The following is a 57671-nucleotide window of genomic DNA, read 5'->3' as shown; positions in this document are numbered from 1 at the left end:
TACAGCACCAACGGGCAGGCCCCAGACGTTGACTTTCGGAGGGGGCGAAATCAGTTATTCCGATATATGGATAACTGTATATAGGTATATAACGATAATCGGATAACCATATATACAGTTATACGGATATTCATATATCCCGATATTTCGATAGACAGCTATGCAGATAGCGGTACATACAGATATTCATATATCCCGATATATACACATCCAAATAGGTAGCCATACGGATATATGTATAGATACATATTAGTTTATCCATATAGCCACATATCCACATATATAGCAATCCAAATAGTTACCCATACAGATATACAGCTATCCGAACAGACGTACATACCGATAGCTGTATGTATGGATATATGACCGATCGAAACTTGGGCTATCAATCGGCCATCCCCGAAACTATGTACCAAAAACACGCCCAAACCCACTTTTTTGCCCTTTGCGGTATAACCCCACTTTTTTGTTTCGTATTGTGCAAGTTGTGTTTTTGTACGTACAGCACTCGTACCTCGGCCGTACCCACAAAAACCAACTTGCCCCGAAACAGCCCGGCTCCGGTGGAGCGGGTCTGTTACGAGGTAGGAAAAAGGTCGCAACTCCCTTTTTCTCCTGCAAAGCGCACCATAACCGCCGCAGGGCGACGAACATCCATAAACCATTAAAATCATCACCATGTTAAGACACGGTAGCCTATTCAGTGGCATCGGCGGGTTTGACATCGCCGCCTCATGGATGGGATGGCAGAACGTTTTCTCGTGCGAGAAAGACCCGTTCTGCCGAACCGTCCTCAAACATTACTGGCCAAATACATCACACTATGAAGACATCTACGATTTTCAGGCAGCTCACTTTCGAGGACACATCGACATCATCAGCGGCGGGTTTCCCTGCCAGCCGTTCAGTCAGGCCGGACGGAGAAAGGGCGCGGAAGATGACCGTTACCTCTTCCCGGAGACTGTCCGAATTATTAAGGAAGCACGGCCGGAGTGGATCGTTCTTGAAAACGTTACTGGCCTGTTCACCATTCTCGAACCCGGTAGTTTATCTGAAATGGAGATCAAAGCGGTTGAGCTTTTTTGTCAGGACGGTGAACAACCTGCAACAAGCACCATCATCCGACTACAACGACGGGTTATCGGAAACATCATTTCAGAAATCGGGTCAGCAGGATATGTACTTCCCACACTTGAAGACGGCACGCCAATCGTGTTGTGTATTCCGGCTGCTGCCGTTGGCGCTCCACACCAACGGGATCGGGTTTGGTTTGTTGCCCACGCCGACCGCCACCGAGATAAGCAATATAAAAACAACGAAGGAACAGGCGCAGGACAGGCGACGGCTAAAGGACAGAAAAAACGAAAGGGGCAATGGCGGTCAGGTGTCCCTGACGGATTTTCTGGTGTACCATGCTCTGATCTCCCTTTGGACACCGACCGAGGAAATAGCCGAGAGGATGCCGAACGAAATACAGAAGCGTTTGCTGAAAGTACTGCCGACAGCGGAGCAGATCGATGGAACGACATTCCCCTATGGACGGGATGGCCAAGTGAACCCCCGTTTTGTGGCCGAGATGATGGGATTTCCGAAAGACTGGACGGAATTACCTTTCCTACGTGGCGCGCCGAAAGCATAAAAGCATACGGCAATGCCATCGTTCCACAGGTTGCCCTTGAAATTTTTAGGGCAATACAATCTGTCACCTTGAACCATAAAGCACCATGAAGAACAAAAAAGGAAACCTAAAAACCGTGGCCCATGAACAGCGTACCCGACGCTTTGAACTCCGGTTGAGCGAAGCGGAACGGGCGCAGTTTCTTGAACTTGAAAAAGCACTTGGCCTAAGCCGTGCGGACATCGTTCGTATCCGGGTACTCCAACACTCCAAAAAAATGCTGGTCAATACCACCGAAATCATGAAACTCTTGGACGGTATCGGCACACAGATTGGGCGTTCGGGCAACAACATCAACCAATTGGCGAAGCACGCCAATACCCTGCAACAACAGGGAATGCTGCACTCCACCCTGATCCGTGACCTTGCCCCATTGCTTACCGAATACATCCGGTTGCAACGGAAGTTGGAACAGTCCATCCGGCGGCTCATTAGACTTATAAGGGGGCAGGCATGATCGTCAAGATATTGAAACCGTCCGCCACGTTCAAGGGGGTGCGTTACAATACGAATAAAGTGGACAAGGACAAGGGCGAACTGATGAAAGTGGCAAATTTCGGTGCCTTGCAGGCCCTGCAAAATCTCCGCCCAAAGGATTACGTCAATTATCTGGAAGCCCAATCCGCAGCCAGTAAACGGACGAAATACCCACAGCTCCACGCCGTCATTTCCTGCAAAGGGCGGTCGCATAGCAAGCAAGAACTTACAGCCATTGCCGAACAATGGTTGAACGGTATGGGTTACCGCGAACAACCTTACCTCTTAGTATTCCATAAGGATACATCGAACAACCATATCCATATCGTTTCCACACGGGTAGACCGAGACGGCAAAAAGATAAACGACAGTTTTGAGAAAATCCGTGCCTACGAGGTATTGAACCGTATAGTCGGCGTGGACGAAAAACAGGAGATTGACAAGAATATCGAAAAAGCATTGAGCTATGGTTTCTCCACACGTGCCCAATTTATGATGCTCCTTGAAGCACGGGGGTATTCCCTCAAATTGTCCGATGGGGTATATCAGATCAGCCGTTACGGCAAAAGACAAGGCACGGTCTCTTTGGAACAAGTGGACGCCAAAATCGGAACTTTTGACAAAGACATTGATCGGTTGGCACAGCTCCGGGCAGTCTTTGCCAAGTACCGTAGCCAGTACGATCCGGTGGTCATCCATGTTCCGGCCCCACTTCCCGGTAATAGGCCGTCCGCACCATCCGGCTATACGTCGGCAATGGCGCAGATGCTATCGGACAAATTCGGTGTACAGATCATTTTCCACGGTAAGGACGGAAAACCGCCATACGGTTATACCGTCATTGACCATTCGAGAAAAATGATCTACAAAGGCAAAGACCTCATGCCGTTGGCAGAATTTATCGCACCATCGCAAGACACACCCGACATATCGGCCAAAGAGGACAGAACAGAACCAACCGAAAAAGAACGGAAACCGCTATACGAAGAAACCGCCACCTATACCGATCATGTACAGGGAACATCGGAACAATGGGTGCCAAATATCCAAATCGACATTTCCGATGACATCGACGACGAGGCGATCCACGGGCGCAACCGGAGGCGTAAGCGCAAGGCACGGACGAATACCCGTTGACACCCTTTAATCAACAATACCATTAAACCCAATGCACTATGCTTATATTAATAGGAAACCAAAAGGGCGGAGCAGGGAAAAGCACGCTCACCCTGCTACTCGCCAACTACCTGACCCAACAACAAGAACGGCGGGTTACGGTGCTCGATATGGACTATCAGCAATCACTTTCCGCCAAAGCGGAGAAAGCAAAGATTCTGGAAAATGAACCGCTGTACGAAATCGTACCTGCCGACCTCAGCCATTTTCCGGCAATGCAACGGAAGTTAGGGAAATCACGGAATGAAATCGTACTGATAGACCTGCCCGGCAAGATGGATGACGACGGACTGATCCCCATATTTGCCGCCGCCGATGCGGTAATCTGTCCGTTTGCCTTTGACGAATTTTCCGTGGATTCCACATTGCTGTTTGCAATGGTCATCGGCAAGATCAACAAGAGAGCTCCCCTCATTTTTGTACCGAACCGGATCAAGAACACCGTCAAATACGAAACACGGACGGAAGTCGAAAAGGTACTTCGTGGTTTCGGTACGGTCGCACCCGGCCTACCGGATCGCATAGACTTCCAACGGGTAAATACGTTCCAGACACCGATCATATTATATCCCGTTATCCTGCCACTCTTAGACCTGATCTATGAACAGTACATTGCTAAGGAGGAACCATTATGAGCGGAATAAAAAGCCTTGCCGACGAGCTTCGGGATTCCATGCGGAAAGGGAAACCGCCACAGGCAAAAGAAATCCCCCCGGCAGGGCAAACAAAGGACACGCCAAAGGAAAAAACGGAAACGCTGGAACGCCTGTTTGAAAATATCCTAAACCATGAACTGACCGGACGGGAAAGGTTGCTGATCCGTCTGGACGACAAGACCCTTTTCCTGCTCAAACAACTGAAAGTTACCAAAGGTATCGACATGAACAAGATCATATCTTACAGCCTGCACCTGTTCCTAAAAACCCATCCCGAACTCACCCGATACATCAAAGAACACATTAAAACCCTTGATCTATGAACTGGATACAATTCCTGCTCGGCGTTATTGCCATCTATGGCATCTACTATGCCCTAAACGTACTGTATGACCTGTTTATCCATCGCCGCGCTCCACAGACGGCCGATGGAGGAAATGAACTGACATTTGATGAAGATTCCCCGCCCGAAAAGGTCGTTCCCAAGCCAACCCAAAAAGAACATGAACCCACGGCAAAAGAGGGAAAAGCCGTTATCTCGTCCGGCCCCCTGCAATCCACGGGAGCCATAAACCTAAAGCAACTCGTATCGCTCATGCAAAACGATGTGGTCGAGTACAGCAAAGCCATCCCTTATTAAATCCATTATGCGACCAATCCGTTTTTTGACAGTATTCCTTACTGTCATTTTTTTTGCCCTGTACGCCGCCGCCCAGCCCGGCCTTGACGAGTTTTATAAGGTCAGCGGAGAAGTTAACCGTTTTTATTTCAGCTTCTCCGATCTTGCCCTTGTCATCGGTGCCGTATGTGGACTGCTCGGTGGATTGCGGGTGTACAGCAATTGGCAGTCCGGCAAGCACCACATCGATGCGCAGGTCATGGGGTGGTTCTTTTCCTGCCTGTTCCTGTCGCTCGTCGGTGCCGCATTAAAAGCCTTGTTCGGCGTGAACTAATAGCCCAACCATTTTTCATTCACTTTTTATCCATTATCTCTATGACAGTAAACACTAAAAAACTGTTTGCAATGGCCGCGCTTTCATTGTCAGCGGTCCAATCAACATTCGCACAGGGCGGTACCGTGGGTATCGATGCTGCCACATCTTCGCTTACCAGCTACGTAGACCCGATCTCGACGTTAATTCTCGCCATTGGCGCGGTCGTTGGCTTGATCGGGGGAATACGGGTTTACATCAAGTGGAACAGCGGAGATCAGGACATCAATAAAGAGTTGATGTCGTGGGGCGGTTCCTGCCTGTTCTTGGTACTCGTGTCGGTGGTCATCAAAGCGTTTTTCGGCGTATGACACAACAGCGTTATCCAATTTATAAGGGGCTGCAAAAGCCCCTTATTTACCGCGGTTTCAAGGGCAAGTTTATCTATTGGGGCATAGGCTCCCTTATCGGTGGTCTGGCCATCGGTGGACTTATCGGCGCATTGACCAACCTGTTCCTAGGCGGCTTCGCTACCCTTGCCCTGATGGGTGCAGGACTTGCCTACACATTCATGAAACAGGGTAAGGGTCTCTATGACAAAACCCACCACCGAGGCGCATTTATCCATCCCGTCCATTTATTGATCAGCTATGAAAAAAGAGAGAAAGACAGCCTTTGAAATGCCCTATGTGGGTATTGACCATTATCAAGGAATGTCCATACTGTACGGCGACCGTGGTGATTTTTCAGTCGTTATGCGACTGACCAATCCCGTCTTACAATATGGTGCCGATCCCGAAGCCTATACCGCTTTCCAACAGGTACTGCTGAATGTCATCAAGATACTCGGCGAGGGGCATATCATCCAAAAACACGATGTATTCATCAAACGGAAATACCGCGCTAAACCCGCTTCCGAGTTTTTGGAACAGAAATACCAGGAACATTTCAAGGGTCGGGAATATACCGAGATCAGAACTTATCTGACCGTGACCCGTCAGGTCAAAAAAGGGGCGTTCTATACCTATGACAAAAAAGTATTGGCCACGTTCGGGCAGAACATGGCCAAAGTCTATGACCTGCTTTCCGGTGCCGCACTTAACCCCGCATACCTTACGGAAGCGGAAATAAACCGTTTTGTAAACAGGGTGCTCGCAGTAGAATTTGAGCAGCCCCACATCACGTTGGATAATCTCCGTTGCGGAGATCGAGAGTTGCAGATCGGTGACCGGGCCGTTCGCTGTATCAGTATGGTCAACACCGATTCGGTTGACCTGCCCGAAAAGGTCGGATCGTTCACCGCCCGGACCGAAACACACGGTATGCGAGACTTTCCGGTGGACAACCTGTTTTTCCTGCACCATGTTCCCGGTTATCGCACCATTATCTATAACCAGCTATTGGAGATACCCAGCCAACAGATCACGCTCGGCAAACTTGAAGTAAAGCGTAAAAGGCATTCGAGCGTACCCGATCCGGCGAACCTCATGTGCGTGGAAGACATTGACCGTTTGCTGGTGGACGTGGCCCGTGATAACCAATTGTTGGTACACGCTCATTATTCTATGATCGTATGTGCCGATACGGACAGAATCGATAAGACGGCCAATTTCATTGAAGCCGCACTTTTCCAACAGGGGATCATTCCCTCGCGGAATAGCTACAACCAATTGGAGCTGTTCCGTTGTGCCCTACCGGGCAACGGCGTGGAACTGAAAAAGTACGACTGGTTCCTGACGACCGCCGATGCCGCCCTTTGTTTCTTTTTCAAGGAACGGCTGCCTACCGACGAGCCGTCGGAATTTCTGCTAAGGTTCACCGACCGTCAAGGGGTGCCCGTGGCGATTGACCCATCGGACCTCGTTATGAGGACAGGCCGTATAAAAAATCGCAATCGCTTCGTGTTAGGAGCATCAGGCACGGGTAAAAGTTATGCCATAAATACGATCGTCCAACAGTACCTGCAATACAACATGGACGTGGTGATCGTGGACGTGGGGCATTCCTATTCCGGTCTTTGCAGTACCTATGGGGGCAAGTACATCACCTATTCGGAAGAAAAGCCGATCACGATGAACCCCTTTGCGATCAACGAGGAAGAATACAACATCGAGAAAAAGGATTTCTTGATAACGCTGATCTGCCTGCTCTGGAAAGGTTCCGAGGGTACGGTGACCACCGTGGAGCGAGACGTAATTTCCAATGTCATTTCAGCCTATTATGCCCATCATTTCGATAAGGCCATCGAAGACCGAATAGACAAACTGGACTTTAATTCCTTTTATGAATTTGCCGTTCGGAAAATCCCCGATATAAGGAATGAAGAAAGCATTGCTTTTGACGTGGAGGAATTTCGGTTCGTGCTAAAGAAGTTTTATCGAGGGGGTGAATATGAAGCCATATTGAACGAGGAAGCCGACCAATCCCTGTTCAACGAGCAATTCATAGTCTATGAAATTGACAATATACAGAATAACAAGACGTTGCTGCCAATCGTGACATTGATAATCATGGATCTGTTCGTGCAGAAGATGCGCCACCGGAAGAACCGCCGAAAAACGCTGATCTTGGAAGAAGCATGGCGGGCCATTTCGTCGCCCATGATGGCGAATTTCCTTTTATACCTAAACAAGACCGTACGGAAGTTTTGGGGGGAAATCATCGAGGTGACACAGGAGATCAACGACATCATCGGCAACCCCATCATCAAGGACAGCATCATAAACAATTCGGACACCATCATCCTGCTGCAACAGAACGAAGCCGATTTTAGAAAGGTCGCCGAACTGCTCTCCATCAACGAAGCGGAGCAAAAAAAGATTTTCACGATCAACCGTCTGGACAACAAGGACGGACGTGCCCGTTTCAACGAGTTCTATATCCGTCGGGGAAATACGGGCGAAGTGTACGGTGTGGAGGTCAGCATTTACCACCACTTGGCTTTCACGACCGAAAAGCCCGAAAAAAGTGCCGTGGAGATTTACGCCAAACATTACGGCAGCTACCCAAAGGCCCTAACGGCGTTCGTGTCCGACATGGAAAAGAGCGGTCTTGCATTGGGCGATTTTGTGCAAAGGGTGAACGAGAACAACGCGCCCGTTGAAACACAAAGGGAATATTTTAAACCTGATTTTACATGAAACGATTTATTGCAATAACGATCCTATCCTTTGCTGTTTTTTACGCAAGAGGACAGATTTACATCGACCCCGCTGTGGCAGCCGCGACGGGCGTCCATGCCGGAGTAATGAACAGCCAGCTCAATAGCGTGAACAACAACCTAACACTAATCCAACGTGGACAGCTGGCCGTCACCGGCCAGCTCCTTATCGTGAACGATTTGCAGGATAAAATTTACAAGGGATTGAGTGAGGTATCGGGTGTTGTCCGCTCCCTGCTCACCGTAAAGGACATTGCCAATATTTCCCTTGACATCGTTAACGACGTGGAAAAGGCAATGAACATCGCAAGGGGAAATCCGGTACTGCTGTTATTTGCCGAAGCGGGCGCACGGGAATTTAAGACACGGGCGACCAACCTATCTGCCGAGGTCAGCGCCTTTGTACTGAAAGGTGGAAAAGATAACCTGATGGATGCGGGAGAAAGGGCCAAATTGCTCAACCGCATACGTACAGAATTGACCATCCTGCGGGGCGTAGCCTTTGGGATGCACAGAAGTATGTATTGGGCGAAACAACGCGGTATTCTTAACTCCCTCAACCCATACGCTGGTTTTATCAATATCGACAAACAGATTGCCGACGACATTATCCGTAATTCAAGACTGCTCAAACGATGAGATACGTAATCCTAACCCTATTGCTTTTGGTCATCGCCTTGACCAAAGCAAACGCGCAGCTCAACGTGGAACTGCTCCACCAATTGGTAGCACACAGTAAAGACGAATACGACCGCCAAATCACCGCACGGAACCGACAGGCGATAACCACGGCTAACGAGGAAGTAAACAAAGAAGAAACGGCAAAACTCAAAACCCGTTACCGAGAACTGCACAGCCGTTTTCAAGTTTTGGGAACGGCATTACAGGGGCTTAGCATGGGTCTGGAATCCGCGCCAATCGTAACCGAGATCATAAACCAACAAAAGAGGATTATAGGCATCGTTTCCGCACATCCCGAATTTCTATTGCTCGCCATCGATGCAGAAAAGGATATGGCAGAAAAAGCCGTGCAATTGGCACGCTACCTCACCGGACTTTTTATCAGTATCGGCGACCTCAACCAGATGAAAGCAAGTGATAGGAGAATACTCTACGGACACGTCCTGCAGGAGCTTCGGGCGTTAGCCGGAGCATCACGGGGGCTTGCGGTTACTATGTACTATTCAACACGCAAAAAGCTACTTGATTCACTAAATCCGTTTGCGGGTTACATCAATGAGGACAATCGTATAGTCGATAATATTCTAAGGCAATTGGAGGAATTTAAGCCATGAAGAAACAACTTATATCCATGCTGTTTATATGCTTTTCGACACTTGCCTTTGGACAAAGCTATGTAACCATTATCTATGATGCCAAACATCTTGCCATCGTAAACGAGAACGGTGCGATCAGATTGGCTTCTGAACAGACCCATAACAATATGCTGGGTAATATCCGAGGACGGATCGATGACATCAATGTTAACCTTTCTTCCGTGGTGCTGGTCCAAAACATGATCCACCGATCACTTACCGAAGTGGATCGGGCTTTGAAGTCCGGTCGCTCCGCGCTCCATATTTCAAGGCTCGTTCAGGACATTGCCACGCACAGCACAAAAATGCTGGAAACCGCCAAAGGAGAACCTTGGTTACTGCTCTTTGCCGAAGACGTTGCCCGACAGCTCAAAGACAGGGGAATAAACCTTGCTGCCGAAGTCTCCGATTTTGTTCTCCAAGAGGGAAAAAACGTATTGATGGACTACGAAAAAAGAGATCACCTCATGCGGAAAATCATTTTGGAACTAAAAGTTATACGGGCATTGGTATTCAGTATGGAAAGATCAATGTATTGGGCGAAAATCAACGGTGTACTGAAAATGGCAAACCCTTACCGCAATTTCATCAACATGGACAAACGCAAAGCGGACGAGATCATACGAAACTATTATCTAATCAAGGACTGAACATGAAAAGAATACTTATCACCGGCTTACTGCTGTACCTGTTTTCCATCACCGGAACGATGGCACAGAACGTAAAGCGACAGACCGACAAACATATCGTGCATCAACAGGAGCGCATGGTTCATAAGCAATGGGATCGAAAGAAGTTTACACCGACAAGTGGTTTTCTCGGTCTAAACTATCAATATTGGCTCACCTGGGCGTGGCATCCCAATTACCCCAAGACCGACCGCCGTCCGTTGAGCGGTGCAGGCCCGCAAACCCTGCGTATGGGTATGGTACTGGCCATGCAACAGACAGACGAAGCGTATAAAAAACACGCGGACACCATCCGAAATGTAGCGGTCACCGAAGCCCTTAATTATTCCGGTCTGGTCACAGATGCCGACCCCTTATGGTTACTTTATTACCGCAGGGAATTTGGAAATCTGATCGATGATACGGACACCGATCCGCTTGACGGACTTTCACCGGACGTCGGTGATTATTTGAGGAACAAAGGTCTATTGGAATGGTACAACGAAGAACGTGCGGAATTGAAAGAACGGTTGGGAGCTGCCCGAACGACCACGCTTGACCGTGGTAGCCGTATCATGGCCTACCACCGTTTGCTTGGGGAACACCGGAAACTACTGTCCGCATGGGAAGCAAAAAAGAACTATGCCGCAAAATTCCTTTTATTGGCCAAGAACCGTAACCGCCTGCAAAGTGATAACCCCGATCTGCCGGAGTTTGCAACGGATCGTTCCGATGTACAGATTGCAGAGGACATTCTAAAAAGAACCAAATAACGAAAAAGAAAATCACGATATGGACTTTATAAACATGACGGGGCTAATGCCCCGTTTTTTATTGCAGGGAAATCCTGTAAATGTGCCGGACTCTTTTAAAGACACGTTCAACTTTTTGCAAGGGAACGGTGTCTATGAGGAGGGTGTAATGCACTTCCTCAAAGGCATGAAAAACACGATATGGACGCACTTCGACACGTTCATAACCGATGCACAGGCACTTGCCGCCATTTTCATGCTCATATTCTTTGCCATCAAATCCTACGAAATGATGGCGGGCGACAAGAAAATGGAGATCATGCCATTATTACGCCCGTTCGGGCTGGTGATGGTCATCATCTGGTGGGGAACATTTACCCGCGTACTTGCGTATCCTACCGACATCGTTGCAGCCAAGACGGAAAGCCTGTTTGACAGCGGACAGATTGAAGTAAACAACCTGCGTCTGCAACGGGCAAAACTCATGGTGGACGTTGCCGATCAGCTGACCACGATACAGGCCGAAACCGAGGTTGCCGAAAAAGAAGCGGATACGTGGTACGGACAGGCTTGGGATGCGGTTACATCGACCGTAAAGGAGGGGTTTTCGACCGTATGGAATACGGTTACCCAGATCAGGAACAGGATGCAGGTAGGTTTTCAGCTATTGATGACCTATACATTGGAAACGTTGGCGGTTTGGATACTGCGTATCTGCGTTTACATTATATTCATTATCCAGATCATCTATTCGACCGTCTTAATCATATTGGGACCCTTTTCCGTCGCCGTAAGTATCTTGCCCGCCTTTAGGGATTCCTTTGGTACATGGATAGCCCGGTTTATCAGCGTAAACCTGTATTCGGGGATTGCCTATCTCGTCATGCACATAGCGAGCTTGTTTCAACAGTATGCGATGGAAGCCGAGATTACCCGGTATCAGCAACTCCTTGACAGCACGGGCGACACGATGGAGAAAATGGGCTGGTTTGCGGGCAACGGACTTTTAAGTTTTGGCATCGTCATCGTGACGTTTCTGATCGGAGGATTGACCATGTTAACCGTGCCGAGTATCAGCACATGGATCGTATCGACAAGTGGTATCACTTCGGCCGCAAGCACAATGGGGCGTGGAGCATCCAATATGGGCCGTACCGCAAGAAAGCTGATCGCCAAGTTTTAACCCCTTTAAACACTTCATTCTATGATAATAAAAAATATTGAAGCCAAGATCAGGCTTGCTACCTTTATTGCTGGGGCAAGTCTGATTGCCGCCATGCTCATGGTGATGACAGTATCTTTTTTTGCCTACAAACAGGTAGGCAATGCACGTAAATCCGTGTATATACTTGACGCTAACAACGTTCCCATGTCCGCAAGTCAAACCGATGTTGAAGTAAACAGACCCATCGAGTACCGTACACATATCAACCTTTTCCATTCACTATTTTTTACGCTCGCACCGGACGATAAATTCATCGAATACCAGATGCGAAAAGCCATGTACCTGATCGATGAATCCGGTGCATTGCAGTACAACAACCTGCGGGAAAAGGGATTTTTCAATTCCGTGCTATCGTCCAGCTCCGTGCTCACCATCCAGACCGATTCCATCCATGTCGATCCGGTGAAAAAGTATTTCCGCTACTATGGTAAACAGACCATAGATCGGCGTAGCTCGACGGTGATACGCACATTGGTCACGGAGGGCTATTTGCGAGACCTTGATGTGCGTACAGAGAACAATGGTCACGGTATATTGATAACCCGATGGAAAACGCTCGAAAACAAAGACATCAGCTATGTTCAAAAAAATAACTTCTAACCGCCCGCCCGACACAACGGTGTGGACAGCTTTTTACAGGGAGTTTGGCAAGTATATCGATGGAAGCATCGCACGTTCCAAACGGTTCCTTGAAGCCCGACCACGCACGGTATTTTTTGCAATGGTGGTAAGCATCCTCATTTCCGTTGGATGCTTTCTTTTTCTCCCAAAAGAAATACCGCAAAAAGACACCGTACAGCTTTCCGTACAACAACCTTTAATGGACGGAATGGGCGGTATTGTCACGACCGTTTCAGCTCTAAAGGAACTGCTGGAAATCCGTACCATCCTCGACAGTCTGATGGAAAAAGAAAACTTGGACAGCTCCGACAGCCTGCTAATGGAGCGTGCCATCGACAGGATGCAGATCCTTGAAAAGAGATTGGCCGAAGCAAACAAACACCACAATTCACCTTAATACAATCCAAATATGAAGATTAATTTCAGACAACCGCGCTATGTGCTACCCCTCATAGTGTTGCCCTTTCTATGCCTGTTCTTCTATGTCTATCGGACAGGTTTTGCAAAGGATGAAGCTCCCCAGCAAGAGGGCGATCCCTTGCAGGGGCAGATTGCCGATGTATCGGAGGACGTCAAGAACCGTGCGCTATCCGACAAACTTGCCGCCTATCGTGAGCAGTACCGCCGTGGTGACGGCTATACGGCAATAGGCCAGTTACAGGAAGAAAGAGCCGAACAATTCCGTTTTGATGAACTGTACAACGAAGAAGAAAAGCGAAGACTTGATTCCATCGAACGGGCGCTCAAAAACGGGCGACCTGTTTCCACTAATGGAGATTCGGGAAACGACGACGGGGACAGGAGCTTGCAACAGGCCCTTTCGTCATTACAGCGAAAACCCGAACCAATCAGAGAGACGCCGGATAAAACTGATCCAATGGAACTTTTCCGTAGGCAGATGGCTTATGCGGACAGTATGGCAAGAGCGAACGATCCCGACGAACAGGCAGCCCGCATGGAACGTGAACGCATGGAAGAAGCAAAAAGAGAAATCGAAAATCAGCCCCGCTTGTCTGTTTCCAAATACGGTACAGGTCAAGGAACGTTCAACACCATTCGCTCTGAAAGTGACAACACTTTCATACAAGCCATTATCGACGAAAACATAACAGGTTATGCCGATTCCCGCTTGCGAATACGGTTAATGGATGACCTATTGGTCGGCCCGCACGTGGTCAAGAAAGGCACGCACGTCTTTGCAAAAATTTCGGGTTTTTCGGGGCAACGGGTGCTGCTTACGATTACTTCCATCATGCAGGGGAACAATATATTGCCCGTCCGACTGGAAGTCTATGATAATGACGGCTCCCCCGGACTGTACGTGCCCGCTTCGGCATTTAGGGAGTTTAGCCGGGAGCTCGGCGGTAACACCACACAGGGAATTACCCTGCAACAACAGGCCGAGAACAATAGTCAGTTGGTCATGAGTGCCATTCAACGGATGTTCCAATCCACAACGACTGCCGTATCAAAACATATTCGGAAGAACAGGGCCAAACTGAAATACAATACGATGGTGTACCTCATCGATCCGCAGGCACTCCGCCAAAGCCAACAGAATTATAAATAGTAAAACCATTTAAGATTTCACCATGAAAAAGAAACATCATTTTCTAATCCTTTTCCTTTTGTGCTGTATCGGATATTCCGCCCATAGTCAACAAGCTACGGAAACCCGGTTAGGAGCACTTCCCGAACTTACTTTGCACCGCGGACATACGGTGCATATCCTTTCACCCGAACCCATCCAATACGTTGACATCGCTTCGCACCATGTATCCGGTGACCTACCCCTTGAAAATGTACTACGTCTCAAATTGCACGAGGATACCACGCAAACCGAACACCTCGATTACGAGCTTGGAACAGTTACCATTGTCGGCGATAACTTCGTGGCACAATACCGTCTGACGGCCCCATTGTGGATGAACGATGCGAGTATTCCGGCCATGCTCGAAATCAAACCGGAGTACACCCGTCCTTTGGAAATTTCGGAGATCGGGTTGAGCCGTAGCCAGATGAAAAACCTTGCACTTGGTCTGCTTACAAAAAACATTCACCGTCCGATACGAAGCATAAGGGATTACGGTGTAGGCATTGCGCTTAATGGTATCAGCACATTGGGCGATTATATCTTTCTTGACGTATCGTTTACCAATACATCAAACCTTTCTTACAATGTAGACGAACTCCGATTTTTCATTGAAGATAAGAAGATCACCAAAGCAACTAACGTGCAGACCGTTGAAATCAAACCCCTATGGCAATACCAGCCCCTTGCCGAATTTAAGAAAAGACACCGTAACGTGTTCGTGCTGAAAAAGGCAACTTTTCCCGGAAGTAAGGTACTCCGGGTAACGCTTACCGAAAAACAGATTTCAGGCCGTACAATAAACCTAAAGATAAAGTACGGAGATATATTGAAAGCCGACACCTTTTAGGTCGGCTTTATCTAACCTCTAATAACAGATACTTATGGAAGACCGCCGTATGGCAGACTTCCAGCCTTTGAAAATCAATTATTATGGAAGAAACCAAAGAGCAACAGGGGCTTTACCGTTCCCTGCAATTTGGCATATACCTGTCCGTTGTCCTTGAAGTCTTTTTGTTTTTCTATGTAGACAGGTTTTTCTTGACGGGAACAGCCCCTAACAGTTGGCTACTGTTTGCGGAAAGACTTTCGAGAGTGCCATTCTATGACGAATTGATAAACAGCAAGCTCTTTACACTTGTGTTGATCTGTCTGGTCTCCGTCGGAACATTGAGCCGAAAGAAAAAAGACCTCAATCCTAAAACCCAGATCGTATATCCTTTGGCATTGGGGATGCTTATCCTTTTTTCAGGCTTATGGTTGCAAGGGCGTGAAGCCGCGCCTATATGGGGACAAGTTAATTGGTATGACCTCGCTTATGTCACGAGTGCTTTTGCCGGAGCCATTTTGGTACACGTGGCAATGGACAATGTGTCTAAGATTATCAGCTCCAATCTGGGTAAGGATCGCTGGAACGTCGAAGAAGAATCCTTTATGCAACCAACTAAACCTGTGATAAATCCGTACTCGATCAACATCCCGACACTGTTCTATTATAAAGGGAAAGTCCGCAAAGGTTTTCTATCCATCGAAAACATTTTTAGGGGCCTAATTCTGTGCGGAGTTCCGGGAAGTGGAAAATCGTTTGGGGTCATTGCGCCAATCATCCGCCAAATGTTGGCCAATTCTTTCACGTTAGCACTTTATGATCTGAAATACCCTGATCTTGGTAAGATAGCCTATTACCATTATCTGCTTGCCAAGCAGAACGGTCGTTGCAGGGATTACCGTTTCCATGTTATCAATCTCAACGATCCCGCAAAGAGCAGACGGGTAAACCCTTTGAAAAGGGTTTATCTCAATACGCTTGCCGATGCTTCGGAAACAGCCGAAGCACTTGTTGAAGCCTTGAAAAAAGGAGACAAAAGCGGTGGTAGTGACCAATTTTTTACGCAGTCCGCCATCAATTTCCTTGCCGCCTGTATCTTCTTTTTCAGCAGGTATAAAGATGGGCGTTATTCCAGCCTGCCCCATGTGCTTGCCTTTCTTAACCTGTCGTATGAACAGATTTTTACGGTGCTGTTCAGCAACGGAGAGCTTAGTTCCCTTTTATCGCCATTCATGTCCGCCTACAAAGCAAAGGCATTCGACCAGTTGGAGGGGCAGGTTGGAACGCTCAAAATCTTTATCAGCCGAATGGCCACCAAAGAAACGTTTTGGGTTTTCGGTGCGGATGATTTTGAGCTTCAAGTCAGTAACCCCAAGCACCCCGGTGTTTTGGTGCTCGCCAATGACCCCCGTACCCAGAGCATTAACTCCGCTTGCCTGTCGGTGGTACTTAATCGGGTTACGAAACTTATCAATACGAAAGGCAATTTACCTATCGGTTTAGTGGTGGATGAGGCCCCAAGCCTTTATATTCACCGTGTTGACCTATTGGTGGCACAGAGCAGATCCAATTTTTCTGGGGTCGTTTTGGGGCTTCAGGAGTTGCCTATGTTACGCCAACAATACGGCAAGGAAACAGCGGAGGTCATCACGTCCATCATGGGCAATGTACTGTCCGGTTCGGTCAGGAGCAAAGAAACTTTGGAGTGGTTGGAGCGCCTGTTTGGTAAAGTCAAACAGACGGGGGAAAGTCTAAGTATAGACCGTACGAGAACCTCGCTATCCTTGAATGAAAAACTCGAACCGTTGATTCCTGCCGGAAAGATAGCATCGCTAAAAGCTGGTGAAATTGTTGGCATCCTTGCCCGTGATACGGTAGACACCTATACGGGCAAATACCAGACTTCGGCGGTTAATTGCCGTGTCAATCTGGACATGGAAGCCATCAAAAAAGAAGAAGCGAATTATCGGGAACTACCGACCTATTATGACTTCGGTGATCGAAAAGAAGAAATCCTATTGGACAATTTTTTCCGCATCAACAGAGAAGTTGAGGAAATAGTTGAACAGTTTATTCCTGTCCAAGACAATGTTCAAATTCCCGTACCAACCGAGACGACGGAATACAACAAAAGAAAATAGTCAATCGACTTTTTAAGGGAGTTAACTCCTACAAATCACAACATTATGAACAACACTCGACGTTCTGCATATCTGCGGATTAGATTTTTTTTCGGTTGGTTGGTGCTTGTTCCCTTTATGCTTTGTGGACAAGACATAGATTACAGTCCACCATTAGACAAGCTAAAGGTCACATCGCCATTCGGATACCGTATCCACCCGATCAGCGGTAAGGCTTCACACCACAGCGGTGTTGACTTTGCCGCCCGTTCCGATCCTGTATTTAACGTGCTTAATGGTTATGTCAAAGCAACAGGAAGACATAAAGCACTCGGCAAGTACATACGAATAGTACACGGCGAAGTAGAAACCATTTACGGACACCTTTCCCATATACTCGTTTCATCGGGTGATACGGTAATAGCGGGGCAACCTATCGCTATCACCGGAAGCACGGGCAGGGTGACAGGAGAACACCTGCATTTTTCGGTGAAATTCAACGGTAAATTCCTTGACCCCTTGAAATTCCTACGCAGGTTAAGAGAACAATTAGACCAATCCTTAAACATGGAATAATATGGACTATCATTTAAGATCACTGCAACAAAAACTAAGTGTCCTGGCCAGTGGTGAAGACATTGGTCTGACCCCAGCGGAAGCCGCCATTTATGGCGTGGAATACGCAGACGAATGGCCAGATGACGAATCCCCGGAGGTGGATGAAGATGAGCAGTAAAAATTCTAAATCCCTGCATGAAATAGTTGCGGAGAATATCATCAAGAAACTCGAACAGGGTACAGCCCCGTGGCAGAAGCCGTGGAATAGCAATAGCCCAGCTTTTGAATTACCATATAATGCAATCACGGGAAACCGATACAAGGGTATCAACAGCCTATCACTATTATCGGCCGATCGTGAAGACCCGCGTTGGATGACGTTCAACCAAGCATCTGCAAAAGGTTGGAACGTAAGAAAGGGAGAAAAAGCAACCCTGATCCAGTTTGTCAAGACCCATGAACTTGTTTCCAAAAGAGACGAACAGGGCAAACCAATTTTGGATGAGCAGGGTAAGCCCGTAAAAGCTAAAGTAGGTCTGGACAGGGCAATTATCACCACTGCTTGGGTGTTCAATGCGGAACAAATTAATGGCATCGAACCTTTGGTGAAATCCGAAGCAAAGCAATTCCAATGGGATTCTATCCAAAGAGCAGAAAACATCATTCAGGCTTCGGGAGCAGATATAACCCACAAAACAGGTAACCGAGCGTATTACAGTCCGGCACTCGACAGTATCACCATGCCTTTGCGTGAACAATTCGATGCACCAGATAAGTATTATTCCACCGTGCTCCATGAGCTCGGTCACTGGACGGGCCATAAAGACCGTCTGGACAGAAGCATGGTTGACAGTTTTGGAACAGAGGGCTATGCCCGCGAAGAACTTCGTGCTGAAATCGCTTCGATGCTTATCGGTCAGGAACTCAACATTGGCCATGATCCCGGCCAGCACATTGCCTACGTGGACAGTTGGATACAGATATTACGTGACACACCTTTTGAAATACACGCTGCCGCCGCCGATGCGGAAAAAATTCTGAATTATCTATTGGCATTTGAGCAAAAAAGAGAGATCAAGGCCGCTAATGTTCAGACCGTAGCCCAGAGCGAGGCAGGACCACAAAGGGCAAAAGAAGCCAGCCTGTCTATAGGCGATGAAATTGCCTATAACAATACTGTGTACAAAGTGCAAGGTCATTTGAAACGTGGACGCATGCGTGTGGAAGACCTATCGACGGGAAATACATTTTCGCTATCGAAAACAGATCGACTATATGGTTCACTGCTCCACGCCAAACAACATCCCGATGTTGTCAAGGTAAGTGAAGACCTGCACCGCCCGGTACATGCCGAAATGGAGGCTGTTGCCGCCTATGGCATCAGAAGATAAAAATTATAAAACTTAACAAATAATTACATCATGAAATACCCTATCAACGAAAACGAAATGCCCCTAAATGAACTTGAAAAATTGGGGCTTTACAAAGATGGAGGGTTCAGCATAAGTCCGGAGAATATCGATGCACTGCTTGCAGGGAGAAGAACCGATATGTTGAGCATGGCAGGTCTGAACATCGACGGGTTTGCCATCCGTCAATTGGATGCAAAGTTATCCCTTAGCCGAAATACAGATGGCACGGTACAGCTAAACATACATCCTATATATCGTGAACCGCAATGGCATCCATTGTTAAGCGATGACGAGGGAAAAGCCCTGATCGCAGGAGAAAAGCACGTGGTAAGCAAGGAACAGGAGATTGACGGAAACAAAAAGAAGAAAGTCATCATTGAATATGACGACTTGACAAGGGAGTTTGTGGCGTATGAACCCGACGAAGTGCAAGCCCCCATCCGAGTAAATGGCGAAGAACTTTCGGAAAAGCAACAGGAGGCTTTCCGTAACGGTGAAGTAGTGGAACTCAAAGACGGAACCAAAATCCAACATTCGGCAACAGACAATAAGGGTATCCGTTCAGACCGGAAACGGCTTATCTTATCCGTGCTATTAGACGGTGGTATATCTTACTTAGTTTTCCGAGGTATCAATAACCTAAAAGGTAGGATTGAACCGCAGAGCGAGGGATATAGCGAGGGATATAACCGCGCATTGACCGACATGATGATGGCCGATAAAAAAGAAAAACACGGTAACGAGAAAACCGTTCAAGACCTTGTGCAAAATCTTCGTGATAAACAGGAAAGTAGAGGTTACGGACGTACCGTTTCGAGGTAATGGTATTTCTCGGATTAAAGCCCGAAGTACGGAACTTCTTTGCACCTAATATCCACGTGGTCGAGGATAAAATTCTGTTTCCTTATACATTGGAAAATCAGATTATAGCCCAAGAGCATTGGAGTGAAAATGGTGTCCGTATTCCGGTCTGTAAAGGTATGTGGTTGGTGACGGACGGCTTGCCTGTATCCGTCACCCATCTTTTTATCGGTCATTCTGCAAGCGATATATTGTGCTTTTGCCATTATTACCCTAATTGGGTTAATTCACCTTGTTTGAGCGCATTTGTTTCATTGGGTTTGTTGCCATCCAAACAACAGTTTACGTGGCTAAAATCCCTTTTCCCAAACGCTAAAATACATACGGTATTCGATGGGGGAATAAGTGGCCGTGTAGCCGACTGTAAAGTAGCGACGTGGCAACTTGGTAAGAACGCAAGGTTTAGTCTTGTTGATGACCACGGAGAGTTTTACTGCAACAAAAAGAAGTATCGTATTCCGGTCAGTATTTTTTCATTGAACCGTTTTGAAAAATTATCGGGTATCCGTGCAGGTATCAGAACCCATAAACCAAAAGCACCATTTGAAACGTTCTATCAATCTTTTACAAACATGGGCTAATCTAAACCAGTCCATCCAAACCCCTGATCCTTTATTGGGTCAGGGGTTTTTATTTTCATTTTATTTAGAGCCTAGATCTTATAAAATCTTGTAGATGATTTAGAAATAATTAGGAGGTTACTAAAAAAATCTTTCAATTTTAAGCTTCATCGTAATGATATTTATTTAATTTTTGTATATTTTTGCGTAAAATACAAATAATTTTGACTAGCAAAGAATTGAACAGAATTAGAATCGTATTAGCAGAGGTGAATAAAAGGAATAAATGGCTTGCAGATACATTGGGTAAAAACCAAGCAACTGTTTCTCAATGGTGTAATAATGCAAGACAGCCCTCTGTCGAAACACTTTTTGATATAGCAAGGGTTCTTGATGTCAATGTAAGAAGCCTATTAGTATCAACAAAAAATGATGAATAAAGATAACGAATGCATTTTCGACTTGTAAAGGGATATTGCATGAAAAATAAAAACATACAAACCGATTAATTTGGGTATGAAACAAATAAACCGAGACTTGCATAATCAAAAAAAATTAAAGGCTGTAGACTTTTTTTGCTCTGGCGGGGGGATGAGTTATGGTATGCAAAATGTGGGAATAAAAATTCTCGCAGGTATAGACGTTGATGAGAGCTGTATGGAAACTTATAAAGCCAATATCCGAGAAGCTGAATTTATCCATGCTGATGTGTTTGAATTGAAAGAAACTGAATTGCAAAACAGGTTGTCATTAAAGAAAAATGATGATGAACTTGTACTCATCGGCTGTAGTCCCTGTCAATTTTGGAGTATTATATACACAGATAAAAAGAAGTCGAAGAAATCCAAAAACCTGCTGAAAGAGTTTAGACGTTTCGTAGAGTATTTTAACCCGGGATATGTTGTAGTGGAAAATGTACCAGGAGTTCTTAGGAAGAAAAGAGCTAGCGGATTGGCAGGATTTGTAAGGTGGTTGAAGACAAATGGATACAAAGTCCATTTTGATGTTCACGAAGTAAGTGAGTACGGTGTTCCGCAACACAGGAAAAGGTTTACATTAATAGCTAACAGAGTCACTACTCAGGAAATTATGCCCATTCCAATAACAGGCAAGAAAGTGACAGTTAGGGATGTTATCGGTGAGCACAATGGATTCCCGAAAGTTTCACATGGCCATAAAGATAACACCGACTTCTTACATACTGTTGCGGGACTAAAAAAAATAAATTTGGATCGACTTGCAATTACGCCCAAAAATGGAGGAACGAGACTAGCTTATGTAAATAATGAGCGATTGGTTCCAAAATGTCACAAAGGGAAAACGGATGGTTTTAAAGATGTATATGGTCGAATGTGGTGGGACAAACCATCTCCTACAATAACAACAAAGTTTTTTAGCTTATCAAACGGGAGATTCGGGCACCCAGAAGAAGATAGAGCTATTTCTTTGAGAGAAGGAGCGGTTTTGCAATCTTTTCCTAAAAGTTACATATTTAAGTCAACGAGCATTGCGAATACCGCGAGGATGATTGGCAATGCTGTTCCACCTAAATATGCGTCTGCAATTGGTAAAGCAATAATTCAAAACCACAAAAATGCAGTTTAGAACCAAAGCTAGAGCCGTTGACTTATTAGGGAAAGGGCAAATTGCCGATTTACCAACCGCTATCACAGAACTTTGGAAGAACGGTTATGATGCGTACGCTGATAATCTATCAGCAGAGTTATTCAAAAAAGATTTCAATGGTTTAGAAAGTAATTATTTTATTGTATCAGATGACGGAAAAGGAATGTCTAATTCGGATATTCTTGATAAATGGTTAGTTTTAGGTACTGATTCAAAATCGAGGGCTGAACAGGATGTTGAATCAGAAAACACCTTATGGAAGCGACCTCGTATTAAAGCGGGAGAAAAAGGTATTGGTCGGCTATCAATAGCCTATCTAGGTAATCCGATGTTCATGCTTACTAAAAAGATCGGATATCCTTTGCAGGCCGTGTATTTTGACTGGAGGTTATTGGAGAACTATAATTTATTTTTAGATGATATTATTATCCCTATAAAATCAATTGAGAGTTTAGAAACGATTGAAGAATCTTTCGCTAGTCTTAAAATTTCATTTCTAAAAAACTTCGATAAAGAAAAAGATTTAGATAATAGGCCTATTTGGGAAGCCAAACAAATTGAGTTAAAATCGGAAATTATAACAGACAGTCAAAATGCTAAACTTGAACAACCGATTCTAGACAAGCTAAAAAAATTTTATATTGAAGAAAATAGTCACGGTACGATATTCTTAACATTCAATCCGATTGATCAGATAATTGACTTGTCTGATAAAGATGAAGATGGATTAGAGGATCGCAAATTCGTTATTTCCAGCCTTACAGCTTTTACAAATCCTTTTAAGGATTTAAACTTTAGTATAAACAATACCTTTATAATCAATGCTAAACAGGAAGCTTTTGACTTGTTAGATTCAAGAGGCAATTTCTTTAATAAATCTGATTTTGATCTGGCAGACGTATATATCAAGGGTGAATTTGACGGTAACGGAACATTTCAAGGAGTTATCAGAATATATGACGAAATAATTGATTATTCCTACACGAATCCACGTAAAAAAGATAAAAGAAGTTTTTATGGAAAAATTCCTTTGGAGTTGGGTTACTCCCAAGGAGAAGAAAAATCCTCTACACTAACTGAAAATCAATTCAATGCCTTGAAAGCTAAAGTTAGTGAATATGGCGGTTTATATATTTTTAGAGATAACTTTAGGGTTTTGCCTTATGGTCGTGAAAATGCCGACTTTTTAGGATTTGAAGAAAGACGTTCCAAAAGGGCAGGGACAGCTTATTTTTCTTACAGAAGAATGTATGGCTATCTTGACATAACCAGACAACGAAATGAAAATCTTAAAGATAAGTCTAGCAGGGAAGGCTTAATAAATAATGCCCAATACAGGGCGTTCACTAGCGATGCCATCAATTTTTTCAAAGCATTGGCTCTAGATTATTTTGCAACAGAAGCAAAAAAATCTTTGTTTTTAGATAAAAAGAAGCAATTGAATGACGAGTTCGAAGCACTCAAAGCAGATCGAGCTCGAGAAAAAGCTGATAAGATAGCATTTACTAAATCATTAAATGATTACCCTAAAAGACTGGAAGAACATCAGAGCAAATATGAAAATTTGCTTAACGCCTTGGATGAAAAACTTGCAGGGATAAATGTTGCATATTCAGAAGTCGAAGGACTTTTAGATGAACTTCAAAAAATGGACATTGAGCTTAGAAATTTAATTCCCAAAGTTCCTAAGCGCTATAGGCCAACAGAAACCCAGAAAGAAAGATTATACAAGTTTGAAAATCGATTGAATAATTATATTGAGCAAGTGTCTCCTAAAAGAGAACAATTAAATAAAAAAGCGCAAGATAAGTTAGAAATTCGAGATTTAAAGATCGATTTTACAAAAAAATACAACAGCTACATTTCTTCTTTAGAAAAAGCACTCAACGATTATAGACAACAGCTTGATGATAAATTTTCTTTTTTATCAAAAAATTATAGAGAAAGGTCAAGAAGATTAATTAGTGCTCTTTCAGAAAATAAAGAAAGAATTATTGGAGGTATAGTTTCTAAAGAGCAAGTACGTCAGTTTACTGATGAAATTGAAAAGCAATATAATAATTTATTTGAAGAGGCTGGAAAAACATTGTTTCCGCTAGTAGACCATATTAAACGTCTGTCTTTTGATATTGATGAGGAGCAAGTGCAAGGTGCTTACAAAGCTCAATACGAGCAAATGAAATATCAGTGGGAACAGACACGGGATACAGCACAATTAGGGATTGCAGTTGAGATTATCGATCATGAATTTAATCAGTTATATGCAAAAATCAATAACCAACTAGGTGTTTTGAGTGAGAATAACATGATTAATTCTATTAAGGAGTTTAGTTTTTTAGAAAAAAACTTCAAACAATTAGAAGATAAATATGCTTTACTATCACCCTTGTACAGAATATCTGGGGCTTTGGCGAAAGATGTCTCTTGTAATACCATTTATAATTATTTACTTGAATTTTTCGAAAATCAGATCGAAGAATATAATATTGGCTTCGATGTGTCAGAATCTTTCAAAAAACATTCAATAACTATTAAAGAGCCAGTAATTCATACGGTTTTCATAAATATTATTAACAATGCTATTTATTGGATGCGTAATAAGGAGCAAAGGACAATAAAACTGGACTATTTGTCAGATACAAATGAAATTGTTGTTGCCAACTCTGGCGAAAAAATACCCGATTACCGATTAACTAATATCTTCGAACTCTTTTATTCACAACGTCCAAATGGAAGAGGGATTGGCTTATACCTATCAAAACAGAGTTTAAACGAATCCGGATTGGATATTTACGCGACCAATGATAAAAAGTATAATTCTTTAAACGGAGCTTGCTTCGTTATCAACCAAATAACCGTCGGAAATGTATAGTCAAAAAGCAATTGATATATTGAATTCATCAATTAATTCTGCTGTATTTATTGATGAAAAGGCAAAAGATTTCTTTTCTGAAACTCCCATAAACACACAGGTGGTCGAAGAAAAGCTATCTGTTGATTTGTTTAAAACTTTTAAAAAGAATGGGAAAAGTTTAGTAGTCCATAAGTTTGAAAAAGACGATTTGACCGATACTGCGCTAATAAACTATTTGTTTTCTGGAAAAGATTTGATCCTATTAGACTGGGAGTTAGATAATGACGATGGTCAGCAATACTCTTTAGAACTACTTTCTAAATCAATAGAAATACCTTATATAAATTTTTGTTGTATATATTCGAGATCAAAAAATTTCGATAATATACCAATTTATCTAACAGCCTATTTCTCTGGCTTACAAGATGAAGATGCTGAAACCATTAAGGATACTTATTCGTATATCACTATTGAAGATATTGAAAGCTTTTATAAAAATCCGAGCAATAGTATTGATACTTTTTTCGATGAAAATCAAATCTCTGTTGAAGATTTTCCGATTGAAAGATTTAGAAATAAGCCTAAGGAAACTATACTTGACTTAATAAGAATATCTCTCAATAAAGAAGTATATTTTTTTCAAGATGGATCTGTAATTAATCATGAGGTCATCTATTCTGGAGCTAATTCTTTCATAATAAATAACACATTTGTGTTAGCTATTAAAAAGGAAAACGACGACTCTGATTATAAGCATTTAATTCAGAGAATCTCTAATGAAATCATAAAAAGTAATAGTAGTTTTTTTCAGCTACTTGGCTTAGAGATGCAATCTATTTTCAATGCGAACGAACGTTTCATTGACGAAACAATATTGAAATCTTCGACAGAAGCACTATTCCAATTTAGGAACCATATAAAAGATGATAAAACTTTTGGTATAGTTATCAAAAAGCTATTACTTGAGCAAGCTACTTTGAAGTTGAGAACTGCTAAACTCAAACTACTTGATTCTGAATTTTTAAAAAATAAAAGTGATGAGATAAAGGAAGTTGCTACTAAAGAAGATTTATTTCAATTAAATGTTTTTTATAATTCAGTGACTGTAAAAGGCATAACCCCTGAAGATATTCCGAATTTAAATTTCGGAGATGTATTCAAAGATGTTAATGACAATTATTATTTATGCATTACTGCATTATGTGATTGTTATTATCCGAACAAAATAGAGTCAAATTATTATTTCGCTAAGGGGAAAGAGTTTCCTGATTTAGAGACTGCGTTGAGGTTAGGGGATACAGCATTTCTCAGTTTTCTTCCTAATAATAAGGTTGTTCATTGGGGGGATACAGAGATTGTAAAAAAAGATAAAATCAAAAAACTAGATGATGAATCAGAAGAACAGTTTAGTTGTAGAAAGTTGGAAGCAGAGTTGAAAGCATACAAAGGTTTTTTATATAAACCTTTTTACATCAAACCTAAAGTTTATAATGTTGAGAGTAACAAACTTGTTGACAACACAATAAGAATTTGGGATATTACAAACAAGATGTCCAAAACTGGCGCTGAACAGAATCTCAATTATATCAATGTCGAGTACATTACAACATTGAGAAGTGACTATGCTCAGAGAATAGCGAATCATGCGTTTGGTCATCCATCTAGAGTTGGCGTTGACTTTGTGAAAATAATATAAAGCTTTGAAAAACGTTACAAATGTGTTACGGAGCAAAATTTCACGATTCCAAAAATTGTTCATATATTGCTTCTGCAAGTCGGAAACGACGATTTTGCACCGTGTAAAAAGGTACAGGCCGAAAGTCTCATAATCTTTTGGTCCCTGGTTCGAGCCCAGGTGGGCGCACTGAAAAACCCTTTAAGTTGCTAACTTACTGGGTTTTATTTTTTTTAAGGGGGCTAAAAGGGGGGCGGTATTGTAACAAAATATTAATAGCTTAATCCCTTATTAATAAAATTCATCCATAAAATATCTTTTTATCTCTCGCTCAATATCCATTTTTTTCCACACTATTTTTTGTTCAAAATAATCTATGTGTTCTGAGTAGTCAAGGATATTAGGAAGCGAATTAATCATTTTTAAAATATCTTGGTAAAACTCTATTTTCTTCTGATATACACTTCAATTAACATTAAAACCAATCTTTTATTGTCAAAATATTTTTGTGTCAATTTTAAGATAAGTGATTTCTTTTTTGGCGTTAAATCGGAGGTGTTTTTTCGAACACCAAATAAAGCAAAAATGTCTTCTTCAATGATTGAGAAAAAACTTTCCTTCTCTTCTATTATTAAAAGTAAATCTTCAATCAATTGTTCATATTCAGGATATTCCCATAATATACTTGTATTAATGTCATGCAACCTTATAACGGAAGAATATCTTAATCCTATTGTATCATTCTTTAAACTATCATGAATAAATGTTCTATCTAAATCTAGTATCGCTTTTAATTCTTTTCCGTCATGGTGCATGGTTTATATTTATATGGACGACAACGAAGCCGAAAAAATAAAAATATACTACCAAGTGACGCATTTGAAAAAAATAATGTATAGCTGTCGTTTTGTAAAACAGAGTAAAATATGCTATTTTCGTTAAATCTATAATGACCATATCGACTAATAAGACATTAAAAACCTTTCAGCTTATTTTATTTTTATGTGCTGCTGCTTTGTCGTGTACCGATGGTAACGCACAAATCCCCCGAACAGACGATGTCAACAATAAAGGTCATTACGAAGCCGTAATGAAGCAACGTTTGGACAGCTTGAAGCACGTTGTACCAAAAGAACACACACATAATGATAGTCTGGTATCCGTACTGTATGAGGAATATGAACAGCAATATTTAAACCTTGGTAGTAGAGGTAAATGGAAAGAGGCTCTTCCCATTGCGTTGGCGTGCGAAGCAATATTTATAGGTAATTTACTGCCTAAAGAAGAAGCCGACCTGATTTACAATATTGGGTATATATATGATAAGGACGGACAGTATTGGCAAGGAATCGATTATTTCCATCGTTCCGTAGCACGCTATGAAGCGATACAGGAGACCGGAGAACAAGATGTACGGGATGACATCGCGCTGGCCTATAACAATATTGGCGTTGCACATGCCGAAACAGGTTTTTTTACCCAGCGAAAAGAGAGTTACCTAAAAGCAAAAAACCTTTGGGAGTCTATCGATGATGTAGACAAAAGAAATCTAATTTCGTTATATGGCAACTTGTTGCGGTTATATAGGCAATATGGAGATAAGCAAGCTGCGGAAGAATTGATTACGACCATCAATTTCAATTTTGACCAATGGATTGCCGAGGACGGTTTTGCAAACGGAAAAAAGGGGGTAGAAACAGCGAGGCCCAAACCTTTTTACCATGTTGAAAAGCACCGCTTAAACATCCTGTACACCGATTTAATAAGTGACAAAGACGGGGGAATTGCCCATTTGGACAGCCTGCATACACATTTCAAGGATATGCACGTGGATGACCAAAAGCGGTTTTCTGCTTACCTACTTACCGCAATTAGCCATGCCGCTGCTCCGTTGGTAGATTATGACGATCCAGAAGAGCGCAAGCAAAAAAAGCAATATCTCGATCTTGGTATGCGAGAAAGCATCCGGCTCGGCGACCGCTATAACCAAATGATTTTTCATTCCCGATTGGTCAGTTACTATCTGGAGGCAGAAAAGGATAGAAAAAAGGCACTATCGCACCTCGACCAAGCTATCGGGATTGGTCATGAAATGGATATCCGAGAGTTTAATTTGATTAACCTCTACCTCAAAAAGGGCGACGTACTACAACAGAGCGAACGTTTTCCCGAAGCAGAAAAATTAGTGCTTAAAAGTATGTCTATTTTGTTAGACCAGCCAATAACCGACCCCACTGTTGTACAGTTGGGTGATTTTGAACAACGTAACGATATATATTATGTGAATGCATTAAAGCAGACTGCCAGCTTGTATAAAAATGAATATGAACGCAGTAGTGCCCCTGCCCACGGTCAACTGGCTCAACATTTTTATAATTTGGCAGCCAATCTTTTCCATATTTATTATCAGAAAGGTGCGTATAACCCTTGGTTGAATATGACCAATACCGCAATCAACGAGGGCTTACTCTCGCTCCATTTGGGGGGAAGCACAGCGGATGAAATTAGTTTGGTCAATCTCATGGAAAACAATCGTTCGCAACACCTCGCTAAAGAGTTTGAAGCTAAATACCAGCGGTTCCTGCAGATACCTGACAGCTTATTTACCGAGCGCAATCTACTTCAAATTGAAATAGCCGGATATGAACAGGCTGGTAAGCATACAGAAAAGGAATATGAAGTTCTGCAAACTGCATTGATGGATGTAGAGGCAAAAATACAGCAGGCAGATGACCGGCACTTTCCTTTCTTTGGAAGCACATTCGACATCAGAGAAGTACAGTCGGAATTGCAGGAGCAGGAGTATATCGTGCGTTATGTGGTAGCCGAGGAAAACCTCTATGCTTACACCCTGCACAAAGACGAAATTTCGATTCTAAAATTAGGGAACAAGGATACCCTGCTTTCCCTTACAGAACAATATTACGAAACGATTAAAAACAAACACCACGATTATGTTGGACAGGCCATAGAGCTATATGCGGTATTGATAGAACCGCTAAAGCTACCATTGGATAGATTGAAAAATTTGGTTATTATTCCCGATAATAAGTTAAATTATCTTCCTTTTGAAACCTTGATTCATTCTGAATCGAAGCGACCACTGGTTACGATGTGCCCGATTAGTTATTCACACGGACTGCGGTTGTGGCTCTTACAGCGGAAAGCCGTTTCATCTGCAAAAGGGAAACAGTATTTCGCTGCTTTTGCGCCACAATATTCATCGGATTATATGCTGTCTTTTGCCGATAATCACCCTGTAAACCGAAATCGTCTGCAAGATATCACAGGGGCAACGCACGAGGCAGTCCAACTTGCACAACATTTTGGAGGCAATTTATACCGTGGGATAAAGGCAACCAAACACGATTTTTTACAGCAAGCTACAGCCTATAAGATTTATCACTTCGCTATGCACGCCCTGTTGGACGAAAGCAACCACCTCCATTCAAGCCTTGTTTTTCAAAATGAAGAACACTTATATTATCATGAGCTGTATGGCTTACATTTTCCGGCAGAGCTTGTCGTATTGAGTGCCTGTAACACGGGAATGGGAAACCTTGAAAATGGCGAGGGTCTGATGAGTTTGTCACGTGCATTGACATACGCTGGTGTTCGTTCATCCGTGTACAGTTTATGGGAAGTCCCCGATGAGGAAACGGCAGAAATCATGCTGTCTTTTTACGAACACCTCAAAGCCGGACATTCAAAAGTAGAATCGCTTACATTGGCAAAACGTGATTTTCTGGCGAATAACCCGATGAAAAGCCATCCGTTCTTTTGGGCAGGGTTTGTCGTCAACGGCAATACCGATCCGTTGGATGACACGGGAGTTTTGCATTGGTATCTTTGGCCTATCGTGGGAGGACTTGCTTTAATTGTCTTATTGCTCCTGTTGCGAAGACGGAATTACCGACCCCGTGTTTTGTAGTCGTTCCAAGTTGATATAAATTAAAAATACGAGCTGTTTTCCAATGCGTTCACAACGTTATGGGCTTCGGCAGACAGGCTATCGTCAGACTCTGCGACGAGTTTGAAGCGAGGTAATGCCTGTTTGACGTCGCCCAGTTGAAGATATGCCAAGCCCCAATACCAATTGACGACTACGGGAGAAAAATAGGAGGTATCTTTCCAGTCCCTTGCTTCCAATAGCGTTATCGCTTCCCTCGGTTTTTGCAACATTAATTGACAAATAGCAAGGTAAAAAGCCGTCTGGTCATTGGGGTGTTCATTGTAAACCTGTTGTAACAGTACTGCGGATTCCGAGTATGCACGCTTGTCGTACAACATCAAGGCTTCCGACATGACTTTATCGGCAGGAATATCGCCCCGTACCATAGGGGTCACCATATTTGGATAAGGTTCCATGTATTGTGCGTACAGCTTCTCTGCCGTCACCTCAGACTGTTTGTCCAAAAAGAACCAAGTTGCACCGATTAGTATCAATATACTTGCCGCGGCATACCACCATCTGGCTTGTTTTCGAACGGGCTTCACTTCCTGTTTGTCTAAGGTACGGAACCGCTCTTTGAGCTCTTGCCGTTTATTGTATATGAGGGTATCCCGTATTTCTTTCTCAAAGTTAAATACTTCTGAAAAAGTTACATCATGTTGCAACAGCCATTCCAGCTGCTTTTGTTGACTGGTGGTCAGCGTTTCTGTAAAGTACGCTTCTATCAGTAGCTCTTTATCCTTTTCCATTTGTTCGGATTATTTCCTTTAATTGTTTCAAACATCTTGATTTTTGACTTTTCACTGTGTCTTTGGATTCATAAGACATCTCCCGTTGGATGTCCTCTAATTTTAATCCCTTGTAATAAAACAGGTGTAGCATCTGTTGGCACTTGGGACCCAATTGAAGATAGGCTCGTTGAAGTAATTTAAGCCTTTCCTCTGCTGTATCAATCTCGAATAGATTGATTTGCTCCATGAGTTCCTTGTCACTTAGTACTTCCTGTTTCGGTGACTTGAGATAAGCGAAAATCTTGAATTTTCCTATCGCATATAGATATGTCTTGATGCTACTTTTCAACCCGTTCAGCTTTCCTTGTACGATATTTTCATATAAAGCGATTACGCTGTCGTGGTATATATCCAGCACCATATCTGGATCTATTGGATACCGCTTGGCAAATTCCAAAAAGCCACCTTTATACTGTAGGTATATCTTGTCCAATATAACCGTATCGCCATTTTGCAGGGATTGGATCCACTGTCGCTCTTTATTCATTTAGTGAGTTTGCGGTTAAAATGTAAACATCAATTCCAAAAATATTAAAAATTAATCAAAAGCGATGTTTACTTCTACCGGTCGGCTACACTAAGATGTAGAAACATCGCTACAAGGAGTAGCTGTTTATACGATTTATAAACAATAAATGAACTTAACAATGAAAAGATTATTTTACTCGATAGCAGTAATGCTGTGCATGGGACTGGTGTCGTGCGGTAAGGACGGCGAGATGGGCCCGCAAGGCCCGATGGGAGAAAAAGGCGAACAAGGTATCGCCGGCAAAGACGGTGCAACGGTGTTAAATGGCAATACAGACCCCACTGCCGAACAAGGGAGTGTAGGCGATTTCTACATCAATACCAGTACCTATGTGCTGTTTGGCCCCAAAAGCAGTTCGGGATGGGGAAATGGAGAAAGTATTCTGGGAGCAAAAGGTGATAAGGGTGATAAGGGAGACACCGGGGCTACGGGCGCTACCGGGGCGAAAGGAGACAAGGGGGAGAAAGGTGATAAAGGGGAAGCAGATTATGTGATCCTTAGTGGAACCGCCGATCCGACCAGCAGTATAGGTAAGGCTGGTGACTTCTACATTAACCGCTTAACGAAAACACTTTATTACCGCACTTCGAGTTGGAGCCTTATTGCTAAACTCGCGAATACCATACAGTTTACTAAAACTGGGGTCAATTTGGGAGCGACAACAGCATTTGTCGTTCGTAATCTACCCTATGATGTACTTGAAAAGAGCATGGTTCACGTATATGCACAACCTAACAACAACGACAGTTGGATGCCACTCCCCGGTTACATCTACGGAACCAGTTATTTTAGATGTTATTTTGGTCCTGCGTATATCAGTACTGGAGAAGTGGATACCTACGTGCAGTTTTCTCGTTCAATCGGGACATCGTCATTATCAAATGTCACCATCCGCATTGTCGTTATCGAAGCTGACGTATTCCATACCGTTGCCAAAACCGTTGATTTTAACAACTACGAGCAGGTGAAGCAACATTTTAAACTAAAGGATTAATAACCAAGATAAAGGAACAACATACTGTATCCATAAATGTAAATCGCATGGAATTAACAAAGAAAACTATACTCTTGATAGTGTTGGTCGGTGTACTGCAGTCTGCCGACGCACAGATTTTCAAGAAAATAGGGGAGCGCGCGGCCAAAGCAGCTGAACGCACCATACTGAGCAAAACAGATCAGAAAGTTTCTCAAAAAGTGGGAGAAGGAATTGATGACGTCGTGGATGGTAAACCGAAAAAGAAAAAGGCCGGACAACCACAGGGGGAGGAGCAAGAGCCGCACTGGGACGCCTCTATTTCGGATTATCGCGATGTCTATACCTTCACGCACCGGTATAAGATGAAAGTCTCGACAGGTAAGGAAGGGGCAGATGCGACATTGGATTATTACCTGGCGCCCAGCGTCTCCTATACGGGAATGAAAATTGACCAGCAAGGAGCGAATATGTTTACCGTCATGGATCCGGAGACGGAAACAATGCACACCTTTATGGACCTCAACGGCAATAAAATCGCCAACTCCGTATCGATGCGGTACGATGGCGATGAGGAAGAGGATAGATCGGATGCTGCCGACCTGTTGAATTACAACATCACCAACCTGCCGAATAAAACGATCGCCGGGCACCGCTGCAAAGGTAAACAGCTGGAGGATGACGAAAACCGTATTGTATTTTATTATACCACGTTAAATGGAATACGCTTAAACCTGTTTCAAGGGGATAGAAAGCAACAGGTATTGCTGCCGTCCAATTTAAAAGGACTTTTCGATGCCGAAGGCCTCGTGATGTACATGGAGGTCATGGAAAAAAAAGGTAAGAAGCAGAAAATGGTCATGGAATGTGTGGAGGTAAAGCCTACGGATTTTACATTCAATACAGCAGGTTATCAACAAACTAGAATAAATTACTAACCCATACTAAAAACAAATTAATCATGAAAAAAGTACTATTTGGATTGTTACTTACAGTATCCACCGTTTTATCAGGACAAGCCCAACAAGGCAACATCGACATCAACGCCGGCTTAGACTTCGGTCTGCCTATTGGTGATTTCGGCGATGTATATGGCTTCGGCTATGGTGCCACCGTGAAAGGCTTGTACGGCATTAGCGAAGCGGGACAAGTTGGTCTTACCCTCGGCTATCAGCGCTTCGGACTGAAAGACGATTACGACGATATGATGAGTGGCTCCATGGGTATATCGCCAATTTTTGCTGTGTATAGACATAGCTTCGGTGCGCTGTATCTAGAACCCCAAGCAGGTCTATCGGTCAATAAAGTCAACTTGAAAGCAAGTGGTGGTGGAATGGATTTCGGCGGCTCAGCTTCTAATACTTCATTCGGCTATGCAGCGGGGCTAGGATACATGCTGGGAAATATCGATATATCCGCACGCTACCAAGGGTTGACCCAATCGGGAGAGAATTTGAGTTTTATCGGTCTGCGGATCGGATACAATTTTAGAATTAAGTAATCTTTAGTGCCTGCGGTTTCCGCTTATTCATGCGAAACCGCAGGTTTTTTCAACAGGTGCTTACTATTACTTAAAAACAAGGGAAAATGAAAGTTTATACACAAATCTATCTTTTAGTCTTATTGGTCATTACCCCGCTATGGTTACTTGCTTGTAGCAACAATGGCAACAGGAGCAACGCCGATGGCTTCGGTATGGGCGAAACGATTGGGGGGAATGGAGGAGATTTTTCGGAAGCAGAAGATTTTGTACAGCCGGAAATAACGGATAACGAAACGGAAGCGCTTGCACAGGGCATCAATATTGGCATAAAATACATCACGATCCCCGAACACCCAAGAGGAGATTATATTCCTTTCTCCAATTGTCCACAAGATAAGGTTACAAAATTTGAATTTCGGGTGGAAAACAGAGGAGCTGATTTTGACAAAAAAGGCAAGGCCATATTCGGTGCCGTTCAGATCAAAAGGCTGTCGGATGGGATGGTTTTGCTCAACGAGGAAGCCGTCCTTGAGTTCAAAGCCTTTACACCGGGCTGGATCCGATTTAAGTTTGACCCCATAAACCTGTCTCAAGCCGGATTGTATGAAGTGACCGTCGAATCGTATATGGTTGACTTACCGGCCTACCTGAAAGACAGATCAGTGAAACCAAAACCTCTGGACACAGACTTGTCCGACAACAAGGTGGTGTATGTCAACCGAGTAACCAACAACGAATTGTTAGCAGAAAATTCCTTGAACCGGTTCGATTTTGAAGGGATGCAAAGCACGAGGGATCTGGCCGACCAAGGCTGGAACTTTAGCCATTTGCCAGATTCTGTACAGATTTCCAACAAGGGGATCGGAGGCTCAAAAGCGATTGCAATCCATCTTCATAAGGGAGACAAAAACAAGCGAAAGCTATATACGCCCACCGTGTCGATGGTAGAAAATCAGCAGGTGAATTTCCAATTTAAATTACTGGATGCCCAATCAGGGGAAAACGTGACGGAAGAATTAATGTCATCAGAAACGTTTAAAGCGGAAGTTTCTCATCAGAAATTTTGTGCTACAGGCCTGGAGGTAACCTTTAAACACAAGGTCTCAGACGCCCAAGCTACCGAAGATGGATTTTTTAGTTTCCAGCCTATGCCTGTTTATCAGGAACCCGGGAATTTCAGGGGACAGATTGCATTCATCAACCTATCTGCTTACCCCGAGATTCTGTTGGTCATCGATGAGGTCATCGTACAGGCATTGAACTAAACAAGGTATTTCAGAAAATAATAAACGGTATAATATAATATTGAAAATGAAAACCTTAATACAAACATACTTATTTGCCACACTTATCATCGTTTCACTTTTACTTTTCTCTTGCAGTAAAAATGATAATCCCCAACCGGAAGAGGAAAATATCCCACTGGAAGTAGGCGGTACAATAACGGGCGATGTAAACGGGGAAAAAGTAAATTATGCGGACGTCAGGATTGCCGTTTACGGCTTATCCAACTCCGTTGGGATTATCGGACATCAGCAGGTCGAAGAACACAGACGGGATAGGGTACGTGTAGTCGTCCCTTTAACACCAACGACAGGAACGTTCGATCACAATGAGACTCCGTTTTTTGTACATTATGAAGCCATTATGGGTAACAGCGAAGATGGTGCCGGATTTAACCGGAACGCATCGGGAGTGATAACCGTCACGGACTATAAGTCGATTGGCACGGACGGAGATGAAACCTATTATTACGTGAAAGGTACTTTTGAGCGTTCGGGGATGAATAATTTTAATAGCGAAACAGTAGACATTCGCGATGGGGAGTTTGAATTTGTCTATAAGTATTAACGGTACTATATATCAAAACGTTAGAAAAGAAATCAATACAATACATCAATATAACAATAACAATCAGAAAGACTATGAAAAAGACAATTGTACAAACAGTAATGACTATGGTGGTTCTATGCTTGATAACAGCCTGCTCCAAAGGAGGAGAGAAAAATGAGAACGAGGAGACTTCGTCCGATATGCATACCTATCATGTCGAGATAGCCGGAGGTGAGACCTATAAAGGCAGTGTGCCGAGCTATGCCCCCGGGGTAGTTGAGGCCTATCACCCGGTTTCCTTTGTGGAATACAGTGAAGAAATAAGCAGCAAGGTGTTGGCTGGGATTTTACAGGACGTGCCTGGTGATTTTCAATTTGGAATAGGACTGGCCATGGACGACAGTAATCAACCCACTATTCCGGAATCCGGCGTAGGCATTACCTTCGGTAAACGGACGGAGGAGAATAAATATGGTCCTGCGGGGCCCGTCAATATGACATTGAAAAACTATAAAGAACATGACTATTCTTTTGCCGGCGAAGAGGGGACGGTAGCGTCCTTCACGCTAAGCTTCAGCGGGAAGTTTAAATTGGGAGCGGACGGCGAGGAAGTCGATGTGACCGGCGAAATCGTGGTTGCGGCTCCTTAGAACGGAACTGCCTTTTACAAAGGACATGGATTGATCGTGTCGCAAATAAAAAACAAATGGATATTATACAGAGATGAAACCTGCATGAGCTGCTGCTCAAAAAAGAACATGAATAGCTCATGCAAGCTTCATTGCCGTTAAAAAACAAATTATTCAAATGAAAATGATAAGATTTACATACATTGCTATCGCAGTCATGGCAATAAGTTCCATGTCCTGCTCCAAAAGTGGCCGTAAAGATACCGTCAACAATGAGCTTAACGAATGCTTGGAAACCTCAGTGCCTTTCCCGACTTCGGCCACGCTAACGGCTTGTACAGATGCCACGGTTGGTAAAAGTGCAGCGTTTAAGTACGCTGATACGTGGGTAGAAGCGGTAGATTTTTTTACAAAAGCATACAGTACCAATGGTTGGGCGATAACGAGTGAACGTATTGACGACAAACCCGGTAAAATGAGAACAGCTGAATGGCGCGCGGAAAAAAACGGAACCGAACTCGCTATATCGTTAAGCGATAGCCGGGTAGACGATACTTCTGGCTCATTACAAGGTATTGCGCTACACTTTTATGAATAACAACCCGCTTGTCGTCGGGACAGGCAATAAATAATTAGAGATGAACAAGACAATAATACAAAGCTTGATAGGCATGCTTGTTGTATGCCTGATGGCGGCCTGCTCCAAAAAGCACGAACCCAACGTGACCGAAGAGGAAGAAGAAGTGCAATTGGAGCTTCGTGCCGATGAAACAACGGTAATCGCCGGTTCGGAGATTACATTTGAGGTTACTGCGAACGGGCAGCCCGTTGCGGATGCGGATCTCTTTATTGATGGCAATAATATAACGGGGTATCGACATACCTTTGCCGATCCCGGAACAACATCGGTCGTAGCGAAAAAGCAAGGCTATAAAGACAGCGAACCATTGACCGTCGTGATAGAAGAAGCGTCATACGACGTCGATATTTACGTGCTTGGTGACGAAGGAACAGAGGGATTGAATCATTATCAGCCACTCTATTGGAAAAATGGAGAGCCAAATGTATTCAATCACGAAGCGGCTGCGGATATGATTTTTAACCGTATTGCCGTAGCGGATAATAAAGTATATGTTGTGGGTGAAAGAGTGTATTCGTCCAGCCGTGCCACAGCGTTCTTTGAAGTAGATGGACATCTGGAGGAATTGACCGAGTCAAGTGGGTTTGCTTCGGCAACGGATGTCTATGTATCTGATGGCGATGTGTATGTCGGTGGAATAAAAAACGAATCTGGTTCTGTTACATCTATTGTGTATTGGAAAAATGGTGAGTTGGTTACGGCGGCAAGTGGAACACTTGGTAATACCAGTGGAGGCTCCATCGCTGTGAAGGACAATGACGTTTATATAGCGGGGATGCTGGACGGAGATTTGATGTACTGGAAGAACGGGGCAAGTGTTCCACTGGAAGGAGAGCCGGGAGAGGTAACGGACATCGCTGTGGCAGGCAACGGAGATGTATATGTTGCCGGATATACTTTTGGTAGCCCGGACGTTGCTCAATATTGGAAGAACGGCGAAAAAATTGCCTTAGGTACCGGAGAAAGGGCATCTCAGGCCAATGCTATATTTATTGAGAATGGCGATGTGTATGTGGCCGGTTGGGAAACTGTTCCCCGCTCCTCGGGTTCGGGAACGGTTCGTATAGCCCGTTACTGGAAGAATGGTGAAGCCGTAGATCTAACGGACGGCGCACACCATGCAGAAGCAAATGGTATTTTTGTATTGGATGGTAAAGTATATGTCGCCGGGGTCGAATCCTTGGACAGACGGTCGGCCACCTATTGGATTAATGGTGAAGCGGTCAGATTATCCCATGAAGACAACAATGGGTATGCCAGCGATATTGTTGTGGTGAAAAGGGGGATGTAATGCTGTTTGATTGAGCATAATTAAATTAAGACGAAAAAAGAAATAGGTCTGGATCGGTTCTTATCTTATAAAGGAGAACTGCCCAGACCTATAATAGGATTGATACGCTGTGCCCTCTGAAAGCAGTAGAAACTTTATTGTCGAAACACTGACAATGAATCTACCGTGACATTATTGCTTTACCACTATCAAAGTGGTGTTCCTTAAACATTCTTATGATTATTGTTTTGAAGTAGGGAATTTGCACAGGAGAGGATAGAATAAGGGCACCCGCAAGTGCAATCTCCTGCATAATTTCCCTCAGCGCATCTCTAGCGTCCTGTTCATTCCTAGGCTTATAGCTATCTAACCATTCTTTTATCATAATTGCTCGATCATTTTAACAACCATCCCTAAACTATCTCTTTTCGGTGGATCGGAAATCCATTCCTGTATCGCGTTAGTATCCAGATCTTTTAGTGCAGATTCATCGATCCGCATGTCTTCGACAAGATAGTCATAGGCATTGCGGACACTTCTCAATATTAGGCCCGATGTCGTCACGATCTTATCGCATAATGCCTTTTCCCGAGAAGCCACAATAGCATACTGATTGGACGGAAGTTGAAGCATATTTAAGCCAAAGGAATAATGAGGCAACGGAAGCCGGGTGTACGTGAACCGTTCCACTGTTGTTTTAAAAGACCGTGGTGCCTTGGTTGTCATGGACGATATTTCATAAACCCGTTCGGGTATCAGCCCATAAAAAGATAGCGCAGTTTCCACAGAGACGTAACTCGGCCCCAACAGGTGGTTCGCTATCAAAAAAGCGTCCGGCTTTGTCTCCGAAATGGAGGGGCCTGCAATATATAATACTTTTTTTAGCGGTTCCAAAATGCCCTGTGCCTTTAACCCTAAGATTTTGTCATTTGGTCGCTTGTAACCCTTTAACCACGACATCAATAGTTGATGAGGCAGTAGCTGATCAGCATGAGAACCTATAATCCGAGTGATCTCCATACACACATGTAAAAAAATGATAAGATATACGAAAATATTAGTTTATCTTGATGTGTAAATACAGAAATTCTTTAGACCTCCCTACTTAAACGAAATTCAAGTCGAGCGAAAAATCTCATGGAATTTCAACCCTTTCTATATTTTCTGCGCAAATATAAAAAGGGCATCTGACCAACTTGGGGTCTGTGGGTGCAAATTTTTCCGCACAAGGCGATATTTTGTCTGCACTTTTAGTCACCTCAGCCCTAAATCCGTCGAAAAAGCGAGTTTAACGATCAGAAATTCGGTTTCTGAGGTGAGTGGCTCCTTACCGTTACGTATACGTAATGGACAAAAACTTCTACGTGATTGTTCATTTGTTATACGTTACGGCTTGAAAGCTATACGTGATCGTTCATTAGTTATAGGTTATGGCCCAAAAGGTATGCGTGCCGCGTCAAATTGCATAGCCTTTTGGATAAAATGCTGAAGGAAACGTGCGAAACATATACAAGGCGGTCGATTGGTTATACGGTATGATGCGCACGGTATACGTTCCGCTGCATAGGATATACGTGTCGCGCCAAATCGTATAGCCTATCGGATAAGACGCTAACCGAAACGCGCGAAACATATACCAGACGATCGATTGGTTATACGGTATGATGCGCATGGTATGTGTTCCGCTGCATAAGGTATACGTACAAGGCAAAAGCTATACGTTATTAGGCAAAAGCTATACGCTAAGAAGGAAAAGTCATAAGTGCCGGCGTAAACGTGGCGCGTGATAAGGCGGAAGCTTTACGCTACGATGGAAAAGCCTGCCGAGTTTCTCACGTGGTTCCGTCAAAAGCCCTCTTATCTTTTATAACTTTCAATCTAGAGAGATAGCTGCGCGATCATAAACGCCTTTCGATTTAATTCCTATTCAGCCGAGATAAAAGTATCCACCCTATGAACTACAGGTCAGTTAATGAATTTCTGTGGATAAAGATTGATAATTTTACCTTTAGCGCGAGAAAGATCTAATAAAGTCCAAACTTGATAGTAAATTTGGGCCTAACGTTAGCACTTATTATAGAAACGCAGAGATCTTCTGTACTAATAAGTTGCTGCGGCTGGTGGGAGCATGAGTGTGAGACGGGATAGAAACCAAATTACTTACGATAGAGAAAGAATGAATAAGGATTTAATTTTAAGAGAAAAATTGGCGTTACAACGAACCATTTTAGCCAATCAAACGACTTTATTGGCTTTTTTGCGGACCTCCATGTATTTTTTGGTAGCCGGTATAAGTTTAAACAATTTGACTACCGTAGAATACGGACTCGTTATTGAAACCATATTTATTGGGATTTCTGTAATACTGATCGTAATCGGACTATTGAATTATTTCGCACATAAAAAGAGAATTGCCAAAAGTTATACGCATATCGGCGATTATAAAATAGAGTATCTGGATAGTAAGTAATTCCTTATGTGACAAAAGGGAGGCTACCGATGACAATAACTTTCTTTCTTGACAGGGATAGGGACGACTACAAACAAAAAAAGGTGACCATATAGGCCACCTTCATCCACTTGTTGTTGTTTAGTAATTAGTGGGAACTTAAATTCTTCGCTTTTTCTGGATCGAAGTTCGCTTCCAATTCAGCAAGCTTTTTCTTTCCGTAAGCCATTTTTGTGATCACATAAAACAGAATCGGAATGATGAAAATACCAATCAATGTAGCGGCCATCATTCCGCCGAATACTGTCCAACCGATTGTCTGACGCGAGAATGCACCAGCGCCGGTCGATAACATCAATGGTATAATACCCAAGATAAAAGCAAAGGATGTCATGATAATAGGGCGTAGCCTTAACTTAACAGCATCTAGTGTTGCTTCTAGTAGCGGCATACCAATATCTACACGTTCTTTCGCAAATTCCACGATCAAAATGGCGTTTTTAGAAGCCAAACCAATAATCGTTACCAAACCAATCTGCGCGTAGATGTTGTTATCTAGAGCAGGGATGAAAAGTAACGTTAGGATGGCACCAAATACCCCTAGCGGTACCGAAAGGAGAATAGAGAACGGAACCGACCAGCTTTCGTATAGGGAAGCAAGTAGGAGGAATACAAAGACGATACATAACGCAAAGATCATAATCGTCATATTACCCGATTGCTTTTCTTGTAACGATAATCCCGAAAAGTCGTAACCATAGCCGTTCGGTAAAGTTTGCGCAGCCACTTCCTCGAGCGCCCGAAGAGCATCTCCAGAACTGTAACCCGGCGCGGCCGAACCACTCACCTCAATACTCCGGAAGATGTTATAGTGGTTGATGATGGAAGGATTCTGTACCAGCTCCCATGAAATCAGGGTGCTTAACGGAACAGGGTTACCACTTACATTATTTACGTATAACTTATTCAGGTCCTCGATGTTCATCCGGAAATCCTGATCTGCCTGTGTTACCACACGGAAGTTCCGTCCGTAACGCGTAAAGTCATTTACATAGGCTGATCCCAAGTAGGCAGAAATCGTACTGTATACCGAGGATACCGGAACAGACATTCTTTTGGCTTGCTCCCGGTTTACCGAGATCTTAAAGTTTGGTGAGTTCGAGCTAAATAAGGTATAGGCCATACCTATTTCGGGACGTTGATTGGCAGCAGCCAAGAATTGCCCCACGACACTTTCAAACTGTTTGATGTCGACCGTCTGGTGGTCCTGTAGCATCATAGAGAAACCGCCGGATGTACCTAATCCCGGGATAGCCGGCGGCGTAACGGCCAGTACATTGGCTTTATCGTAATGCGCGTATTTCCCCATGATTCCGCCCGCTACTTCCGCAGCCGTACGTGTACGTTCCGACCAAGGTTTTAGCGATACGAACAAGGTAGCCCCATTCGACTTAAACGAACGGTTTAAGATGTTGATACCTGAAATCAAAGTAATGTGTTTGATTTCCGGATAATCTTTCCGAAGATCCGCTTCCAGCTCGTCCAGCACTTCACCGGTACGCGCAGCGGACGATCCTTCGGGAAGGGTAACCCCAGCGAAGAACATACCATTGTCTTCCGTAGGGATAAAGCCTGTCGGTTTAACCTGGAACATGTATCCCGTACCCACATATAAGCAGAGCAAAATAATCAACGCTAGGGGAGCCCGGCGAATCAGACTTTTAACCCCTTTGGAGTATTTGAAGGTTACACGCTCAAACCAAAGGTTGAACTTGTAGAAAAATTTATTTAAGCCTTTAGCGTCTTTATGAACGGCCGTTGGTCTCAACATGATCGAACACAGCGCAGGGGTAAGGGAGAGTGCAATAAATGCAGACAATAATACCGATACCGCGATGGTGATCGCAAACTGCTGATAGAGCTGACCCACCATACCCGGGATAAAACCTACCGGAACGAATACCGCTGCTAAGATCAATCCGATCGCAATAACCGGAGCGGTGATGTCTTTCATTGCGCGTCGGGTCGCTTCTTTGGCGTCCATTTTATAATGGTCGATATAGTGCTGTACGGCCTCCACAACCACAATGGCATCATCCACCACAATACCAATGGCCAATACGAAAGCCAATAGCGTTAGGTTGTTGATGGAGAATCCAAACAGCGTAAAGAAAATAAACGTACCCACAATAGAAACCGGAATCGCCAAAAGGGGGATAAGCGTAGCACGCCACGACTGCAAGAAGAAAAATACCACAATCGTTACCAATAACAACGCTTCAATGAGCGTATGGATAACCGATTCAATAGAGGCATTTACCACCGATACCGTCTCGTAACCCACGACGTAATCTACATCAGGCGGAAAGGATTGCTTTAGCTCTTCTAACGCCGTGTAAATACCTTCGGCTGTTTCCACCGCGTTTCCACCTGGCGTTTGCGCTACCATCATACCGGTAGAGGTCATGCCGTCTACACGGGTGGTTGTGGCGTAGTTAAACTGTCCCAATTCTACCCGGGCTACGTCTTTTAAAAGCACGATAGATCCGTCGACTGGGTTGGTTTTTACAATAATCTCTTCAAAATCTTGTACCTCTGAAAGATCAGAGTCGGTAATAACCGGATATTCAAATACCTGCGAATTATGTTGCGGCGGCGCACCTACCGAACCACCGGGCATCCGTAAGTTTTGCTCTGCAATCGCGTTGGATACATCGGCCGGTGTCAGGTTTAATGCTGTCAATTTATTGGCATCCAACCATACGCGCATCGCAAAAGGCTGGCCGAAAGCCGTTACATCACCCACACCCTTCACCCGCATTATTGCGTCTTTCAGGTATAAGTTGGCGTAGTTGGCCAAGAATTTGTCATCACGCGTACCATTTGGTGAAACCAGTGATACGAGCATCAAGATATCAGTATTTGCTTTACGGGTAGTTACTCCTAAACGGCGTACAGCCTCTGGTAAAGCTGGTTCTGCGATACCTACACGGTTTTGTACGTCTAGTGTCGCAATGTCGATATCGGTACCTACTTCAAACGTAACGGTGATACTAGATTGTCCGTTGGAGGTACTGTTTGACGACATATAGATCATGCCTGGCGTACCGTTAATCTGGCTCTCTATCGGTGTGGTAACCGTCTGTTCGACGGTTTGTGCATCCGCACCCGTATAGTTTGCCGTTACCGTTACGGTAGGAGGGGCAATGGATGGGTATTGACTTATGGGCAAGGTCAGAATGGAAATCGTACCGATAATCATAATCAATATCGAGATTACGATTGCCGTGACGGGCCTTCTTATAAAAACTTCTGATATCATATTATTCTATTCTACTTAATTAAAGCTACAACAACTAGTTCTGGGGTGCAGGCTGCTCAGCAGGTGTTTCTGCTACCTTCGCACCGTTCCGTACGTTCATAATACCGTCTACTACAATCCGTTCTCCGGCTTCTAAACCGTTATTGACAACAACTTTGTCTTCCACTTTCAAGCCCAGTTCTACCGGACGGGCTATTGCTTGGCTGCTGTCGTTTACGACGTAAACATTATAAACACCTAACTGGTCTTGTACAGCTTTAAATGGAATGGTAAGCTGCTCCGTTGCTGTAGTGCTTTTCACATGCATCGTCACGTTCATACCGGCACGCAACTCATTTTGTGGGTTGCTGAAGGATGCCCGGATAGTTAATCTTCCGGTCGTCGGATCGACGGCTCTATCCATCGTAGCGATTTTCCCATTATGGCTATAGATGCTGTTATTAGGCAAGGAAACCGTTACGTCAGTAGCTAATTTTCCCGATTGGTAACCCGCAAACTCGGTAATCTCTTTTTCGCTGATCTGAAACTCCACCGCAATCGGATCGATGGCGCTTATCGTGTTCAACATAGTAACACCCGGAGACACCAACGCACCGGTACGCACTTGCGAAATGCCCACCGCCCCGCTAAAAGGCGCACGTATAATCGAACGCTCTAAATTAGTCTGTGCTGTGGTCAATGCCGCCTGCGCAGCTTGTATCTGTGCCTTTTGATTGTTGACATCGGTCAACGCATAGTCTAAGGTTTGCTTCGCGATCGCATCTTGTTCCGAAAGTGTCTGATAACGCGCCAAATCTTTTTCTACACGCTGCAAATTAGCTTTCGCAATCTCTAGATTAGCTTTCGCTTGATCCACAGCCGCTTGATAGCGTACCCGGTCAATTTCGTACAAAGCTTGTCCCTTTGAAACCGTCGCCCCATCCGCAACATGTATTTTTGTTACATAGCCCGATACTTCTGCCATTAAGTGTGCCTCCTGTAGTGGAACTACACTCGCCGCATAACTCTTGTTTCCTGATACAATTTCCTGTGATACGGTAGTGGTGCTGACCGGAATAGCCATCTGGCCAGCGGCGGCGGCATGCTGCTGCCCTTGGTCGTTAGAACCACAAGATTGCCAAAATAAAGCAGAACCTATAAGTAATGTAGAAAATAAATAATTCTTATTCATGTTTTCGTGTATTTCGTTGTTGATGGATAAAAGGTGTGTTAGCGTGAAGTATCGACAGTCCCCAATGCTTTTTGGATATCTAGCTTGCTAGAAAGTACTGCATATAAGGCGTTTAAGTAAGTTAATTGCGTCGTTTTAAGATCGGTCTCTGCCGTCATGAGTTCCAAATAGGTTTTCACACCAGCGTCGTATTGCAATTTGATGGTATTATATACCTCTTCCGATAAACTCATGTTTTCGCGCGCATTTCGCCATTCGTTCATATTGGAGCGGTAACTCGCCATCGCCGCAGAATATTCGGCGCTGATCATATTCTCTAAATTCTGTAAATCCCATTCGATTCTTTTTTCTTCCAATTCTGACCGGCGGATTTCCTGTATACGCTTCGTTCCCGTAAAGATCGGTAACGATAAGGAGAGTCCTACTGATGAACTCGGTACGTTATTACGATATAAGCGACTAAATTCATTGTTGAAGTAGTTCATGTTATAGTTGGCATACGCGCCCAACCGCGGCATGAAACTCCATTTCTGATATTGGGTGTTTAGTTTCTGGATATCACGTAATGTCTCCAACTGCTGGAATTCTACCCGATTAGCAATATTGAGCAATTCGGTTGTGTCCAGTAAAATATTTGCTTCGAGCGACTGATCAACGAAGGATAGTGAAATATTCTCCGCCGTCGGAATATTTAAAAGTGATTTCAAATAATCATATTTAAACTTGCGGGCTTCGTTAGCGGATTTCAACTGGGCATTCGCATTATTCAACGATATTTGTGCACGCTTAAAGTCAATTTTGTCCACCAATCCAGTTTCATAACGGGCGTTGGCTTCGGTAAACTGTCTTTGTAAACGAGCAATGTTCTCGTTAATGATGTTGATCGTTTCTTCCGAAGTCAGGATGTCGTAATACGCTTTACTCACATCTACGACGGTATTGATCTTGGTGTCTTCTACGTTCAGATTATTTTGTTCGCGTATATATTTCGCTGCGCGCGATGCCTGAAATAACTCCGGACTAAGTATAGCTTGATCAGCCTGAAAGCCTATCGCGCTGGTGTTGTTTTGTCCCATGCGTATGGTTTCGCCACCAATCACCATCGCAGGCAATTGGATATTGTGTACGAGCGAGGCAGAGGCATTGATTTGGGGAAACCATCCGGATAAAGCCGAAGCAATCTGCCGTTCGCCGATTTCCTTATCAATAAATGCTTGTTTAAGTTCGATCTTGTTGCGTAAAGCGTATTCGATAAGATCGTCTAACGTTGCATTGCCATTCAGTTGTTCCGTTTGTTCAGTCGGAACTGTTTGTGCTTCTGCGTGGCCTGCAAGAGAACATGCAAGTAACAACGATAAAGCTACTTTTTTAACCCTCATATTTTTGATTTTTAACACCATTCCAAATTATTTCAATTAATTCCTCGCGACCTTTCGTTTGCATCTTACAGAAGCCATAAGTCACCATTTTAACATGGGAGGTCGCCGACCCAATGTATATGGAGATCAATGTGTAGAAACTGACGTTTCGAAGAACGTCCGATTTTATGCCTTCTTCAAAAAACTGCTGCATTTTGTCCACACCATAATACGTGGTCTTCTTTTGTTTGATGAGCTCGTAGTAGGGTGAGGAGTAAAATTGTTCGATGAACCAAAACGTCTCCTTATGCGCGATGTAATAATCTACCAATCTATTCCAGATGAAAAAGAACTTTTCCTTGTAGGGGAGGTCTTCATTAAAACTGAAAATATGCAGATTTGTTTTTTCCCGGCAATACTTAAAAAGTTCGATAATCAATTCATCTTTAGAATTGAAGTAATGATAGATCGTGCCGGTAGCTACATTAGCATGTGAAGCGATCTGACTCATGGGCGTCCCGTGAAAGCCATACTCATTAATGAGTTTCAGCGTGCTCTCGAAGATAGCCTCTTTTTTATTTAGCAATTGAACGTTCATTCGGGTGCAAATGTAGTGAAATTATGAAGTCGTAAATGTCAAATATTTGTTATAAATATCCGTTAGTTAGTGTTAAGAGGACACCAATGTTAATTTTTTGTTAAATATGGGCTTTTCAGCGGAAAACATTTGCATAATCAACTAATCCGCCTTATCTTTGTGGTATCATAATTTAGGTTTATAATTGGTTAGTTTAGAAAGGTTTCCATTCTCCCCGTTTGGAAACCTTCTTTTTTTTTAGACCGCGTAAACAGCTTATTATTGCTTGGGATCTGTTAAACTTTTTTTAACTTCTTCGTGGGTATAGGTCTGGGTACTGTTGCCAAAAGTTGTGGTAATATAAGTGAGTATATAAGCAATATCCACATCGGTAAGTTCCTTATTGCCCGGCATCTCGCTTTCATAAGTTTTTCCGTTGATTTCCACCGGTCCCGTCATACCATTACGAACGATATGAGCCAGTTTGGACCGATTATTCTGTAAATAAGTAGTATCGGTTAGGGGAGGATAGAGCATGCCTAAGCCTTCGCCTTTTGCACCGTGGCAATTTTGGCAATGTGTAACATAGAGCTTCTGGCCATTTACGGCATATTGTGCTGTTTCGATACTTACATTGGGTTGGCAAGAAAAAATAAGCATACCGATCAGTATGCTTATCATGGTAAGAGAAAATAATGTATTCCGCATGTCAACTCCGTTACTGTTCTTGTAATAAAATCTCCAAGTCAGAAAAAAGTTGCGCTACTTGCTCGTCGTTGGTGCCATCATAAGCCCCGCGGATACGTTTTTGCTGATCAATCAATACCAAATAACTTTGATGATCATAGCCTCCCGGTGCGTTTTCATCCTCTTTCGTATATACCAGGTATTGATCGGCGATGCCATACACCGCTTTTTTATCGCCGGTTACAAATTGCCATTGATCATTCGTAACCCCTAATTTTTCTGCGTAAGATTTCAATACACTCGGCTTATCATACTTAAAATCGATGCTGTGCGACAAAAATGCGAGCCGTTCGTCGCCTTTGTATTTTTCATACACTTTTAGCAGATTCCGTTGCATCGTAGGGCAGATGCTAGGACAATGGGTGAAAAAGAAATTAGCCACGTATACTTTGCCATCAAAATCCTTATCGGTAAGGGCTACACTATCTTGATTGATGAATGCAAAAGCCGGAATCTGGTGATAGATCGTATCCACAATCGTCTGGCCATCTACCATACGTTCCGTCGTTTCTCGTTCGCCGATAATGGGTAGCTTTTTTTCCGCTGTTCCCGAGCAGCCCCATACTACAGCAGCAAGAGCCATCATCCCCAGGGATGTTGTTATATAAGATTTCATAGTTACTACTTAAAAGGCGCCAATAACCGCTGCGCTTCGTATTCTACCTGTTCAAATTCTGTTTTCAATGCCGAGATACGGTCTATCTCCGCTTGTTGATAGGCCACGTCCGTGCTGTCCATGGTGTATTCTTTCATCCAGACCATCATTTTGTCTGTAGCAGATTCCAGGTCTCCTTTAAGCGTCTGAAATTCTTGGCGTGTCTCCGCCGTGTCAAGCGTTGCATCTTTGGCTTTAAGTGCAGAAAGATTGCTCAGTAAAGAATCTACTAAGATATCGTGTTTGTCGAAAGCAGAAATCTGCGGCATAATCTCATCGTGTATTTCGATCGCTTTTTTAGCCAACGTTTCCGCTTCTTCGTTTTTATTGTTCGCGTTTTGACAGGCACCTGCAAGGAGTAAACCAACTGCTAAAGTGCTCCAGGTGAGCTTTCTGATCATGTTTGTTTTTTATTAGTGATGTTTAACGTACAAATATAGACACGCTGTTCGTTAAAAACAGACGGGTAGCGTTTAAATCATGAAAATAGGGCGCACGAATTATGCTTTGGGGCATTTTTTGCACCGTTTGCCCCGTTTATACTTTTTGCAACATTTTTTAAATACACAGCAACCCAAATCCGGATTACAGTTTATCCCCTTCTTCATTTCGTCCAGAAAGGAAATGCCATCCGCGGAGTCAAATAAAGGATGTGTTATCTTTTCCATGCGTCAGCAAAGATAATTGTTTAGATTGAAACTAAATAGTTTTCAGGGGAATATTGTGTTCTTTATAATAGGAGAGAAGCCGGCCTAATGCATTCACCTGCTTTTAATTATGCCGGTTTAAGTCGATTCGCTATCTCCCGTGCCGCATCATCCATGATTTGGGGCTCGTCGGTATTGTTTTGGATAAGCAGGTCAGCGCCCGCTTTAAAGGGCAGTAAATAGCGATTAAAGGCGGGGACGACATGGTTTATCCATTTATACATCACATCGTCATGTTCATAGCCTCTTTCTATCCGGTCACGCCGTAGCCTTCTTGCTAGTGCGACCGACTCTTCCGCGTGTAGAAAGATCCGGTAATCCAATAGCTCATTAACCTCTTCGTAGTGGAAAATAAACAAGCCCTCCACGATTAGAATCGGTGCGGGCCTAATTTCCAAAGTTTTGGGTGTGATGTCGGGATTATTGAACGTATATTCCTTCCGGTAAATCGTTTGGCCCTCGAAAAGTCGCTTTATATCTTGAAAAAAGCCCGTCCGGTTGATCGCGGTAGGCAGATCAAAATTGTACAAGCGATTCTCTTCTTTGGTTTTCGTGTTTGCGGGGATATAGTAATCGTCCTGGGAAACCAAGGTGACCTGTTCTGGCGTAAAATGTTCCAGAAAACGCTTTAGAAAAAACGTTTTTCCCGATCCGCTGCTGCCTGCAATACCAATAACATACGGCTTATCCATTTAACGTTTTATTGCAAGGGTACGCCATAGGCTATTTCGATCAGAAATTTTCTGTCTAGTGCTCCGATATACGTAGCGGCAGATTTTGATAGCACGACAATCGCGTCTTTGGTATCCGCTGTATCGGTAAACTTCCCAACCACTTTCGCGTAGGTTACGTTCCGTGTCATCGGATTAGTGATTTTCAAAATGGTACCAATCGGCGCGGTCTTGTGCAACGCAAGGTTGCTCTTCCCGTCTGTCTCCAGATCACTGATCCAGACACCAATGCCTTTTTCTTGTTTTTCGCGGATACCGTAACGATTGGCAGCAATCATCTGTTCGGGCGTAAGGGCCGGGGCAGAAGTGGTATCGATCAGTACCGATGGTTCGGGTATTTCTGGGGCAGGTTCGCGATAATCCGCATTCGGAATCTTCAACATCATGCCTTCCCGAAGCGCATCGGTGCGTAGATCATTCATTTCCTTAATAGCGTCCACCGTGGTGCCAAAACGTCTGGATATTGCATACAGTGTTTCCTTTTTACCTACCTTATATTCGGTTAATACCTTTTGCTGTTCCTGATCCGGCTTTGGCGCACGCTGCGGCGATGAATTTGCCGCCGCTGATCGCTGCCGGCCAGTCGGCACTTTTACCGTGTCGCCGGGTTTTAGCGCCTTTTTATTATTTACCTCCATAATACGATTTACGGGGATTTGATATCGGCGGCTCAGTGCGTAGTAAGTCTCTTTGCGTTCGATACGATGGATGATATGCACTTCCTCGTTGATGACTTCTGTACCGACTGAATCTGGCGCGAACGATGCCTTCCAAGCGTTGTTATTCGAATGATCAAGGGATTTAGCTGTCAGAAAAAGAGGGCAACATAATACCCCCATAATTCCTAGTTTTATCGTGGTCGAAAAAGCTTTAGTTTTTCTCATATATTTGCAATTATACTAAATACGATACAATTTCCTGTTTATTATATGACATTAAAAATATTTGATTTTCGATCTGAAAATAGGGTTGTGGAATCATTTTGGGCATATCCGTTAATAAACATATTGTATCCAGTAACTTGGATGAATCAGCGACGGAAAGGTTTAACTGGTAGTGTTCATTCGCCTGGGTATGATAGGACCACAATATCCGCTCGCCGGCGCGGCTAACCGCAGGTACATCGGATAGGGCGAGATCTTTCAAGTACGACGGGAGTGGAGCGGTAAACGGAATGGGCATTTTAATGGCGCTGCAATATTCCATTTCCCGGGGGGCAGTAGATGTCTTTTGCAGCGTTTGGGTATCAATATACTCTTCAAAACCACTCTGGAAACTACGATGCCGAACCTTAACCATATCGCGATAGGTATCTACCCAGATGTACTCTTGCCATAATGCCCGGGTATTACCTTGGAAATCTAAAAACAAAATACCTTCTTTTACCGGACGAACATCGCCTACCCGTTTTAAAATAAGGGTATTATGTTGAACGGCTTCGAGTGTCCATTCTTTCTCATCCAATTGTTTATGCTGTAACAGTTCTTTACCTTCAAAATCAATTACATATAGCGCAGCACGAGTAGATTCTGTATCGCGTAGTTCTATGGCTATATGCTGATTCGCTGGATCCGCTACAATTTTCCAGATTTGATGAGGAAAGTCTTTTTCAAATGTTTTTATTGTTGTATATTTAGTCATTACTATTGCAAGAACTTTGGTTTATGGATAACAAATTTACGAAATCCTTCTTTGCTTTTCTTTTTACTTTTTGTGTAATGCTCTCACCGGCATCCGCTCAGAAAATATATAAAGTGGATATCAAAGACGATATTGGTCCAAATGCTTGGCGAACGGTTAATTTGGCGCATCAAAAAGCAACGGAATTAAAAGCAGCGACTTTTTTGATCGAACTGAATACATTTGGTGGAGCCGTGAATTTTGCAGACTCCATCCGTTCGAAGCTGTTAGGGTCCGATATGCATACCGTGGTGTATATTAATAACAACGCAGCTTCTGCAGGCGCTTTAATTTCATTGGCTTCTGATGAGATTTTCATGCAGAAGGGCGGGAGCATGGGCGCGGCGAGCGTGGTGAATCAAAGCGGTGAGATTATGCCCGAAAAATACCAGTCCTATATGCGGGGCTTGATGCGCGCGACGGCAGAAGCGAAAGGGCGGGATCCCAAAATAGCGGAAGCCTTCGTCGATCCGGAAGTCTCGGTACCTAGTTTAAAACCCGATGGTAAATTGCTGACCCTGACGGCCTCAGAGGGGGTAAGTGCAGGGATTGTTGAGGCTGTCGTAACTGATGTAGGCGAAGTTTATCAACAGATCGGAAATGGTGACTTCGAGGTAGTGCAGCACCAGATTACGGTGATAGACAGCATTATCGCATTTCTGATCAATCCGATGGTCAGCGGACTGTTGATTTTAGGCATTATAGGTGGTATCTATTTCGAGCTACAGACTCCCGGGATTGGCTTTGCGCTTGTCGTTGCGGCGCTCTGTGGCGTGCTGTTTTTTGCCCCGCTATACTTACAGGGCTTAGCAGACCATTGGGAGATTGCCATATTTATACTAGGCGTCGTACTGTTGCTGCTGGAAGTGTTCGTTATACCGGGTTTCGGTATTGCAGGCATATTGGGTATTATATGTATTCTATGCGGGCTCGCATTTTCGATGGTAGACAACCACTTTTTTGATTTTAAATTAGCCAAACCCGGATTATTGATGGAATCGTTTTTAATAGTAACAGGAGCCATGGTGCTTTCTATTGTGCTCATGGTTATTTTCGGTAAAAATATCCTGCGATCCTCCGCTTTTAAACGCCTCGTTTTGCAGGACGAGCAAAAAGCAGATGGTGGATATACCTCTTCTCCACAGAAAACAAACCTGTTGTACCAAAATGGTGTCGCGCGCACTGTTTTAAGGCCGGCAGGTAAAATCGAGATTGACGGTGTGTGGTACGACGCCGTTGCGTTAGACGGTTTTATCGAGGTAGGTGAAGAGATATACGTAGAAAAGCACGAGAACTACAGCCTTTTTGTACGACGACTGAAAGATAAACCGGTAAGAGGGGAAGCGTAAGGATTTTTCCTTACACTACCACTTCCAAGCGAGAATGCGCATGGCTTTTTGCCCCTGCGCTATCGGAATGATTTCGACTTTTGATGCCTTGTTGTATTCCAGTACGGCGATAAGCGGAGGCAAGTTTTCTTTGTTGGAAACCAAGCTCGTAATCCAGCCCAGCTGCTTTTTATAGCGCATGCTTTCGTTGATCATGTCGCGTACAAATTTTTTCTCGCCGCCTTCGCACCAAAGTTCATTCGGATGTCCACCAAAATTTTGCACCGGAAGCGACTCTTTATTTTTATGCAGCGCATGAAACTTTTTGCTAGTCTTTTGCCAATTTTCTTCCCGTGACTTATAGAAAGGCGGATTGCAGACAACGAGGTGAAAATAATCGTCTTTACGCAGGACATCCTCAAAGATTTGCTGTCGGTTTTCCTGTAATTGAAACACAATCTTTTTCGATAATCCACTATTCTTTTTAACCAGCGATCGAGCATGGTTTAACACTGTAGCGTCGATGTCTGTACCCAAGAAACTCCAGCCGTATATACGTTCGCCCAGTATAGGGTAGATGATCGAAGAACCCGTACCCACGTCCATAACCTGTACTTGCGAACCCGTCGGTATAACACCGTCGTTGTCCTTCGCAAGCAGGTCGGCCGCATAATGAATATAGTCCGCCCGGCCGGGAATAGGCGGGCAAAGGCTATTTCTGAGGATCGACCAGTTCTGTATATTATAGTAAGCGAAAAGTAAGGATTTATTGAGTTCGATGACCGCTTTAGGATTCGCGAAATCTATGGATGTCGTACCGAACGCTGTTTCGATAACATAATCATTTAGTGCCGGGTTTGCTTCCGCCAACTTCGGGAAATCGTAGCCCGCCTGATGGATGTTTCGGGGGTGCAGTACGTTTTTCTTCTTTTTCGAATCCATATATGCGTGATTTGATGCAAAGGTAACGCTTTTATACGTTCTTTTTTCCCTCAAAAAAGAATGAAATAAATCGCGGCTTAAAAATTTTAACATCCCGCCCCTTACTAATCCAATCATTGGTCAGGCAATAAACACGAAAAAGGGTATCTTTAGCGCAAATCAAAGGATGGATAAGCAAAGGTATGGCAGATTTCGACATCAAAGAATTTCTAGACGATAAAGTAGCAGCATTTAACCAACCCACGTTTATTGAAAACGATCCGATCTGTATTCCGCATCTGTTCCGGGAGCAGCAAGATATAGAAATCATGGGCTTCTTTGCGGCTATCTTGGCTTGGGGGCAGCGCAAAACGATTATCAACAAATGCAAAGATCTTATTGATCGTTTCGACGGTCAGCCAGCGAATTTTATCCGGGAGCACGAAGCCTCCGACTTGAAGAACCTTTTAGGATTTAAACACCGTACCTTTAACGACACCGACCTGTTATACTTTGTGTCTTTTCTGCATTTTCACTATAGTACATTCCCTTCACTTGAAGATGCTTTCCTGATTGGAAACCAAGCAGGTGAGCCCTTTTCCATGGAGCGATCTTTAAACGAATTTAAGGCCTATTTCTTTTCCTTACCCGATCATCCCATCCGCACGAAAAAGCACGTCAGTTCGCCCTTACAGAAGTCGAGCTGCAAGCGTCTGAATATGTTTTTACGCTGGATGGTCCGGAAAGACGACAAAGGCGTAGACTTTGGTATCTGGAACCGGATAAAACCCCGCGACCTGATCTGCCCCTGCGATGTGCATGTGGAGCGTGTGGCCCATAAGTTTGGGCTGATCAGCTCGGATAAAGTGAACTGGAAAACAGCTGTTGAACTCACGGAGAATCTAAAACACTTCGATCCCGAGGATCCCGTCAAATATGATTTTGCACTGTTCGGTATTGGTGTTATTGGTGAACTTTAAGCAATATATCCACCAATCGGTTGGAATAGCCAAACTCGTTATCGTACCAGCCCACTACCTTAACTAACCCACCTACAATAGAGGTCAGTTGCGCATCAAAAATACAGGAGTAAGGATTGTTGATGATATCCACGGAAACAATCGGATCTTCGGTATAGAAAAGAATGTCTTTCAGACTTCCTTCTGCAGCCTCGTTAAATTTCGCGTTGATCTCTGCTACGGTTGTTTGTTTCTTAAGCGTACAAGTGAAGTCCGTCAGTGAACCATTAAGTACCGGTACGCGTATGCCGGCCCCACCTAGTTTTCCCTCCAGATGCGGAAATACATTCGTAATTGCTTTGGCCGCACCCGTTGTGGTCGGTATAATAGAAGACGATGCAGCACGCGCTCTGCGTAGATCCCGGTGTGGAGCATCGTGCAGGTTCTGATCACCGGTCATGGAATGCACCGTGGTAATATAGCCGTCGTTGATCCCCCAGTTCTCATCTAAAATCTTTACCAGCGGAGCCACATTGTTCGTTGTACAAGAAGCGTTGGAAAATAAGGGTGTATCCCAAGCAAAGGTGTGATCGTTCACGCCCAGCACAACCGTCGGCACCTCCTTATCGGGAGAGGGAGCCGAAATAATGGTTTGTTTAGCGCCGGCCGCTAAATGCAAGGCAGCTTTCTCCTGCGTGGTGAAGGCACCGGTAGACTCGATAACCACATCCACCGCTAAGTCCTTCCAAGGGAGCTTAAGCGGACCTTTTTCTTTTAGTATGGCTATGGCTTTCCCTTCGATGATGAGGTGCTTTTCATCATGTTCTACCTTCGTGCTAAAGGGACCGTGTACCGAATCGTATTTCAGCAAATGGGCGAGGGTAGCGGTATCCGCTAAATCATTGATAGCAACAATCTGTAAACCCTCTTGAAGACCACGCCGATAAATATTCCGTAAGGTATTGCGGCCGATCCGTCCAAAGCCATTGATTGCAATTCTCATGAAAATAAAACGATTTTACTTAGTAAACTCAGCTAAAAGGAAATCAATGCTTTTTTCTCCGTCCCAGTAGTTTTTCAACGTACCGTCCGGACCATATACATAGTTTGCAGGAAACTGTGCCGGCACATGAATTTTCTGGATAAATTCTTGGTTTCTGTCGTAAAGAACTTCCACATTCGGTTTGTCCACTAGTTCCTTACCGAAAGTCTCGAGAAAGGAGGCCATCAACGCCGGGTCATTCATGGAAATAAAATACAAGTTGACATTTTTCAGTTTGTCGTAGTTTTTACCGATGTGACCCGCTTCTTGTTGGCAATGTCCGCAGCTTGGATCAAAAAGTATAAATACGCTATTACGGTTAGCCGCTACGTCCTCATTGGTAAAGCCAATACCCGACTTCACCTTGTAGAATTTAAAAGCAGGCAATTGCTTGGCTGCCTTTTTGATGAGGGGAGCTGCAGGTTGCGTAGTAGCTGCGCCCTGATGAGCAGCATGTTGTTCCGAGGGGTGCTGCACGTTCGCCGCATTCGTATTGTTGGTATTGGATTGGCAAGCACTAAATAAAGTGCAAGAGCTGATAACAAGACTTGTGAATATGTGTTTCATTCGTATAATGTTTTTTATGGCTATTAAGGCAGGTTTTATCCAATGCTTTTTTACCATGTCCAAAACTAGGAAAAATTATAGCAATCAACTAGGCTCGATCATTAAATGATGTAAAAATGATGATAAAAAAAAAGGTCTCTGAGCATTTTCAGAGACCTTTTCTATGGATAACCCGTGATTGGCTATTATGGCGTCACGACTTTTACTTTTTCTGGTTTTTCTTCCGCGATAGCCTGACCCTTTCTAAGGTCATAAACCGCTGGAGCAGCTAGGAAAATCGAAGAATAAGTACCCACTACGATACCGATTAATATCGCAAAGGAGAACCCGCGGATAACCTCGCCACCGAAAATAAATAATACCGCCAACACGAAGATAATCGTTAATGAGGTAATGATGGTACGGCTCAATGTCGAGTTGATCGCACTGTTCACCGTCGTGTCAAAGCCAACTTTGTGTGCGTTTGGTTTGCCTAGATATTCCCGTAGACGGTCAAATACAACCACCGTATCGTTTACGGAGTAAGCAACGACAGTCAAGATGGCCGCCACAAAATGCTGGTCGATGTCCAAAGAGAAAGGAACAATGCCATCCAGGATAGAGAATAAAC

General features: G+C 43.8%; 62 protein-coding genes (2 of these 62 cut by a window edge). 42 read left to right on the top strand and 20 right to left on the bottom strand.

Features of this window, described 5'->3' with window-relative positions; genetic code table 11:
* Positions 1-32, top strand: partial view of a toprim domain-containing protein gene (locus LKO28_RS02250; protein WP_227692955.1) — the 3' end only. It extends 922 nt beyond the left edge of the window; 32 of the gene's 954 nt are visible here — the last part of the coding sequence; its start codon lies beyond the left edge, outside the window; it ends in the stop codon at positions 30-32.
* Positions 33-254: 222 nt separating this feature from the next.
* Here the strand turns inward: LKO28_RS02250 and LKO28_RS02245 are convergent, their stop codons facing one another.
* Positions 255-680, bottom strand: a complete 426-nt coding sequence (locus tag LKO28_RS02245) for a hypothetical protein (protein ID WP_227692953.1) — start codon at positions 678-680, stop codon at positions 255-257.
* On the opposite strand from LKO28_RS02245, the gene LKO28_RS02240 reads away from it, so the two are divergent.
* From LKO28_RS02240 to LKO28_RS02100, 29 genes are all read left to right on the top strand, one after another.
* Positions 679-1728 (top strand): DNA cytosine methyltransferase, encoded by a 1050-nt coding sequence (locus tag LKO28_RS02240; RefSeq protein WP_227692952.1) that lies wholly within the window; start codon positions 679-681, stop codon positions 1726-1728. The genes LKO28_RS02245 and LKO28_RS02240 overlap by 2 nt on opposite strands.
* A complete protein-coding gene (locus LKO28_RS02235; RefSeq protein WP_227692950.1) occupies positions 1725-2135 on the top strand; it encodes a hypothetical protein in 411 nt (136 codons plus the stop codon). The genes LKO28_RS02240 and LKO28_RS02235 overlap by 4 nt, the downstream gene beginning before the upstream one ends.
* Positions 2132-3292: a relaxase/mobilization nuclease domain-containing protein gene (locus tag LKO28_RS02230; protein WP_227692948.1), complete on the top strand. Its 1161-nt coding sequence runs from the start codon at positions 2132-2134 to the stop codon at positions 3290-3292. The genes LKO28_RS02235 and LKO28_RS02230 overlap by 4 nt, the downstream gene beginning before the upstream one ends.
* Before the next feature lie 38 nt (positions 3293-3330).
* Positions 3331-3966, top strand: coding sequence for a ParA family protein (locus tag LKO28_RS02225; RefSeq protein WP_227692946.1), 636 nt, complete (start codon positions 3331-3333; stop codon positions 3964-3966).
* Positions 3963-4310 carry a hypothetical protein gene (locus tag LKO28_RS02220; protein WP_227692944.1) on the top strand — a complete coding sequence of 116 codons (348 nt, stop codon included), beginning with the start codon at positions 3963-3965 and terminating at the stop codon, positions 4308-4310. Before LKO28_RS02225 ends, LKO28_RS02220 begins: the two co-directional genes overlap by 4 nt.
* Entirely contained in the window at positions 4307-4627 is a 321-nt protein-coding gene (locus LKO28_RS02215) for a hypothetical protein (RefSeq protein ID WP_227692942.1), read from the top strand. The genes LKO28_RS02220 and LKO28_RS02215 overlap by 4 nt, the downstream gene beginning before the upstream one ends.
* Before the next feature lie 7 nt (positions 4628-4634).
* Positions 4635-4940: a DUF4134 family protein gene (locus LKO28_RS02210; protein WP_227692940.1), complete on the top strand. Its 306-nt coding sequence runs from the start codon at positions 4635-4637 to the stop codon at positions 4938-4940.
* 41 nt (positions 4941-4981) lie between these two features.
* Positions 4982-5290, top strand: a complete 309-nt coding sequence (locus LKO28_RS02205; RefSeq protein WP_227692939.1) for a DUF4134 domain-containing protein — start codon at positions 4982-4984, stop codon at positions 5288-5290.
* The gene (locus LKO28_RS02200; RefSeq protein WP_227692933.1) at positions 5287-5598 is read left to right on the top strand and encodes a DUF4133 domain-containing protein; all 312 of its coding nucleotides are present in this window, start codon (positions 5287-5289) and stop codon (positions 5596-5598) included. Before LKO28_RS02205 ends, LKO28_RS02200 begins: the two co-directional genes overlap by 4 nt.
* Positions 5570-8059, top strand: a complete 2490-nt coding sequence (locus LKO28_RS02195; protein ID WP_227692931.1) for a TraG family conjugative transposon ATPase — start codon at positions 5570-5572, stop codon at positions 8057-8059. Before LKO28_RS02200 ends, LKO28_RS02195 begins: the two co-directional genes overlap by 29 nt.
* Positions 8056-8718 (top strand): hypothetical protein, encoded by a 663-nt coding sequence (locus tag LKO28_RS02190; protein ID WP_227692929.1) that lies wholly within the window; start codon positions 8056-8058, stop codon positions 8716-8718. The genes LKO28_RS02195 and LKO28_RS02190 overlap by 4 nt, the downstream gene beginning before the upstream one ends.
* Positions 8715-9374: a hypothetical protein gene (locus LKO28_RS02185; RefSeq protein ID WP_227692927.1), complete on the top strand. Its 660-nt coding sequence runs from the start codon at positions 8715-8717 to the stop codon at positions 9372-9374. The genes LKO28_RS02190 and LKO28_RS02185 overlap by 4 nt, the downstream gene beginning before the upstream one ends.
* The gene (locus LKO28_RS02180; RefSeq protein ID WP_227692920.1) at positions 9371-10045 is read left to right on the top strand and encodes a hypothetical protein; all 675 of its coding nucleotides are present in this window, start codon (positions 9371-9373) and stop codon (positions 10043-10045) included. The genes LKO28_RS02185 and LKO28_RS02180 overlap by 4 nt, the downstream gene beginning before the upstream one ends.
* A gap of 2 nt (positions 10046-10047) precedes the next feature.
* Positions 10048-10836 carry a hypothetical protein gene (locus LKO28_RS02175; protein WP_227692918.1) on the top strand — a complete coding sequence of 263 codons (789 nt, stop codon included), beginning with the start codon at positions 10048-10050 and terminating at the stop codon, positions 10834-10836.
* Between the two features lie 19 nt (positions 10837-10855).
* Positions 10856-11998 (top strand): plasmid transfer protein, encoded by a 1143-nt coding sequence (locus LKO28_RS02170; RefSeq protein WP_227692917.1) that lies wholly within the window; start codon positions 10856-10858, stop codon positions 11996-11998.
* 21 nt (positions 11999-12019) lie between these two features.
* Positions 12020-12640 (top strand): conjugative transposon protein TraK, encoded by a 621-nt coding sequence (gene traK, locus LKO28_RS02165; RefSeq protein WP_227692915.1) that lies wholly within the window; start codon positions 12020-12022, stop codon positions 12638-12640.
* Positions 12618-13058, top strand: a complete 441-nt coding sequence (locus LKO28_RS02160) for a hypothetical protein (RefSeq protein WP_227692909.1) — start codon at positions 12618-12620, stop codon at positions 13056-13058. Before traK ends, LKO28_RS02160 begins: the two co-directional genes overlap by 23 nt.
* A 12-nt stretch (positions 13059-13070) precedes the next feature.
* Positions 13071-14231: a conjugative transposon protein TraM gene (gene traM / locus LKO28_RS02155; RefSeq protein ID WP_227692908.1), complete on the top strand. Its 1161-nt coding sequence runs from the start codon at positions 13071-13073 to the stop codon at positions 14229-14231.
* A 22-nt stretch (positions 14232-14253) separates the two neighbouring features.
* A complete protein-coding gene (traN, locus tag LKO28_RS02150) occupies positions 14254-15102 on the top strand; it encodes a conjugative transposon protein TraN (protein WP_227692906.1) in 849 nt (282 codons plus the stop codon).
* Between the two features lie 83 nt (positions 15103-15185).
* Complete coding sequence (locus LKO28_RS02145) at positions 15186-17222, top strand: type IV secretory system conjugative DNA transfer family protein (RefSeq protein ID WP_227692904.1); 2037 nt, start codon at positions 15186-15188, stop codon at positions 17220-17222.
* A gap of 45 nt (positions 17223-17267) precedes the next feature.
* On the top strand, positions 17268-17777 hold the full coding sequence (locus tag LKO28_RS02140) for a M23 family metallopeptidase (RefSeq protein ID WP_227692902.1): 510 nt from the start codon (positions 17268-17270) through the stop codon (positions 17775-17777).
* Between the two features lies 1 nt (position 17778).
* A complete protein-coding gene (locus LKO28_RS02135; protein ID WP_003005492.1) occupies positions 17779-17937 on the top strand; it encodes a hypothetical protein in 159 nt (52 codons plus the stop codon).
* On the top strand, positions 17927-19150 hold the full coding sequence (locus LKO28_RS02130; RefSeq protein WP_227692900.1) for an ArdC family protein: 1224 nt from the start codon (positions 17927-17929) through the stop codon (positions 19148-19150). The genes LKO28_RS02135 and LKO28_RS02130 overlap by 11 nt, the downstream gene beginning before the upstream one ends.
* 30 nt (positions 19151-19180) lie before the next feature.
* A complete protein-coding gene (locus LKO28_RS02125; RefSeq protein ID WP_227692893.1) occupies positions 19181-19993 on the top strand; it encodes a DUF4099 domain-containing protein in 813 nt (270 codons plus the stop codon).
* Entirely contained in the window at positions 19993-20613 is a 621-nt protein-coding gene (locus tag LKO28_RS02120; RefSeq protein WP_227692891.1) for a hypothetical protein, read from the top strand. The genes LKO28_RS02125 and LKO28_RS02120 overlap by 1 nt, the downstream gene beginning before the upstream one ends.
* Positions 20614-20816: 203 nt before the next feature.
* On the top strand, positions 20817-21032 hold the full coding sequence (locus tag LKO28_RS02115; protein ID WP_227692889.1) for a helix-turn-helix transcriptional regulator: 216 nt from the start codon (positions 20817-20819) through the stop codon (positions 21030-21032).
* Positions 21033-21108: 76 nt separating this feature from the next.
* Positions 21109-22197, top strand: coding sequence for a DNA cytosine methyltransferase (locus LKO28_RS02110; RefSeq protein ID WP_227692888.1), 1089 nt, complete (start codon positions 21109-21111; stop codon positions 22195-22197).
* On the top strand, positions 22187-25090 hold the full coding sequence (locus LKO28_RS02105) for an ATP-binding protein (protein WP_227692886.1): 2904 nt from the start codon (positions 22187-22189) through the stop codon (positions 25088-25090). Before LKO28_RS02110 ends, LKO28_RS02105 begins: the two co-directional genes overlap by 11 nt.
* Entirely contained in the window at positions 25083-26768 is a 1686-nt protein-coding gene (locus LKO28_RS02100; RefSeq protein ID WP_227692884.1) for a response regulator receiver domain, read from the top strand. The genes LKO28_RS02105 and LKO28_RS02100 overlap by 8 nt, the downstream gene beginning before the upstream one ends.
* Before the next feature lie 422 nt (positions 26769-27190).
* On the opposite strand, the gene LKO28_RS02095 is transcribed toward LKO28_RS02100, so the two are convergent.
* Positions 27191-27562, bottom strand: coding sequence for a hypothetical protein (locus LKO28_RS02095; RefSeq protein WP_227692883.1), 372 nt, complete (start codon positions 27560-27562; stop codon positions 27191-27193).
* 134 nt (positions 27563-27696) lie between these two features.
* Here LKO28_RS02095 and LKO28_RS02090 point away from each other — a divergent pair, with 134 nt between their 5' ends.
* The gene (locus LKO28_RS02090; protein WP_227692882.1) at positions 27697-30678 is read left to right on the top strand and encodes a CHAT domain-containing protein; all 2982 of its coding nucleotides are present in this window, start codon (positions 27697-27699) and stop codon (positions 30676-30678) included.
* Positions 30679-30698: 20 nt separating this feature from the next.
* On the opposite strand, the gene LKO28_RS02085 is transcribed toward LKO28_RS02090, so the two are convergent.
* Positions 30699-31448 carry a tetratricopeptide repeat protein gene (locus tag LKO28_RS02085; RefSeq protein WP_227692881.1) on the bottom strand — a complete coding sequence of 250 codons (750 nt, stop codon included), beginning with the start codon at positions 31446-31448 and terminating at the stop codon, positions 30699-30701.
* A complete protein-coding gene (locus LKO28_RS02080) occupies positions 31435-31977 on the bottom strand; it encodes an RNA polymerase sigma factor (RefSeq protein WP_227692880.1) in 543 nt (180 codons plus the stop codon). The genes LKO28_RS02085 and LKO28_RS02080 overlap by 14 nt, the downstream gene beginning before the upstream one ends.
* Before the next feature lie 160 nt (positions 31978-32137).
* Between LKO28_RS02080 and LKO28_RS02075 the strand changes: the two genes are divergently transcribed.
* The 8 genes from LKO28_RS02075 to LKO28_RS02040 all read left to right on the top strand — a co-directional run bounded on the left by LKO28_RS02075 (position 32138) and on the right by LKO28_RS02040 (position 38868).
* On the top strand, positions 32138-33013 hold the full coding sequence (locus LKO28_RS02075; protein ID WP_227692879.1) for a collagen-like protein: 876 nt from the start codon (positions 32138-32140) through the stop codon (positions 33011-33013).
* A 47-nt stretch (positions 33014-33060) separates the two neighbouring features.
* Positions 33061-33930 carry a DUF4412 domain-containing protein gene (locus LKO28_RS02070; RefSeq protein ID WP_227692878.1) on the top strand — a complete coding sequence of 290 codons (870 nt, stop codon included), beginning with the start codon at positions 33061-33063 and terminating at the stop codon, positions 33928-33930.
* Positions 33931-33953: 23 nt separating this feature from the next.
* On the top strand, positions 33954-34493 hold the full coding sequence (locus LKO28_RS02065; protein ID WP_227692877.1) for a hypothetical protein: 540 nt from the start codon (positions 33954-33956) through the stop codon (positions 34491-34493).
* 86 nt (positions 34494-34579) lie between these two features.
* Positions 34580-35740, top strand: a complete 1161-nt coding sequence (locus tag LKO28_RS02060) for a hypothetical protein (protein ID WP_227692876.1) — start codon at positions 34580-34582, stop codon at positions 35738-35740.
* Positions 35741-35786: 46 nt separating this feature from the next.
* On the top strand, positions 35787-36326 hold the full coding sequence (locus LKO28_RS02055) for a hypothetical protein (protein ID WP_227692875.1): 540 nt from the start codon (positions 35787-35789) through the stop codon (positions 36324-36326).
* Positions 36327-36400: 74 nt separating this feature from the next.
* On the top strand, positions 36401-36958 hold the full coding sequence (locus LKO28_RS02050) for a hypothetical protein (RefSeq protein WP_227692874.1): 558 nt from the start codon (positions 36401-36403) through the stop codon (positions 36956-36958).
* A gap of 157 nt (positions 36959-37115) precedes the next feature.
* Positions 37116-37535: a hypothetical protein gene (locus LKO28_RS02045; protein ID WP_227692873.1), complete on the top strand. Its 420-nt coding sequence runs from the start codon at positions 37116-37118 to the stop codon at positions 37533-37535.
* Between the two features lie 40 nt (positions 37536-37575).
* Positions 37576-38868, top strand: coding sequence for a hypothetical protein (locus LKO28_RS02040; protein ID WP_227692872.1), 1293 nt, complete (start codon positions 37576-37578; stop codon positions 38866-38868).
* 160 nt (positions 38869-39028) lie between these two features.
* Here LKO28_RS02040 and LKO28_RS02035 read toward each other — a convergent pair whose 3' ends face one another.
* Both LKO28_RS02035 and LKO28_RS02030 read right to left on the bottom strand, forming a co-directional pair.
* Positions 39029-39232 carry a hypothetical protein gene (locus LKO28_RS02035; protein WP_227692871.1) on the bottom strand — a complete coding sequence of 68 codons (204 nt, stop codon included), beginning with the start codon at positions 39230-39232 and terminating at the stop codon, positions 39029-39031.
* Positions 39229-39867: a hypothetical protein gene (locus LKO28_RS02030; RefSeq protein WP_227692870.1), complete on the bottom strand. Its 639-nt coding sequence runs from the start codon at positions 39865-39867 to the stop codon at positions 39229-39231. Before LKO28_RS02030 ends, LKO28_RS02035 begins: the two co-directional genes overlap by 4 nt.
* 1156 nt (positions 39868-41023) lie before the next feature.
* Between LKO28_RS02030 and LKO28_RS02025 the strand changes: the two genes are divergently transcribed.
* The gene (locus LKO28_RS02025; protein WP_227692869.1) at positions 41024-41317 is read left to right on the top strand and encodes a DUF202 domain-containing protein; all 294 of its coding nucleotides are present in this window, start codon (positions 41024-41026) and stop codon (positions 41315-41317) included.
* A 127-nt stretch (positions 41318-41444) separates the two neighbouring features.
* On the opposite strand, the gene LKO28_RS02020 is transcribed toward LKO28_RS02025, so the two are convergent.
* The 10 genes from LKO28_RS02020 to LKO28_RS01975 all read right to left on the bottom strand — a co-directional run bounded on the left by LKO28_RS02020 (position 41445) and on the right by LKO28_RS01975 (position 52205).
* Positions 41445-44618 (bottom strand): efflux RND transporter permease subunit, encoded by a 3174-nt coding sequence (locus LKO28_RS02020; protein WP_227692868.1) that lies wholly within the window; start codon positions 44616-44618, stop codon positions 41445-41447.
* A gap of 34 nt (positions 44619-44652) precedes the next feature.
* The gene (locus LKO28_RS02015) at positions 44653-45789 is read right to left on the bottom strand and encodes an efflux RND transporter periplasmic adaptor subunit (RefSeq protein WP_227692867.1); all 1137 of its coding nucleotides are present in this window, start codon (positions 45787-45789) and stop codon (positions 44653-44655) included.
* A 38-nt stretch (positions 45790-45827) separates the two neighbouring features.
* Positions 45828-47168, bottom strand: coding sequence for a TolC family protein (locus LKO28_RS02010; RefSeq protein WP_227692866.1), 1341 nt, complete (start codon positions 47166-47168; stop codon positions 45828-45830).
* Complete coding sequence (locus LKO28_RS02005) at positions 47158-47745, bottom strand: TetR/AcrR family transcriptional regulator (RefSeq protein ID WP_227692865.1); 588 nt, start codon at positions 47743-47745, stop codon at positions 47158-47160. Before LKO28_RS02005 ends, LKO28_RS02010 begins: the two co-directional genes overlap by 11 nt.
* 258 nt (positions 47746-48003) lie before the next feature.
* Positions 48004-48432: a c-type cytochrome gene (locus LKO28_RS02000; RefSeq protein WP_227692864.1), complete on the bottom strand. Its 429-nt coding sequence runs from the start codon at positions 48430-48432 to the stop codon at positions 48004-48006.
* Positions 48433-48442: 10 nt separating this feature from the next.
* Entirely contained in the window at positions 48443-49087 is a 645-nt protein-coding gene (locus LKO28_RS01995; RefSeq protein ID WP_227692863.1) for an SCO family protein, read from the bottom strand.
* A gap of 5 nt (positions 49088-49092) precedes the next feature.
* Positions 49093-49527, bottom strand: coding sequence for a transposase (locus LKO28_RS01990; protein ID WP_227692862.1), 435 nt, complete (start codon positions 49525-49527; stop codon positions 49093-49095).
* A 374-nt stretch (positions 49528-49901) separates the two neighbouring features.
* Positions 49902-50525: a uridine kinase gene (locus LKO28_RS01985; RefSeq protein ID WP_227692861.1), complete on the bottom strand. Its 624-nt coding sequence runs from the start codon at positions 50523-50525 to the stop codon at positions 49902-49904.
* An 8-nt stretch (positions 50526-50533) separates the two neighbouring features.
* Positions 50534-51448, bottom strand: a complete 915-nt coding sequence (locus LKO28_RS01980; protein ID WP_227692860.1) for a LysM peptidoglycan-binding domain-containing protein — start codon at positions 51446-51448, stop codon at positions 50534-50536.
* Between the two features lie 10 nt (positions 51449-51458).
* A complete protein-coding gene (locus LKO28_RS01975) occupies positions 51459-52205 on the bottom strand; it encodes a DUF4905 domain-containing protein (protein WP_227692859.1) in 747 nt (248 codons plus the stop codon).
* A gap of 23 nt (positions 52206-52228) precedes the next feature.
* Here LKO28_RS01975 and LKO28_RS01970 point away from each other — a divergent pair, with 23 nt between their 5' ends.
* Positions 52229-53593 carry an NfeD family protein gene (locus LKO28_RS01970; RefSeq protein ID WP_227692858.1) on the top strand — a complete coding sequence of 455 codons (1365 nt, stop codon included), beginning with the start codon at positions 52229-52231 and terminating at the stop codon, positions 53591-53593.
* Between the two features lie 15 nt (positions 53594-53608).
* Here LKO28_RS01970 and rlmF read toward each other — a convergent pair whose 3' ends face one another.
* Positions 53609-54514 carry a 23S rRNA (adenine(1618)-N(6))-methyltransferase RlmF gene (rlmF, locus tag LKO28_RS01965; RefSeq protein WP_227692857.1) on the bottom strand — a complete coding sequence of 302 codons (906 nt, stop codon included), beginning with the start codon at positions 54512-54514 and terminating at the stop codon, positions 53609-53611.
* A 182-nt stretch (positions 54515-54696) separates the two neighbouring features.
* Here rlmF and LKO28_RS01960 point away from each other — a divergent pair, with 182 nt between their 5' ends.
* Entirely contained in the window at positions 54697-55473 is a 777-nt protein-coding gene (locus tag LKO28_RS01960) for a TIGR02757 family protein (RefSeq protein ID WP_227692856.1), read from the top strand.
* Here LKO28_RS01960 and gap read toward each other — a convergent pair.
* The 3 genes from gap to secDF all read right to left on the bottom strand — a co-directional run.
* Positions 55457-56455, bottom strand: coding sequence for a type I glyceraldehyde-3-phosphate dehydrogenase (gap, locus tag LKO28_RS01955; protein ID WP_227692855.1), 999 nt, complete (start codon positions 56453-56455; stop codon positions 55457-55459). The two genes, LKO28_RS01960 and gap, sit on opposite strands and share 17 nt — an antisense overlap.
* A gap of 15 nt (positions 56456-56470) precedes the next feature.
* Complete coding sequence (locus LKO28_RS01950) at positions 56471-57061, bottom strand: peroxiredoxin family protein (protein ID WP_227692854.1); 591 nt, start codon at positions 57059-57061, stop codon at positions 56471-56473.
* A gap of 185 nt (positions 57062-57246) precedes the next feature.
* Positions 57247-57671, bottom strand: partial view of a protein translocase subunit SecDF gene (secDF, locus tag LKO28_RS01945; RefSeq protein ID WP_227692853.1) — the 3' end only. The gene runs 2569 nt beyond the window's last position; only the last 425 of its 2994 coding nucleotides appear in the window; its start codon lies off the right edge, out of view — the gene reads right to left on this strand; it ends in the stop codon at positions 57247-57249.

The sequence above is a fragment of the Sphingobacterium sp. FBM7-1 genome, assembly GCF_020687765.1.
Taxonomy (GTDB): Bacteria; Bacteroidota; Bacteroidia; order Sphingobacteriales; family Sphingobacteriaceae; genus Sphingobacterium.
The sequence above is the reverse complement of the archived record's forward strand: the minus strand, read 5'-3'. Positions and strand labels throughout refer to the sequence as shown.

Bases quoted from the DNA above. Each gene is read 5' to 3' on its own strand.
- LKO28_RS02240 (WP_227692952.1), top strand. From the start codon at position 679: ATGTTAAGACACGGTAGCCTATTCAGTGGCATCGGCGGGTTTGACATC.
- LKO28_RS02245 (WP_227692953.1), bottom strand. From the start codon at position 680: ATGGTGATGATTTTAATGGTTTATGGATGTTCGTCGCCCTGCGGCGGT.
- LKO28_RS02235 (WP_227692950.1), top strand. From the start codon at position 1,725: ATGAAGAACAAAAAAGGAAACCTAAAAACCGTGGCCCATGAACAGCGT.
- LKO28_RS02230 (WP_227692948.1), top strand. From the start codon at position 2,132: ATGATCGTCAAGATATTGAAACCGTCCGCCACGTTCAAGGGGGTGCGT.
- LKO28_RS02225 (WP_227692946.1), top strand. From the start codon at position 3,331: ATGCTTATATTAATAGGAAACCAAAAGGGCGGAGCAGGGAAAAGCACG.
- LKO28_RS02220 (WP_227692944.1), top strand. From the start codon at position 3,963: ATGAGCGGAATAAAAAGCCTTGCCGACGAGCTTCGGGATTCCATGCGG.
- LKO28_RS02215 (WP_227692942.1), top strand. From the start codon at position 4,307: ATGAACTGGATACAATTCCTGCTCGGCGTTATTGCCATCTATGGCATC.
- LKO28_RS02210 (WP_227692940.1), top strand. From the start codon at position 4,635: ATGCGACCAATCCGTTTTTTGACAGTATTCCTTACTGTCATTTTTTTT.
- LKO28_RS02205 (WP_227692939.1), top strand. From the start codon at position 4,982: ATGACAGTAAACACTAAAAAACTGTTTGCAATGGCCGCGCTTTCATTG.
- LKO28_RS02200 (WP_227692933.1), top strand. From the start codon at position 5,287: ATGACACAACAGCGTTATCCAATTTATAAGGGGCTGCAAAAGCCCCTT.
- LKO28_RS02195 (WP_227692931.1), top strand. From the start codon at position 5,570: ATGAAAAAAGAGAGAAAGACAGCCTTTGAAATGCCCTATGTGGGTATT.
- LKO28_RS02190 (WP_227692929.1), top strand. From the start codon at position 8,056: ATGAAACGATTTATTGCAATAACGATCCTATCCTTTGCTGTTTTTTAC.
- LKO28_RS02185 (WP_227692927.1), top strand. From the start codon at position 8,715: ATGAGATACGTAATCCTAACCCTATTGCTTTTGGTCATCGCCTTGACC.
- LKO28_RS02180 (WP_227692920.1), top strand. From the start codon at position 9,371: ATGAAGAAACAACTTATATCCATGCTGTTTATATGCTTTTCGACACTT.
- LKO28_RS02175 (WP_227692918.1), top strand. From the start codon at position 10,048: ATGAAAAGAATACTTATCACCGGCTTACTGCTGTACCTGTTTTCCATC.
- LKO28_RS02170 (WP_227692917.1), top strand. From the start codon at position 10,856: ATGGACTTTATAAACATGACGGGGCTAATGCCCCGTTTTTTATTGCAG.
- traK (WP_227692915.1), top strand. From the start codon at position 12,020: ATGATAATAAAAAATATTGAAGCCAAGATCAGGCTTGCTACCTTTATT.
- LKO28_RS02160 (WP_227692909.1), top strand. From the start codon at position 12,618: ATGTTCAAAAAAATAACTTCTAACCGCCCGCCCGACACAACGGTGTGG.
- traM (WP_227692908.1), top strand. From the start codon at position 13,071: ATGAAGATTAATTTCAGACAACCGCGCTATGTGCTACCCCTCATAGTG.
- traN (WP_227692906.1), top strand. From the start codon at position 14,254: ATGAAAAAGAAACATCATTTTCTAATCCTTTTCCTTTTGTGCTGTATC.
- LKO28_RS02145 (WP_227692904.1), top strand. From the start codon at position 15,186: ATGGAAGAAACCAAAGAGCAACAGGGGCTTTACCGTTCCCTGCAATTT.
- LKO28_RS02140 (WP_227692902.1), top strand. From the start codon at position 17,268: ATGAACAACACTCGACGTTCTGCATATCTGCGGATTAGATTTTTTTTC.
- LKO28_RS02135 (WP_003005492.1), top strand. From the start codon at position 17,779: ATGGACTATCATTTAAGATCACTGCAACAAAAACTAAGTGTCCTGGCC.
- LKO28_RS02130 (WP_227692900.1), top strand. From the start codon at position 17,927: ATGAGCAGTAAAAATTCTAAATCCCTGCATGAAATAGTTGCGGAGAAT.
- LKO28_RS02125 (WP_227692893.1), top strand. From the start codon at position 19,181: ATGAAATACCCTATCAACGAAAACGAAATGCCCCTAAATGAACTTGAA.
- LKO28_RS02120 (WP_227692891.1), top strand. From the start codon at position 19,993: ATGGTATTTCTCGGATTAAAGCCCGAAGTACGGAACTTCTTTGCACCT.
- LKO28_RS02110 (WP_227692888.1), top strand. From the start codon at position 21,109: ATGAAACAAATAAACCGAGACTTGCATAATCAAAAAAAATTAAAGGCT.
- LKO28_RS02105 (WP_227692886.1), top strand. From the start codon at position 22,187: ATGCAGTTTAGAACCAAAGCTAGAGCCGTTGACTTATTAGGGAAAGGG.
- LKO28_RS02100 (WP_227692884.1), top strand. From the start codon at position 25,083: ATGTATAGTCAAAAAGCAATTGATATATTGAATTCATCAATTAATTCT.
- LKO28_RS02095 (WP_227692883.1), bottom strand. From the start codon at position 27,562: ATGCACCATGACGGAAAAGAATTAAAAGCGATACTAGATTTAGATAGA.
- LKO28_RS02090 (WP_227692882.1), top strand. From the start codon at position 27,697: ATGACCATATCGACTAATAAGACATTAAAAACCTTTCAGCTTATTTTA.
- LKO28_RS02085 (WP_227692881.1), bottom strand. From the start codon at position 31,448: ATGGAAAAGGATAAAGAGCTACTGATAGAAGCGTACTTTACAGAAACG.
- LKO28_RS02080 (WP_227692880.1), bottom strand. From the start codon at position 31,977: ATGAATAAAGAGCGACAGTGGATCCAATCCCTGCAAAATGGCGATACG.
- LKO28_RS02075 (WP_227692879.1), top strand. From the start codon at position 32,138: ATGAAAAGATTATTTTACTCGATAGCAGTAATGCTGTGCATGGGACTG.
- LKO28_RS02070 (WP_227692878.1), top strand. From the start codon at position 33,061: ATGGAATTAACAAAGAAAACTATACTCTTGATAGTGTTGGTCGGTGTA.
- LKO28_RS02065 (WP_227692877.1), top strand. From the start codon at position 33,954: ATGAAAAAAGTACTATTTGGATTGTTACTTACAGTATCCACCGTTTTA.
- LKO28_RS02060 (WP_227692876.1), top strand. From the start codon at position 34,580: ATGAAAGTTTATACACAAATCTATCTTTTAGTCTTATTGGTCATTACC.
- LKO28_RS02055 (WP_227692875.1), top strand. From the start codon at position 35,787: ATGAAAACCTTAATACAAACATACTTATTTGCCACACTTATCATCGTT.
- LKO28_RS02050 (WP_227692874.1), top strand. From the start codon at position 36,401: ATGAAAAAGACAATTGTACAAACAGTAATGACTATGGTGGTTCTATGC.
- LKO28_RS02045 (WP_227692873.1), top strand. From the start codon at position 37,116: ATGAAAATGATAAGATTTACATACATTGCTATCGCAGTCATGGCAATA.
- LKO28_RS02040 (WP_227692872.1), top strand. From the start codon at position 37,576: ATGAACAAGACAATAATACAAAGCTTGATAGGCATGCTTGTTGTATGC.
- LKO28_RS02035 (WP_227692871.1), bottom strand. From the start codon at position 39,232: ATGATAAAAGAATGGTTAGATAGCTATAAGCCTAGGAATGAACAGGAC.
- LKO28_RS02030 (WP_227692870.1), bottom strand. From the start codon at position 39,867: ATGGAGATCACTCGGATTATAGGTTCTCATGCTGATCAGCTACTGCCT.
- LKO28_RS02025 (WP_227692869.1), top strand. From the start codon at position 41,024: ATGAATAAGGATTTAATTTTAAGAGAAAAATTGGCGTTACAACGAACC.
- LKO28_RS02020 (WP_227692868.1), bottom strand. From the start codon at position 44,618: ATGATATCAGAAGTTTTTATAAGAAGGCCCGTCACGGCAATCGTAATC.
- LKO28_RS02015 (WP_227692867.1), bottom strand. From the start codon at position 45,789: ATGAATAAGAATTATTTATTTTCTACATTACTTATAGGTTCTGCTTTA.
- LKO28_RS02010 (WP_227692866.1), bottom strand. From the start codon at position 47,168: ATGAGGGTTAAAAAAGTAGCTTTATCGTTGTTACTTGCATGTTCTCTT.
- LKO28_RS02005 (WP_227692865.1), bottom strand. From the start codon at position 47,745: ATGAACGTTCAATTGCTAAATAAAAAAGAGGCTATCTTCGAGAGCACG.
- LKO28_RS02000 (WP_227692864.1), bottom strand. From the start codon at position 48,432: ATGCGGAATACATTATTTTCTCTTACCATGATAAGCATACTGATCGGT.
- LKO28_RS01995 (WP_227692863.1), bottom strand. From the start codon at position 49,087: ATGAAATCTTATATAACAACATCCCTGGGGATGATGGCTCTTGCTGCT.
- LKO28_RS01990 (WP_227692862.1), bottom strand. From the start codon at position 49,527: ATGATCAGAAAGCTCACCTGGAGCACTTTAGCAGTTGGTTTACTCCTT.
- LKO28_RS01985 (WP_227692861.1), bottom strand. From the start codon at position 50,525: ATGGATAAGCCGTATGTTATTGGTATTGCAGGCAGCAGCGGATCGGGA.
- LKO28_RS01980 (WP_227692860.1), bottom strand. From the start codon at position 51,448: ATGAGAAAAACTAAAGCTTTTTCGACCACGATAAAACTAGGAATTATG.
- LKO28_RS01975 (WP_227692859.1), bottom strand. From the start codon at position 52,205: ATGACTAAATATACAACAATAAAAACATTTGAAAAAGACTTTCCTCAT.
- LKO28_RS01970 (WP_227692858.1), top strand. From the start codon at position 52,229: ATGGATAACAAATTTACGAAATCCTTCTTTGCTTTTCTTTTTACTTTT.
- rlmF (WP_227692857.1), bottom strand. From the start codon at position 54,514: ATGGATTCGAAAAAGAAGAAAAACGTACTGCACCCCCGAAACATCCAT.
- LKO28_RS01960 (WP_227692856.1), top strand. From the start codon at position 54,697: ATGGCAGATTTCGACATCAAAGAATTTCTAGACGATAAAGTAGCAGCA.
- gap (WP_227692855.1), bottom strand. From the start codon at position 56,455: ATGAGAATTGCAATCAATGGCTTTGGACGGATCGGCCGCAATACCTTA.
- LKO28_RS01950 (WP_227692854.1), bottom strand. From the start codon at position 57,061: ATGAAACACATATTCACAAGTCTTGTTATCAGCTCTTGCACTTTATTT.